The organism is Bradyrhizobium sp. WYCCWR 12699 (genome assembly GCF_032144035.1).
Lineage (GTDB): Bacteria > Pseudomonadota > Alphaproteobacteria > Rhizobiales > Xanthobacteraceae > Bradyrhizobium.
Window position 1 is genome coordinate 1 of record NZ_JAVTJN010000004.1, and the last position, 57,671, is coordinate 57,671.

49 protein-coding genes and 7 pseudogenes (1 of these 56 running past the window's edge) are annotated in these 57,671 nt (G+C 58.4%); 33 read left to right on the forward strand and 23 right to left on the reverse strand.

What is annotated here, in order from left to right; genetic code table 11:
* Positions 1–357 precede the first annotated feature (357 nt).
* From RPS27_RS03460 to RPS27_RS03475, 4 genes and pseudogenes are all read left to right on the forward strand, one after another.
* Complete coding sequence (locus tag RPS27_RS03460) at positions 358–642, forward strand: hypothetical protein (protein WP_128929728.1); 285 nt, start codon at positions 358–360, stop codon at positions 640–642.
* Between the two features lie 194 nt (positions 643–836).
* A pseudogene (locus RPS27_RS03465) lies at positions 837–1,955 on the forward strand (IS630 family transposase).
* A 122-nt stretch (positions 1,956–2,077) separates the two neighbouring features.
* A complete protein-coding gene (locus RPS27_RS03470; protein WP_232995654.1) occupies positions 2,078–2,227 on the forward strand; it encodes a DUF2274 domain-containing protein in 150 nt (49 codons plus the stop codon).
* Positions 2,228–2,666: 439 nt separating this feature from the next.
* Positions 2,667–3,299, forward strand: coding sequence for a hypothetical protein (locus RPS27_RS03475; protein WP_128929727.1), 633 nt, complete (start codon positions 2,667–2,669; stop codon positions 3,297–3,299).
* An 86-nt stretch (positions 3,300–3,385) separates the two neighbouring features.
* Here RPS27_RS03475 and RPS27_RS03480 read toward each other — a convergent pair whose 3' ends face one another.
* From RPS27_RS03480 to RPS27_RS03495, 4 genes and pseudogenes are all read right to left on the reverse strand, one after another.
* Positions 3,386–3,655 carry a zinc ribbon domain-containing protein gene (locus RPS27_RS03480; RefSeq protein ID WP_232995653.1) on the reverse strand — a complete coding sequence of 90 codons (270 nt, stop codon included), beginning with the start codon at positions 3,653–3,655 and terminating at the stop codon, positions 3,386–3,388.
* Positions 3,656–3,751: 96 nt separating this feature from the next.
* A pseudogene (locus RPS27_RS03485) lies at positions 3,752–3,982 on the reverse strand (recombinase family protein); the annotation flags it as partial.
* The gene (locus tag RPS27_RS03490; RefSeq protein ID WP_232995596.1) at positions 3,883–4,626 is read right to left on the reverse strand and encodes a recombinase family protein; all 744 of its coding nucleotides are present in this window, start codon (positions 4,624–4,626) and stop codon (positions 3,883–3,885) included. The pseudogene RPS27_RS03485 and the gene RPS27_RS03490, both read right to left, overlap by 100 nt.
* Positions 4,619–4,786 carry a DUF2309 domain-containing protein gene (locus RPS27_RS03495; protein WP_164933827.1) on the reverse strand — a complete coding sequence of 56 codons (168 nt, stop codon included), beginning with the start codon at positions 4,784–4,786 and terminating at the stop codon, positions 4,619–4,621. The genes RPS27_RS03490 and RPS27_RS03495 overlap by 8 nt, the downstream gene beginning before the upstream one ends.
* A gap of 366 nt (positions 4,787–5,152) precedes the next feature.
* On the opposite strand from RPS27_RS03495, the gene RPS27_RS03500 reads away from it, so the two are divergent.
* From RPS27_RS03500 to RPS27_RS03510, 3 genes are all read left to right on the forward strand, one after another.
* Positions 5,153–5,407 (forward strand): hypothetical protein, encoded by a 255-nt coding sequence (locus tag RPS27_RS03500; protein WP_232995652.1) that lies wholly within the window; start codon positions 5,153–5,155, stop codon positions 5,405–5,407.
* Positions 5,373–5,942, forward strand: coding sequence for a maturase (locus RPS27_RS03505; protein WP_232995595.1), 570 nt, complete (start codon positions 5,373–5,375; stop codon positions 5,940–5,942). Before RPS27_RS03500 ends, RPS27_RS03505 begins: the two co-directional genes overlap by 35 nt.
* A 446-nt stretch (positions 5,943–6,388) precedes the next feature.
* Entirely contained in the window at positions 6,389–7,186 is a 798-nt protein-coding gene (locus RPS27_RS03510; RefSeq protein WP_276575808.1) for an effector protein NopP, read from the forward strand.
* A gap of 910 nt (positions 7,187–8,096) precedes the next feature.
* On the opposite strand, the gene RPS27_RS03515 is transcribed toward RPS27_RS03510, so the two are convergent.
* The 8 genes from RPS27_RS03515 to RPS27_RS03550 all read right to left on the reverse strand — a co-directional run bounded on the left by RPS27_RS03515 (position 8,097) and on the right by RPS27_RS03550 (position 17,280).
* Positions 8,097–8,318, reverse strand: coding sequence for a tetratricopeptide repeat protein (locus RPS27_RS03515; protein ID WP_232995594.1), 222 nt, complete (start codon positions 8,316–8,318; stop codon positions 8,097–8,099).
* 216 nt (positions 8,319–8,534) lie between these two features.
* The gene (sctV, locus tag RPS27_RS03520) at positions 8,535–10,652 is read right to left on the reverse strand and encodes a type III secretion system export apparatus subunit SctV (protein WP_128929726.1); all 2,118 of its coding nucleotides are present in this window, start codon (positions 10,650–10,652) and stop codon (positions 8,535–8,537) included.
* Positions 10,653–10,662: 10 nt separating this feature from the next.
* The gene (locus RPS27_RS03525; RefSeq protein ID WP_128929725.1) at positions 10,663–11,085 is read right to left on the reverse strand and encodes a histidine kinase; all 423 of its coding nucleotides are present in this window, start codon (positions 11,083–11,085) and stop codon (positions 10,663–10,665) included.
* A 2-nt stretch (positions 11,086–11,087) separates the two neighbouring features.
* Positions 11,088–11,624, reverse strand: a complete 537-nt coding sequence (locus tag RPS27_RS03530) for a hypothetical protein (protein WP_128929724.1) — start codon at positions 11,622–11,624, stop codon at positions 11,088–11,090.
* Positions 11,625–11,656: 32 nt separating this feature from the next.
* The gene (locus RPS27_RS03535) at positions 11,657–12,550 is read right to left on the reverse strand and encodes a hypothetical protein (protein ID WP_128955094.1); all 894 of its coding nucleotides are present in this window, start codon (positions 12,548–12,550) and stop codon (positions 11,657–11,659) included.
* Between the two features lie 106 nt (positions 12,551–12,656).
* The gene (locus tag RPS27_RS03540; RefSeq protein WP_128929722.1) at positions 12,657–12,890 is read right to left on the reverse strand and encodes a hypothetical protein; all 234 of its coding nucleotides are present in this window, start codon (positions 12,888–12,890) and stop codon (positions 12,657–12,659) included.
* Positions 12,891–14,099: 1,209 nt separating this feature from the next.
* Entirely contained in the window at positions 14,100–15,893 is a 1,794-nt protein-coding gene (locus tag RPS27_RS03545; protein ID WP_128929721.1) for an HrpF/NolX family T3SS translocon protein, read from the reverse strand.
* Positions 15,894–16,608: 715 nt separating this feature from the next.
* On the reverse strand, positions 16,609–17,280 hold the full coding sequence (locus RPS27_RS03550; protein ID WP_128929720.1) for a nodulation protein NolW: 672 nt from the start codon (positions 17,278–17,280) through the stop codon (positions 16,609–16,611).
* Positions 17,281–17,487: 207 nt separating this feature from the next.
* Between RPS27_RS03550 and RPS27_RS03555 the strand changes: the two genes are divergently transcribed.
* The 11 genes from RPS27_RS03555 to RPS27_RS03605 all read left to right on the forward strand — a co-directional run bounded on the left by RPS27_RS03555 (position 17,488) and on the right by RPS27_RS03605 (position 26,173).
* The gene (locus tag RPS27_RS03555; protein WP_232995593.1) at positions 17,488–18,003 is read left to right on the forward strand and encodes a nodulation protein NolB; all 516 of its coding nucleotides are present in this window, start codon (positions 17,488–17,490) and stop codon (positions 18,001–18,003) included.
* A 10-nt stretch (positions 18,004–18,013) separates the two neighbouring features.
* On the forward strand, positions 18,014–18,880 hold the full coding sequence (sctJ, locus tag RPS27_RS03560) for a type III secretion system inner membrane ring lipoprotein SctJ (RefSeq protein ID WP_128929719.1): 867 nt from the start codon (positions 18,014–18,016) through the stop codon (positions 18,878–18,880).
* 10 nt (positions 18,881–18,890) lie between these two features.
* On the forward strand, positions 18,891–19,523 hold the full coding sequence (locus RPS27_RS03565) for a nodulation protein NolU (RefSeq protein ID WP_232995592.1): 633 nt from the start codon (positions 18,891–18,893) through the stop codon (positions 19,521–19,523).
* The gene (gene sctL, locus RPS27_RS03570; RefSeq protein ID WP_128929718.1) at positions 19,520–20,143 is read left to right on the forward strand and encodes a type III secretion system stator protein SctL; all 624 of its coding nucleotides are present in this window, start codon (positions 19,520–19,522) and stop codon (positions 20,141–20,143) included. Before RPS27_RS03565 ends, sctL begins: the two co-directional genes overlap by 4 nt.
* Positions 20,140–21,495, forward strand: coding sequence for a type III secretion system ATPase SctN (gene sctN / locus RPS27_RS03575; RefSeq protein ID WP_128929717.1), 1,356 nt, complete (start codon positions 20,140–20,142; stop codon positions 21,493–21,495). Before sctL ends, sctN begins: the two co-directional genes overlap by 4 nt.
* Positions 21,471–22,007 carry a hypothetical protein gene (locus RPS27_RS03580; RefSeq protein WP_128955093.1) on the forward strand — a complete coding sequence of 179 codons (537 nt, stop codon included), beginning with the start codon at positions 21,471–21,473 and terminating at the stop codon, positions 22,005–22,007. Before sctN ends, RPS27_RS03580 begins: the two co-directional genes overlap by 25 nt.
* Positions 22,008–22,051: 44 nt before the next feature.
* On the forward strand, positions 22,052–23,125 hold the full coding sequence (gene sctQ / locus RPS27_RS03585; protein ID WP_128929715.1) for a type III secretion system cytoplasmic ring protein SctQ: 1,074 nt from the start codon (positions 22,052–22,054) through the stop codon (positions 23,123–23,125).
* On the forward strand, positions 23,118–23,783 hold the full coding sequence (gene sctR / locus RPS27_RS03590; protein ID WP_128929714.1) for a type III secretion system export apparatus subunit SctR: 666 nt from the start codon (positions 23,118–23,120) through the stop codon (positions 23,781–23,783). The genes sctQ and sctR overlap by 8 nt, the downstream gene beginning before the upstream one ends.
* Before the next feature lies 1 nt (position 23,784).
* Entirely contained in the window at positions 23,785–24,060 is a 276-nt protein-coding gene (locus RPS27_RS03595; protein WP_128929713.1) for an EscS/YscS/HrcS family type III secretion system export apparatus protein, read from the forward strand.
* A gap of 263 nt (positions 24,061–24,323) precedes the next feature.
* The gene (gene sctT / locus RPS27_RS03600) at positions 24,324–25,139 is read left to right on the forward strand and encodes a type III secretion system export apparatus subunit SctT (protein ID WP_128929712.1); all 816 of its coding nucleotides are present in this window, start codon (positions 24,324–24,326) and stop codon (positions 25,137–25,139) included.
* Positions 25,136–26,173 carry an EscU/YscU/HrcU family type III secretion system export apparatus switch protein gene (locus RPS27_RS03605; RefSeq protein ID WP_128929711.1) on the forward strand — a complete coding sequence of 346 codons (1,038 nt, stop codon included), beginning with the start codon at positions 25,136–25,138 and terminating at the stop codon, positions 26,171–26,173. The genes sctT and RPS27_RS03605 overlap by 4 nt, the downstream gene beginning before the upstream one ends.
* A gap of 166 nt (positions 26,174–26,339) precedes the next feature.
* On the opposite strand, the gene RPS27_RS03610 is transcribed toward RPS27_RS03605, so the two are convergent.
* The 4 genes and pseudogenes from RPS27_RS03610 to RPS27_RS03625 form a co-directional block, all read right to left on the reverse strand.
* Complete coding sequence (locus RPS27_RS03610) at positions 26,340–26,972, reverse strand: CpaD family pilus assembly lipoprotein (RefSeq protein WP_128929710.1); 633 nt, start codon at positions 26,970–26,972, stop codon at positions 26,340–26,342.
* Positions 26,973–26,981: 9 nt separating this feature from the next.
* Positions 26,982–28,372, reverse strand: a pseudogene (locus RPS27_RS03615) (type II and III secretion system protein family protein).
* 70 nt (positions 28,373–28,442) lie between these two features.
* Complete coding sequence (locus RPS27_RS03620) at positions 28,443–29,141, reverse strand: response regulator transcription factor (protein WP_128929709.1); 699 nt, start codon at positions 29,139–29,141, stop codon at positions 28,443–28,445.
* A gap of 1,271 nt (positions 29,142–30,412) precedes the next feature.
* Complete coding sequence (locus RPS27_RS03625; RefSeq protein ID WP_128929708.1) at positions 30,413–33,058, reverse strand: PAS domain-containing protein; 2,646 nt, start codon at positions 33,056–33,058, stop codon at positions 30,413–30,415.
* A gap of 2,043 nt (positions 33,059–35,101) precedes the next feature.
* On the opposite strand from RPS27_RS03625, the gene RPS27_RS39600 reads away from it, so the two are divergent.
* The 11 genes and pseudogenes from RPS27_RS39600 (at position 35,102) to RPS27_RS03670 (ending at position 42,496) form a co-directional block, all read left to right on the forward strand.
* Positions 35,102–35,416, forward strand: coding sequence for a transposase (locus tag RPS27_RS39600; protein WP_128929707.1), 315 nt, complete (start codon positions 35,102–35,104; stop codon positions 35,414–35,416).
* Between the two features lie 110 nt (positions 35,417–35,526).
* Positions 35,527–35,763 (forward strand): IS66 family insertion sequence element accessory protein TnpB, encoded by a 237-nt coding sequence (gene tnpB, locus RPS27_RS03630; RefSeq protein ID WP_128929706.1) that lies wholly within the window; start codon positions 35,527–35,529, stop codon positions 35,761–35,763.
* A 356-nt stretch (positions 35,764–36,119) separates the two neighbouring features.
* Positions 36,120–36,546: pseudogene (locus tag RPS27_RS03635) on the forward strand (transposase); the annotation flags it as partial.
* A gap of 190 nt (positions 36,547–36,736) precedes the next feature.
* Positions 36,737–37,252: a transposase DNA-binding-containing protein gene (locus RPS27_RS03640; RefSeq protein WP_232995591.1), complete on the forward strand. Its 516-nt coding sequence runs from the start codon at positions 36,737–36,739 to the stop codon at positions 37,250–37,252.
* Complete coding sequence (locus RPS27_RS03645) at positions 37,249–38,223, forward strand: IS4 family transposase (RefSeq protein ID WP_232995590.1); 975 nt, start codon at positions 37,249–37,251, stop codon at positions 38,221–38,223. The genes RPS27_RS03640 and RPS27_RS03645 overlap by 4 nt, the downstream gene beginning before the upstream one ends.
* Before the next feature lie 197 nt (positions 38,224–38,420).
* A complete protein-coding gene (locus RPS27_RS03650; RefSeq protein ID WP_128929705.1) occupies positions 38,421–38,861 on the forward strand; it encodes a VirK family protein in 441 nt (146 codons plus the stop codon).
* A 1,120-nt stretch (positions 38,862–39,981) separates the two neighbouring features.
* Positions 39,982–40,080 (forward strand): annotated as a pseudogene (locus RPS27_RS03655) (hypothetical protein); the annotation flags it as partial.
* Between the two features lie 65 nt (positions 40,081–40,145).
* Complete coding sequence (locus tag RPS27_RS03660; protein WP_232995589.1) at positions 40,146–40,334, forward strand: hypothetical protein; 189 nt, start codon at positions 40,146–40,148, stop codon at positions 40,332–40,334.
* Positions 40,312–40,491: an IS66 family insertion sequence element accessory protein TnpB gene (tnpB, locus tag RPS27_RS39605; RefSeq protein ID WP_128929704.1), complete on the forward strand. Its 180-nt coding sequence runs from the start codon at positions 40,312–40,314 to the stop codon at positions 40,489–40,491. Before RPS27_RS03660 ends, tnpB (RPS27_RS39605) begins: the two co-directional genes overlap by 23 nt.
* Before the next feature lie 167 nt (positions 40,492–40,658).
* Positions 40,659–40,979, forward strand: a complete 321-nt coding sequence (locus tag RPS27_RS03665; protein ID WP_128929703.1) for a hypothetical protein — start codon at positions 40,659–40,661, stop codon at positions 40,977–40,979.
* A 107-nt stretch (positions 40,980–41,086) separates the two neighbouring features.
* Complete coding sequence (locus RPS27_RS03670; protein WP_128929702.1) at positions 41,087–42,496, forward strand: DUF2130 domain-containing protein; 1,410 nt, start codon at positions 41,087–41,089, stop codon at positions 42,494–42,496.
* A 174-nt stretch (positions 42,497–42,670) separates the two neighbouring features.
* On the opposite strand, the gene RPS27_RS03675 is transcribed toward RPS27_RS03670, so the two are convergent.
* The 6 genes and pseudogenes from RPS27_RS03675 to RPS27_RS03700 all read right to left on the reverse strand — a co-directional run bounded on the left by RPS27_RS03675 (position 42,671) and on the right by RPS27_RS03700 (position 51,917).
* Positions 42,671–44,017 carry an IS5 family transposase gene (locus tag RPS27_RS03675; protein ID WP_128929701.1) on the reverse strand — a complete coding sequence of 449 codons (1,347 nt, stop codon included), beginning with the start codon at positions 44,015–44,017 and terminating at the stop codon, positions 42,671–42,673.
* 236 nt (positions 44,018–44,253) lie between these two features.
* Positions 44,254–45,455: pseudogene (locus tag RPS27_RS03680) on the reverse strand (pyridoxal phosphate-dependent aminotransferase).
* Between the two features lie 46 nt (positions 45,456–45,501).
* Positions 45,502–46,203, reverse strand: coding sequence for a ribonuclease activity regulator RraA (locus RPS27_RS03685; protein WP_128929700.1), 702 nt, complete (start codon positions 46,201–46,203; stop codon positions 45,502–45,504).
* A 16-nt stretch (positions 46,204–46,219) separates the two neighbouring features.
* Positions 46,220–49,975, reverse strand: a complete 3,756-nt coding sequence (locus tag RPS27_RS03690) for a hydantoinase B/oxoprolinase family protein (RefSeq protein WP_128958244.1) — start codon at positions 49,973–49,975, stop codon at positions 46,220–46,222.
* 25 nt (positions 49,976–50,000) lie between these two features.
* Positions 50,001–50,801 carry an IclR family transcriptional regulator C-terminal domain-containing protein gene (locus RPS27_RS03695; protein WP_164933829.1) on the reverse strand — a complete coding sequence of 267 codons (801 nt, stop codon included), beginning with the start codon at positions 50,799–50,801 and terminating at the stop codon, positions 50,001–50,003.
* 189 nt (positions 50,802–50,990) lie between these two features.
* Positions 50,991–51,917 carry a tripartite tricarboxylate transporter substrate binding protein gene (locus RPS27_RS03700; RefSeq protein WP_164933830.1) on the reverse strand — a complete coding sequence of 309 codons (927 nt, stop codon included), beginning with the start codon at positions 51,915–51,917 and terminating at the stop codon, positions 50,991–50,993.
* 355 nt (positions 51,918–52,272) lie between these two features.
* Between RPS27_RS03700 and RPS27_RS03705 the strand changes: the two genes are divergently transcribed.
* The 4 genes from RPS27_RS03705 to RPS27_RS03720 all read left to right on the forward strand — a co-directional run bounded on the left by RPS27_RS03705 (position 52,273) and on the right by RPS27_RS03720 (position 56,452).
* On the forward strand, positions 52,273–52,449 hold the full coding sequence (locus tag RPS27_RS03705; RefSeq protein ID WP_164933831.1) for a hypothetical protein: 177 nt from the start codon (positions 52,273–52,275) through the stop codon (positions 52,447–52,449).
* Between the two features lie 574 nt (positions 52,450–53,023).
* Entirely contained in the window at positions 53,024–54,436 is a 1,413-nt protein-coding gene (locus tag RPS27_RS03710) for an MmgE/PrpD family protein (protein ID WP_128929697.1), read from the forward strand.
* On the forward strand, positions 54,381–55,658 hold the full coding sequence (locus RPS27_RS03715; RefSeq protein WP_206733161.1) for a 2-methylaconitate cis-trans isomerase PrpF family protein: 1,278 nt from the start codon (positions 54,381–54,383) through the stop codon (positions 55,656–55,658). The genes RPS27_RS03710 and RPS27_RS03715 overlap by 56 nt, the downstream gene beginning before the upstream one ends.
* Positions 55,658–56,452, forward strand: a complete 795-nt coding sequence (locus tag RPS27_RS03720; protein ID WP_206733162.1) for a phosphosulfolactate synthase — start codon at positions 55,658–55,660, stop codon at positions 56,450–56,452. The genes RPS27_RS03715 and RPS27_RS03720 overlap by 1 nt, the downstream gene beginning before the upstream one ends.
* Positions 56,453–56,863: 411 nt before the next feature.
* Here RPS27_RS03720 and RPS27_RS03725 read toward each other — a convergent pair.
* Positions 56,864–57,671: pseudogene (locus RPS27_RS03725) on the reverse strand (IS630 family transposase) (it continues 307 nt past the right edge of the window).

The following is a 57,671-nucleotide window of genomic DNA, read 5'->3' on the forward strand; positions in this document are numbered from 1 at the left end:
TAGATCCACTCCGATCACCGTATCCATCAATTTGCCGTCCTCTTCGCTTCGGGGTTCAAACACTGCGTTCTTGGCACATTACGATGCCGTCTGGGGAGGGCGGCAACCATCCCATCTCATCTGGTGGTCGGTGATGTGAAGGCCAGGCAAGGCATCGATTCCCTCTTGTCGAGACGAATCAACAGCTTGCACCAGCCGCACCCAGCCGCCAGACCGGTCCGAAAAACGCGACGCCGATGGGAACGGTCCTCCGGTCGGGCTACGCCCTCCCTTCGGTCCGTCCCCATCCGCGCAGTCTCATCCTGATTGTCGCTAAGGTCTCACCTTGATCGCCGCCGCCCATGCAGGCGAGGAACCATGATCTTATATACCTACTCACGCGAGATTGAGCCGAACGAAGATCGCTGGAAAGACACAGGAATCCAGAGTTTCTTTTTTGCAGAGCTGGAAGAGGTGCGACAGATCGTTCTCGAACTCCGCGAGGAAATCGCCTCGGATGAGGACAAGCAGCCTTCATGGAGTCCAGTTCGCATCGAGCGGATTGAACTCCTCGCTCCGACAACGCAGAACGTCCTGACCCTGCTCAACGAGGGGATCGGACCGCTGATCCGGCGCTATGAAATCGTGGAAACCATTGCTTAAGTCGAGAGCTATCCGGCCAATTCACACCCGCGCAGTTGGCAGCCTCCCTTTTTTTGCAGTCGCGTTGCAACGACTGTTCGCCAGATCGGTGAAGTAAAACTCTAGTGTCCTGAGTCACAAGTTCGCAATCGTAGATTCGCATTAGATTCGCGTCGCTGTGCCAAAGATGGCGGCAAACAGCGACGGAGTCTCCGATGGCGGTCCAGCAACTTGCCCCCCTGATATTGAGCGATGACGAGCGCGCCGAACTGACGTCGCTGACGAAGCGGCGGAAGACGGCGCAGGCGCTGGCTTTGAGAGCCCGGATCGTGCTGACCTGCGCGGAAGGTGGTCAGAACAAGGACGTGGCGGCCAAGCTAGGCCTGGAGCGGGGCACAGTAGGCAAGTGGCGACGACGTTTTGTGGAGCAGCGCGTGGCCGGGCTGCATGATGAGCCGCGCTCCGGCGCGCCTCGCACGATTGACGACGCCCGCATCGAAGCCGTGATCGTGAGAACGTTGGAGAGTTGCCCTGAGAACGCCACTCATTGGAGCTCCCGGGACATGGCGAAGGCGAGCGGCCTATCCGTATCGACGGTACAACGCATCTGACGGGCCTTCGGCCTCCAGCCGCACCGGATGGAGACGTTCAAGCTCTCGACCGATCCGAACTTCGTGGCCAAGGTGCGCGATGTCGTAGGCCTTTACGTCTCGCCGCCGGCACACGCCATCGTTCTGTGTGTAGACGAAAAGTCGCAAATCCAGGCGTTGGACCGCAGTCAGCCGATGTTGCCAATGCGTCCCGGCCAGCCGGCCCGAAGGAGCCACGATTACAAAAGACACGGCACCACATCGCTGTTCGCCGCCCTCGACATTGCGACCGGACGGGTTATCGGCAAGTGCTACGGACGGCACCGTGCCGCCGAGTTCCGCAAGTTCTTGGACGAGATCGAGGCCGCTGTGCCCCGCCAACTCGACGTCCATCTCGTCATGGATAACTATGCCACCCACAAGACTCCGCTGATCCGGAAATGGCTGGCTAAACGGCCGCGCTGGCATGTGCACCTGACCCCGACCAGTTCGTCATGGCTCAATCAGGTCGAGCGCTTCTTCGCGCTTCTTACCGATAAGAAGATCAGGCGCGGCGTCTATCGCAGCGTAGCCGCCCTCAGGGCAGACATCGCCTCATTCATCGAACGACACAACGCCGATCCGAAACCGTTCCGATGGACCAAATCCGCCGACGACATCCTTGCTTCCATCGAGCGCTTCTGTCGTTACAGCGCCCCGGAAAAACAAGACCCGATGTTGCGAACTTCTGGTTCAAGACACTAGGATAAGACCTCCTTCAACGCTTCGGCCAACCTCGTCATCGTGTGGATGTCCGGCGACCGTCTTAGCAACCAGACATCACAGGCATGAAATAGCCCCGTTAGAGGCCGGACAACGCGGAAATTCTGACACGGAACCGCAGCGCGACGCCAACAGAGCCCCCTAAATTGATTCCTCCCATGATCGAGCGCTTTGTGGCGACCGACCGCGCCTTGCGATGTCCCCAGCGAAGTGACACTCATTCCGTCCCTCGAGCGGCCGAGAGATCCGGTTAGCGCTCGCGAAGCAGGTCGAGCAACCTGCGCAGCGATGAACTACCTTTTAAATCAACAGCTTAGAAGGCGTTGGGGCGCAGAGTCGCCATTTCTGATCAGTTATGCAGAGGCTCTCGGAATTTCCTGTTCTACCAAACGCAACAATCGGGTGTTGCGTATCCCCGCAACTAACGGTTCTTGCGAAAGGCAGACACTCAAAAGCTCGGCTTCGGAATGGACGCAGGGCTTCTGTTCGCGGCGAGCCGGCGCAACCCATCACCGTTCAATTTCCGATAAATGTCGGCTGCCGACTTGTGGTGAACGCCAGGGCGCTTTCAGCGCATCTTGCGTGCTTAAGAGGAAACCGATTGAACAACTGCTCTACTCGGGGCCGTTGGTAACGCGACGTCCCTGGTGCGAACGGCAAGTTCCTTTGACTTCGCGTGATCGACGAGCGAGCTTGAGAGGCTGGCGACGCCATGGGCACGACACGCCCCTCCTGTGGATCGTCAGCCCGAGCACAATCGAGCTTTACAACGGCTTTGGCCGGCCGCTTGCACAAGGCGATGCGGAAGCTAACCGACTCCACACGTTCAAGATCATCGCTAGCGAGCTAACCGCGCTGGACGAACTCGCCGGGCGCCTCGCAATGGAGAGCGGCCAATTCTGGCTTCGAAACGATTCCATCAATCGGAAGAATACCGTCGATCAAAGGCTTCTGTCCGATCTAAGCGCTCTCGAGCGGGACCTCGTCGCTGATGACCTAGAGCGAGGCATCGCTCAAGGTCTAATCGGCCGAGTAATATTTACCCAGTATCTCGTCGACCGCGGTATCGTAGATAAGCGCAAGCTCAAAAAACATTGCGGCGAAGACACGTTGCCTGACGCCTTACGCAATACGACGTCTTCGCACGCGTTATTTGCATGGCTTCGCGCCACGTTCAACGGAGACATGTTTCCAGCCTCCATGCCAATGAGCCGCTTGCGCCATAAGCACTTTGTTCGGTTGCGGACTTTCTCGAAGCCATTGACCCGGAGACTGGGCAGCATTCGCTATTTCCATACCGCTTCGATATCATCCCCGTTGAGCTGATTAGCTCGATCTACGAGCAGTTTGCTCACTCACACAACGACAGCTCACGCGGCCCCCGACACTAGCGCACGAAAGTTAGGTGTTCACTACACTAGACTTCCCGTCGCCTCCCTCTCGGCGGTGAGTGTCGCGGTCAGTTTGGCGGGCTCCAACGCGGCAATGAACGCCCGGGTGATGGCGTCATCGACCTGAACGCCGCCGATATTGAGGCAGTAAACGCCTCGGTTCTCGACCAGCACTTTGCCAGCACAGTGATAACCTGGCGAAGAATTGCGTCCGCGATAGTGGGTGTGCAGGCGGCGGCCGCAATGGCCGCAACTGACAAGACCTTGCAGGAGGGCGTTGCCCTCTCTCACGGCGCCGCCGCCCTTGTGCGGCTGGGGTCGCGTGTTCGCGGCGAGACGTTGCTGATTTGCTTCATAGGTCTGCCAGTCGATGAACCCTGGATGATGCTCGGGGATGAGAACCTGCCATTGGGAACGCGGCAAGAATCGAATCCGCCTCTTGCGGGCACCAGTGCTAAAGAGAATCGTCTCTTGACGCGTTTTGCCATAGATATAGGCGCCGACATAGACGGGATTGGTCAAGACCTGGTGGATGGCGGTGTAGCTTGCCTCGACCCAACGGATCTGGGCACGGGCGTGCAGCTGCAGCGGGAACGTGAGCCCCTCGGAACGAAACCAGAGCCAAACGCGACGCGCCGATCCCATCTCGGCAAAGCGTGCAAAAACACTGCGAATGGCGATGACGACAGCTTCGTCAGGATGGAAGCGGACCTCGCCATCAGCCTCGCCCCAGACGAAGCCGACCGGCAGCCCGCGGCGCAGTTCACCCCGCGCCGCCTTGTTGCGGATTCGCCGTTGAGGCGAGCCCGCAGCACGTGCAGTTCGGCTTCGCTCATCGTGCCTTTGAGCCTCAACAAGAGGCGATCGTTGAAGACGGCCGAATGATAGATGCCGTCGGCATCGCCGATCAGCGTGTCGGTAAATCCGGCCAGATCAATCAGGCGGTACCATTCGGCGTTATTGCGCGCGAGCCGCGAGACTTCGAGACCGAGCACCAGGCCCACGCGCGCGAGCGCCACTTCGGCGGTGAGGCGGGCAAAGCCCGAACGCGCCACCGAGCCCAAACCGGAGAGGCCAAGATCCTCGTCGATAACGATGATGCGTTCATCGGGCCAGCCGAGGTCACGCGCTTTGCCGGCAAGCGCATATTGCCGGTCGGTTGATTCGCGGTTGTGCTCGACCTGTGCGGCGCTGGATTGGCGCAGATAGACGAAAGCCTGTCGAGAGAGATGACTTGACGTAATCTTGACGCGCTCACTCATCGCTTGCCTCCATCGCCAGGTCGTCCGGGAGCAGGCGTGCAATGAGGCGCGCCAGAATCTCGATTGCCGCCATGCGGGCGGCTTCGTCGATTTGGTCCCACGCTGCTGGCGCGCTTGGTGGAACATCGGGCTGATCGAAAAACTCCAGGTTCAATTGCATGGCGACTCTCCTTGCACGGCGCCGACTCGGCACCCCCGATGCAAAGAGCGTCGACGAGCTTGCGCAAGTGGAGCAAATCACCGAGCCTGCCGAGATCGTGGACAGCGTCATCGGTCGGCGGCGTGCCTCCAAGCGGCTCAACCTTCCAATCGGTCCAACTCGCCGGAATCAACGACCGACTGCCATCTGGCAGAACTGTGAGGAGATAGCGGACGCCGCGCCGCCTAATGGTGCCGATCACGGCCAACGCCTGACCTTCGAATGCGTGACGCTTGCGCGTGATCGTCACCGAAGCTGGGATATCATGGCGATGGGTAGTGTGTGGCCGCTTCCTTCGACTCGGTCGACCACGAGTGGCTGTTGCGGATGCTGGCGCACAGGATCGCCGATCCTCGCATTCTACGGCTCATTGGGCTGTGGCTGCGGGCCGGTGTTCTGGAGAGCAGCGAGAAGCAAGAAACGGACAGGGGTACTCCGCAAGGGGCGGGCATCAGCCCGCTCCTCGCCAACGTCTTCCTGCACTACGTCCTCGATCTCTGGGCCCACCAATGGCGCCGTCGCCATGCACGCGGTCGCACCGTGCGCTATGCCCGACGACTTCGTCATGGGCTTCGAGAGTAAGGCGGATGCGCAGGAGATGCTCTTGGCCCTCAAGGTGCGGCTGGCCAGCTTTGGCCTGATGCTTCATGAGGGCAAGACGCGGCTGATCGAGTTTGGCCGGTTTGAGGCCCTCTCGCGTCAGCGGCGCGGCGAGCGGCGGCCCGAGACCTTCGCCTTCCTCGGCTTCACCCACTACTGCGGGCGGACCCGGGACGGCCGGTTCATGGTGAAGCACAAGACGGACGGGAAACGCCTGACGCGCAAGCTGACGGCGTTGCGCCAGGACGCCTGGCGGCTCATGCACGAGTCACTGGCCACGCAGCACCAGTGGTTCGCCGCTGTTCTGCGTGGACACTACGGCTACTACGGCAGGCCGCACAATTATCCAGCGCTCAACGGCTTCTACCGCGAAGTGCGTCGGACGTGGATGCGCTGTCTGAGACGGCGTAGCCAGAAAAGTCGGCGCATGGGCTGGTCGGAGTTCGAGACCCTGACGACACACTTCCGTCTGCCCGGTCCGGGCATCACTCGCACTTGGGCGCAGGCGCGGATATGACGCGGGTTACTCTCGGGAAGAGCCGGGTGCGGGAAAGCCGCCTGCCCGGATCTGTGAGGGCGAAAGCCAAATGGCTGAGCTACTCGACCACGATCCAAACAGGCCAAGTAAGATCTCGATCTAGAGCCTGTTGTTTCTCCCGAATCGACATCGTCAGAGGGGAATTGTCTGATTTAATCCTATGCTGAGGAGGAGCGAGCTTGGATGATGCAACTCTATTCGGAAGGTCCTCGCCCTAGCGGAGGCGAGGCCTGTTCGTTACGGCGCTCATCAACCGGTTCCGAGGCATGGCGCCGAAACTGTACTCGCTGACCAGCACCGCGCAGCAGCAGGTCCCTTCCATTTATAGGCTGGTGTCAGAGTATGGACAGCTTAGGGGTCTACGAGTGGGTTGGTCAGCGGCCCGACACAATGCAAGACATGTGAACCATAGGAGAGTGCTCATCATGTACGGTCGAATCAACAATTTTTCCGAGAACGAAACTTATTATCGGCAAGATGCGGAGCATTCGAATTGCGAAAGCCAAGACTTCGCGGACGCGTTCGCTAGAATGCAGTTGCAAGATTCGGCCGGCAGCTCATCTTCGCATCCGCAATATGCCCTCCTTGCAAGGCCACCCGTGGTTGAGATCGATCAAGCGACATTCAGGAGAGAGGCGCGGAACTATCATGGGGAAGCTATCAATCGAATCGCCAACAATCCTCACGAATACTCTGAGCTTGTATCTGAAAGAGCAAGGCGCACGGTAGAGGTTGCCGAGAAGTACGCCGTCAGAAGAGATTCCGAGGACGCCCGATACTACAGCTACCAGTTAGGAAATATGAGCGTCGGCCTGCAAAGGACTGAACGCGGATTCAGCATGACTGAGTTCGAAAGCGGTAGGTGGCGAGACCAGTTCCCCGGAAGAAGTGAAGTCACCTCAGTTGTCGACTTTCAGGTGGCTCATCCGCTTGTCACGAATGCTGGCGATATTCTGCTCGAGCACCAACTTCGGCAAGACGGCGAACGACCGTTGGTGAATTGGCGTCCTGCTAATCCAGAAGCGAAAGCCCGCGCGCAAGCAATGGGGTTCGTTGAAGTGGATGAGGACGACATGGTGCTCGATCCCACCCAGTCCGGAAAGTGGGAGCTAAACAGCGATGGTGAATGGCAACGTGCAACTAGTTCTCGGCGCTATCTCTCCAAAGCGGACAGTGATACTGAAGCTGCAGCAGATTCCGACGAGGACGGTGACTTTATGTAGCGCGGATCTGCAAGCGTTCGTGTCGCGGCGGGCGGTGGAGCAACGTAAGTCGACATTGTCGGCTTACGTTGAGTCCTCGGCGGGTCGAAGCCGACCGCTTTGACCGGATGAGATCCCTGGTAACAACCGCACCGTGGTCTATGAGAGTTGCGCGGCGATGATAGCTCAACAAAAGCCCCGGCTTCGAGCCGGGGCTTTCCATTTGCATCCGGAGAGGAGGAATCATTCGCGGATTGACGCCATGGGGGCCACGCGTCATCGTGCCGGTTTCCAGCCCAGTCGCGGTGTGCGCCAATGTCCACCATCAGAACGGTCCAAAGTGATTTCCGTTTGAGGAGCGAATCTGATGGTGTGTCTTCGGCCGTTTCGATCGAAGACGCCAAATCTGGAGAGATGTCGAGCCACCTCGTGCTGAGCATACCATCAAGTTGTTCGTCGGCGGCCGGTGCGACAAGCAATGCGAATTGCTTGCGTCGTGCGTAATGTTTCTTCGGCGTTGCTGTAGAGAAAAACCAGCAAATGCTCTCTCCATCGCATACACTAGGTCGCTGGAAGACAGACATGAGTGTCAGAACCAGCACACGCAATCCCAAGCCTCGGGGATAAGAGAGCATCTGCACATTGACTCGCGACTAACCCGTTAGCCGAAAAAGGACCCCAGCGGATGCAGGCTGAGCCGTGCTCAACCTACCAAACCCTGCAGGAAATGTATCGTTAGCGAGCAACGGCGCTAGCGAGATTGCGCCCCCTGATGGGCGGCTAAAACTGCTGTAGGCTCGCGCTTCCTGTTTTGGCCTTCTCATTAAGTACGAGCGACAGCTTTAAGTTGTTGCGCAGCATCGGATTATCGAGGGTCGTTGCGAGAGCTTGCCGATATAGCGCTTGTGCTTCACGGTGACGTCCTTCACTGTCAAGCACAACTCCCTTCGCAATTCAGGGCGCGCAGGTCTGCAGGGACCGCGAGCAAGACCTTGTCGAGGACATCAAGCGCCTCATCCGGGCGCTTGCGCACCAGCAGGGCACGCGCCAGAGGAATCGCCGCATTGACCTTGCCCGGTTGTTGTTTCAACGTTTCGCGAAAAGTCTCCTCGTCAGCGTCCGCTTGGAGAGCGTAGGCAATGCGGTCGCGCATAGCAGGATCGATATCCTTGTCGCCTAGCGTTCTGGAGCGGTCTCTTGCTGCGATGAAGGACTGGGCTTAGGCGAGCTCGCGCAGCCTCCGAGTAGCAGAATGGCAAGCGGAGCGAGGATGGCTGAGTATAACTTCGGATCAAGTGAGAACAACCGCCGCCAGACATTCATTTTACATAAATTCAACTGCTATCTCACGACCACTGCTGTGCCTTTGTTAGCTGGTTGCGGCGATCGGGTCACGACGCTCTCCTGGGGAAGTCTTATGTTGTGAAGCCTCTAGCTTGACGGATCCAATCGGCTGAACCGTAAAATCCGCAGCGAGATCCTGATACGAAAGAACAGGAAGGTCGATCCCGTTGCGGGTGAGAAAACCCCGGACGAAACGCCGGATATCCATCGAACCCAGAATGACGGGTTGGCTCTGACCGCGTGCGATGCTCGAATGGATCTTGCGAAACTGCGAAAGCAGCATCTCGCTATCGCAATCGTCCAAAACGAGATAAGGACCCACGGCGGTGTCGCGCACCGCACCGCGCACGATATCCTCGGTGTGGCGCTCTACGATAAAGGCTGCCACGACACGGTGGGCGTTGGCATAGCGATGACAGATCTGCCGTTTCAGACCGGAGCGAACATATTCGGTAAGCAACACAACATTTTGTTCGCGCTCACTCCATTCTGCCAACACCTCCAGGACCAAGCGAGTGTTGCGAATTGGGATGCCCTCGTCCAGTAAGCGGCGCAGGACATCGGCGATCCGGGGAACCGGCATCGTGCGCAGCACCTCCTTCACCAGATCGGCATATTCCTGCTCCATTCGGCCCAGCAATTGTCGGGTCTCCTGAATGCCCACCAGGCGCTGTGCATAGCGCATCAATGTCGACTGGACGCGCAAGGCGACGACTTCGCTCGGACGGTGATACCCTATCCCGGCTGCTTTGAGAGCCGGCGCATGAAGTTGTTCGATCCAAATCCGATTTGTCTCTACGTCTTGCCGAAAGGGGATACCGCTCAATTCAATATTCGCTACGTCGTCGTTGAGCATGAGTTGCGTCGGATCCACAAAATCTCGCCCAACGGGCACTCCCTCAACGTCTACCCTGAATTGCGATTCAGGTAAAAGCTGGTCTATCTTGGTTGGTATGCGCGGAATTGTGATACCAAGATCAGATGAGACCAGTGTCGATATTCGCACGATTGCCTGCTCGAGTTCCTCTTTGTCGATTGCACCTGCAAGGTTTGGTGCGAGGAACAGCGCGATTGGAAGGGCCTCTGCAGGCAAGGTCTGTTTCTGACCCTGCGATGGAGCTTGAGGCGTACCGGCGCTACTGACCTCCGTCTTGGCGGCGTTCTTGGCGCGCTGCACGCCAACATTGACAAAGCTCGCCGCGCCGAAGAGTACGGCCAGCATGATGAACGGAGGCAAAGGGAAACCCGGTACGAGCCCCATCACAATCAGGACGCCGGCGGCCAACCGCAGCGCTTGCGTGCTGGCCGTCAGTTGGCTGACAATATCGCCACCCAGATTGAGCTGCAAAGGACCATTGACACGAGTGACAATGGTTGCAGCCGTAATTGACAGCAGCAGAGCCGGGATCTGCGAAATTAGCGCATCACCTATGGTGAGGATCGTATATTGATGCAGCGTCTCCTCCAGGGGCATGCCCTTGGAGAGCAAGCCGATTGTGATGCCGCCCAGCATGTTAATGCAGATAACTATGAGCCCGGCGATGGCGTCGCCCTTCACAAATTTCATAGCGCCATCCATAGCGCCGTGAAGTTGGCTCTCTTGCTCCAGCGCCGCTCGCCGACGGCGAGATTCGTTCTGATCGATGTGCCCGTTGCGCAGTTCCGCGTCGATTGCCATCTGCTTGCCCGGAAGCGCGTCGAGCGTGAAACGCGCCGACACTTCTGCGACCCGTTCTGCGCCTTTGGCGAGAACCATGAATTGCACCATGGTCACAATGAGGAATATGACGATGCCAACAGCGATATTGCCGGATATAACGAAATCGCCGAATGTATGTATGATGCTGCCGGCATCCCCCTCCGCAAGAATCAACCGCGTCGTCGCGACGGTAAGCGCTAGGCGAAAGACGGTCGAGATCAGGATGACGCCTGGCAAGGACGAAAAGTCAAGCGGCGTCTTGAGATACAGGGCCACCATCAGCAGCAGTATGGCAAAGCCGAGGTTGAAGCCGATCAGCATGTCGATCAATACGATCGGGATCGGCATGATCATCATTCCGATCGCCAGAAGAAGCATCAACGCGACCATCAAATCTGGGTTAGCTGGTGCGCGCACGATGAGACTATGCAGGGTATTGGCCATGAGAAGCCTGTTATTGTTTGATTGGAGCAGCGCTCCGCAATGAAACATAGCTCTTGAAGAGTGCGCGTGCCTCGGCCATGCGGCCGGCCTGACGAAGCGCATGACTGCGCAAGACCATCAAAGGCAGGCGCGAAGACGGGTCGTCGTCAAGCTTGTCTAACCTGTCCAGTGCCGCCAATGCGTCGTCACCGTGGCCCTCCGAGATCAGAGCGTAGACCAGAATGCGGAGCAGCTCGACGTCGTAAGAATGTTCGTGAGCTACGATTTGCAACAGAGCCAGGCTCTGTGCGCTCTGACCGCAGGCAAGATGGACATACGAAAGCGCGCAGAGCAAATCACGCTCCCTTCTTGTGATGTGCAAAACCTCACCGGCACGTGATAAGTGTGGCGGCGGAGCAGGTGTGAGGTGTTGCTCTCCGTCAGGCGCGGCCATTGCTAGCCTTTGATTAAACCGTTGTCATTCTGCCGGAGCAGAATTAACCGTCGCAGCTCCAACTGCACAATCGCGAGGTCTTCACGAGACACCGAACTCTCTGGCGCGGCCGAGAGCGTATCGGCCAAACGCTCGAGAAGAATGCCCTGCTTCTCTGGGCGCAAAACATGCGAATGAAATAGGCGCGGCGTGACAAAGGAGAGCAGGTTGTCCGCGAGACTGGGACCATTAAGCCAAGCAAGTTCTGAGCCTGGCTTGATCTCACCAATCTCGCCGCGCGCCTCGTTGACATTGACGCGCGAAACGGGATCAATAGAGGTAAGGTCCAGTGCGGTTACGATCGCGGAGACAACAGGCAGATCTTGCGGGGGATCATCCTGGAAAATCGCGAAGCTCTTGCCACCATTTGCATGAGTTCTCTCGATTGCGGATTCCGTGGCTCTAGCAGTCGCCGGCGTAATAGCAGGTGGGTTGTCGTCGACCTTGAGCTCCTCAAAAGAGGCGCCGGGCTCAAGCGAATGCTCAGACAGCCTAGTCATGAGTCTTTCCTCCTTATTCGCGGGCTGAAACTCTAATAGGGGAGGGCAACAAGCCGGCCGTTCCTGCTCAGCAGCAGACGTCGTTCCTCAATCCCATTGACGGTCCATCCGTTATTCAACAGCGCGCCCACGAAATACTTTTGACCAGCGATGACCAGATATGGCTCACTTCCTCGCCAAACGGCTTCGACGGAAATCGAGGACGGCGTCTTCTCCTCCCTGATGGCGACTGCATTGACGAGAACATATGCGTCCTTTCGATCGCGATCGAACCATTCTTGAACTTCCCGCCACTTTGGGAGAGAAGCGCGCGTTACGGTACCGTCAGCAGCGACAACACCCGGCTCAGATCGGACTTTGATATCAAAAAGGCCCGCTCGATCAACTTCCTCTTGCAGCCGTGTGGCAGCTGCTTCGGCGGTCGGAGCATCAGGAGCGTTGGGCGCCAGCTTAGGTGCAACGTCGACGTTACGGTGCAAGTCGGCGTTCACGTCAACAGCGCTGTCCGTCTCGACGAAACTCGTTGAGACGGCGCCGACCGCGACGGAACTGATCAGGACAGAGGCGAGTACCGCGGTCGATCCGAGCCAGCGGCTGATGGAGCCAGCTTGTTTGGAATCCTCTATGGAACAACGGATGGACATCTCGCCCGCATGGATGACGGCGGGAAGAGAAACAGCAACGCGCTCGTTCGGGAGAAGTGCCCGTTGTCCCTCTATCCTTACTTGCGGCGCAAGAGGCTCGATTTCAATCGAATTGTGATGGGGGGTGATACGAAAGTGATGACGTTCGAGCCCTTGTTCGATGAAAACCAAGTCAGCATCCAGGTCGCTACCAATCAGGCTCGATCCAAAGCCCAATTTGCCGGTCAGCCCGGAGTAAAGCCCCGACAGCACCTCGAAATGCAGGGAGTGTGGTTCATTCACGGTCGACGGTCTCCTGAACAGCGAGAGAGCCGTACGGCTCGTTGCGAGCTTTGCAGCTTACGCAGGCGAAGAAAGGTGGAACGACGACGTCGTCCCACCTCCTCCGTTACTGCACCCGCTCGTCGGCGACCTTCTTGATCGTCGTGAGCTCTGTTGAAACGATGCGAAGTTGCACATCCCTCTCAGTCGCTTTGGTGGTTTCAGCAGTCAGAGCGGCGATTTGGGCGTGCCAAGCGGCGTCTCCGGTGACTTCAGCAGCTGCAGCACCAACTGCGGCCGTAGCGGTGCCAGCGGCCCCCCCTGCGACCGAGGCAGTAGTCGCACCAATTTTAGAAGGCATATTGTTCTCCTGTGTGTTCGGGTGTCGCCGCTCCTGGCGGCTCCTATTTCCCGACGCCGCAACATCCGGCGTCAGGAATCCTCCTCGCTAATGGCCTCATGGAAACGAGCCATTGCATTACTTGCCATTTGGACAGCCGCGGCTCCGAGAGCGGCGTTGAATGCTTGGCGCAACGCGGCCTCTTGCGAGCTACTGTCCGGAGTTGACGTGCCATTTCCAGCGCTGCTTGTACCAGGCGATTGACCATGATTGTCATTGTCGTCGGGTGTGCGGGAGCCGTTCTTGTCACCACGAGCAGCATGGAAGTCAGGAGCAACGCGCGCAGTGGCGCTTGAACTCGGAATGCGCATTAAAGGCGTCTCCTATGTCAAGGTGGTCATGCCGTCGTGGCTTTCCTCACTGTGCGAGCATTAGCTTTCGACAAGCTGACGGATCTCAGAAATTCAACCGGTTTTGGCGGATTAACGAATTCGACGTGATTGGTGCATCGGCCACGTGTGGAGATCAGACAGTTGGCACCAAGAAAGACGATCATGTTATGAAGCCGGTTGATCGGGCGGTCTCGTTGATCATCAGGCTTTGAGGCCGAGATGCTATAACGTCCCGCTCGCCGTCGCCGGCGGCATCTCCATCAGGTAAGGCATTAAGACATTTCTCCCTGCCAAGCGCAGGCGGCGATGTGCCTAGATCGGATCAAACACGACCTGGAATGTTAAGCGTGCTGAAGCGATTAGAGCGTCAAGGCAAATCCGCCAAGTCTGCTAAGCCCTCAGCGTCATCGAGCACTTTCCCGCTGAGCGGGCAAAGGGCAAGCCTCGAGCGGTCGCCCTTGGTCTCATTCGTTCTGCCCTATTGCGCATCTCAGTGCGGCGTGTGCCTTCTCGTCGACATCATCTCGTTCTGTCCCGGTGTTAAGAAAGTCGACAAGTTCAGCGTCGGCTGTTGGAACCGGACGGCCGCCTATCGAACTGTTGCGACGACGTGCCGCATTTGGGGCTGCTCTCGAAGCACCGGTCGAGTCCAGCCAAACATAAAGCGGGCCATGGTGAAAACCGGCGAAGCAAAGTCGTCGGATGTGGGTAAGGAGCTCGAACATGCTGGCAAAGCTTGCGAGCCCCTACCGGTTTGGAGTGGAGACCCAACCGCACGAGGGCTGCGCAAGCTCGTCTAGCCACGCAGTTGTGAGCCGAGAGCCCCAAGTCACTCTGACTAGCTGTAAACGCCTGCAGCTTGCATGTCCGCGGACTCAATCCGCTCCTTTAGGGAGTTCAAATAGTCCTCCGCGTAAGATTGTGCCATCGAGACCGGAAGGTTGACGCCGGCCGTCGCGGCTTCTTGAATTGCCTGCTTCGTCAAGCCTTCGCGCATGGCTAGTTTGACCTCCGGGCCGCCGATACAACCCACCGCCTGTGCCGCAAGATTGAGTCCCGCTTCTTCCAGCGCCTGCTTTATGTTGCCGCCTGTGATGGCTGTGTGCAGAAGATTTGCTGCTTGCGCCTCGCTCTCGAGTATCATTGACGCGAGATCGGTCAATTCCCCCAAACCTGGAATGAAGCCGAGTACACCAACTGCCGTCGCAGCCCAGTCAAGCACGTTGGAGCCCACCTTGAGCACTTCATCAAAGGCGTGCATGAAGGCACCTCCGTTTTTCTTGGGTGACTTGACGTCCGGCTGGTCCGCCACGCCCGTCATCATGTCCTTGACGGCCGCCTGGTCGGCAGCCGGCTGAACAGCGTGCTGCTTCAATTGGTGAGCGGTGCGGTTCGCGCCGGACATGTTGCTGAAGAAATGGGTGAAATCGTTACTGCTGATGTTGCCGGAATCGACCGTATGGCCGCCGCCGAAGTCGAAGAACTTGTGGTGGGTCTTGTAGCCTGTGATCGAGTTGTTCAGCAATCCGAACAAGAGAGGATCCGACAACAGCTGGGAGGCCGCCTTTCGCACGTCCGGGGCGAGACTCTTGTCATCGACCATACTAGTGAGCGTCTCCCGGGTCAGGTCACCCTTCCCGAAAAAAGCCGCTTGGTTCTTATTGATCGTACCTAGCGTATCCAACTCGGCATGCGTGAGGTTCATCGATGACGAAGCCATCTGCAAGAAGTCCTCTTTGTGGACCTTATCTACCGAGCCGCCATACAACTGTTTCCATTCCTCTGGATGATTGAGGAAGTATCTCGCGGCTGCGAGAACCTGAGGTGGGCATTTACCCGTTTTAGCCTCGCCATCAACGATCTGCCTGAAATCCGCGAGGCTCAGGTTCTTGGGCAAATTATCAGAATAGCGATAGAGCTCACGCAGTGCGTCGGTCTGGGTCATAACGCAGGGCTGGCCGTTTCCGGTGCCGTCCGACGGAACGTAGTTATGCTCGTAGCGCCGCGCCTGCTGCTCCTGGAATGCAGCCACTTGTGAGTGATGATCGGAGAAGCCGGAGAGATCTCCTGCCTTGATTGTCCCCCCGCAGCGGCCATCGCCTTGTGAGCCTATCGCATAGAAGAGCTCCGGATCCTGCTGCAATGCTTCGATCGCCGTCTTCAGATCCGGCGGTGTGGAGGGGTCCGTCGCCAAATCTACGAGCGACTTCCAATCTAGGGGGCATTTATCTTTATGACGGTTCAGCACCGACACAATCTGCAACTCGGTGTCAGTCAGAGTGCCACTGTTCCATGTAATCCGTGAGCTGGGTACTGGCGCCGCTGCAATCGCAGTGGAGGCCGCAGCAGAGGTTGACTGCGGGGGCTGGCTATACGCTTCTGCGTCCAATGCAGCCCTAACGTCGGGTGGCACGATATTCCCCGTCAGCTGTATGAGCTCCTCCGTCAGGTTCTTAGTCGACTCCGAGGCCGAATCCTGTGGTGCGGAATGATCGCCGGTCGTGTCATTTAAGGCGTAGCTCGCAAGCACCGCCTCGAAACTTGACAGCTCTTGCGCCGGAGTGAGCCCGGGGGCAAGCCCGGACAAAGCCACGTTCGAGTTGGCGGCGAGGGATAGGTTGTTGACTGACATTATACATCCTGTGCTGTGAGATTGCGCCACCGTCCTGTCACACCGTGCAGCCCGAGTTCGCGACGAACACCAAGTGTTGATGGGCAGATCCAACAACTCCTGGCGGCTGCTCCCGGCGGCTGAGTGAGCGTCCAGTGCTCAGGTCCCGATCAACAGGCTCATTGCCTGCTAGATATTCACCCCCTTTTATAGTAGCGGGAGTTAGCTTTCGAGAAGCTGACGGCGCTCAGCGGAATGCGCGAACGGACATGAATGCGGTGTTGCGCAATACCCGCATCCCCCCAAAAGTGTCTGCCACTCCGTCGCGTCCTCACGCGGCAGATGGCAAAAATGGGAACTCGGGCCTGCAATCCGCGGAAGATCGGCGCGGGTTCGTGCAACAAAATTAAATGATACTGCCGCGTCGTCTGGCGATGGCGAGTGGGCGCGCTTACGGCCCGTTACGAGAGGGTTAGCGTCTGCTCCGTCAGCGCCATGAAGCATTATGGGATCAGTCACCGTTTGCCGGCAAATGTACTCAAACGGTTGAGATCGTCGATCGTTGAGTGGAGCTAAAGCCGTAGCCAGCGCAAGAATGATGCTGCCCACCTTTCCAGTTGAAGGCATCACCGTCTAGGTCTCGGGCTCTCATGCCGACAGCATCAGCTTTCAACATGCTCACAAAGAAAGCCGCGACCGCATTGAGCGCCGTTGTAAGCGACTTTTGCTGTCCAATTCATCTCTGGCTTGGGCCGGGCGCGTGAGCCACGTTATCTTGATGCGTCGCCTCGGGCAAAACAGGTCCCTCCGGTCGTCCATCACGAATAACCGTACTTGAGGAGCCCCGAAACAACATCAAGACCGACGCGGGCGCCGGCTTTGCGGTTGTCGTAAGAGTTCGTCGCGCCTGGGCCTCCGCCACTAGGCCGTTGAGCATTTGGTCGACGAGCGCGATGAAGCGAGGCGGACCAGAAGCGAAGACCAGTCCATCTTCCGGTGCGGCTCTCACGACGTAGCGTTCATCGGAAATTTTGAGTGCATCGAGTGCCGCCTTGAATGCATCGAAAGTGACCGGGTTTAAGACAAGCAGGCGACTTTCCGCCTCGTGCGCGTCGGATACGTACAGCACCAGCCCGTCATAGTACCACTGAAGATTATAAAGAGTGGTCACGCGTTCGAGGAAATCTCGCGGCGCGAGATCCGGCATGCGCCCGCGAATCCGCCCCTTTACATGGGTGCTGACATTGATTCGAATATTCAAATTGTTGCCGAACTCCTGCAGTGCGGCCGCGAGATCCTGATCCAGAACTGTGTAAGTATAAGGCGTGGATGGCAGCTCTAGAGTGGCGCCGAGCGCCCTAACCGCGCTCAAGGAGATGAAAACACCAACAATTAGAATGTTCTTCAACGTGTGCAGCCTCGTGGTGTGGTTGAGTATTCCAGGCGGTCATGCGCTGGTACTCTTCCAAAGTTGGAAGACGAACTTCGTCGCAAATTGGAAGCCAATCGTGATTTTTGGATGACGTAGCTCTTGATCCACGTCAGGTTTTGGTCAGCTCGGCTCGCTAGGGTGCCGAGCCGTTCCCGGCAACGACAGCTAATAGACGCGAGAGCAATGATTCCTTCCGTGATGTTTGGCGCGATGCCGATCTCTGCCAACCTCGGCGAGTGTCTCACCGAGGGGTGTTCATCGGCGCCGGGCAACTTTCATGAGCATCTTGCAAAGGCGGCATCGAAACAAGGCGCCGCCTCTTTGGTGGCCGACAGCGCGTTGGCGCCACCTGTACCGGAGGTTCAGCGTGCAGTCGCGCAGACAGGTCCACTGGGCGATCGCATTCTGCAGAATCTTTTTGGAGCGCACTTAGGCAAACCATATCCTTCGACCGGACTCCCTTCGATCGGCGAGCCGGGCCCTTCGAAGAGCGTCCAGCTTGGGCCCGCCGCGCGGCCTATCTCGCGCTTGGACGGAGTCGATGTCCATGTTATCGGAAAACCAGAAGGTGCCGACAATTTCGAGTCGACGTTGCAGAATCTGCGGGATGTTTACAACGGCGTCATTCAGGTTTCGCTCATCTCCAAGAGTGCTGGCGCCGTCGGTTCATCTCTGAATAAGCTGCTATCAGCGGGCTGAGCGGCGGTTGATGGTTCTTTTCGCGCAAAGAAAGATCGGTCGCGGCGCGACTTCTGGAAGGCAGGTGCATGCCGTTCTCCTATTGCCGCTTGTGCTGTTGCTAGCCGGCTGCAAGGCCGATCTCTATACGAAAGTTCAGGAGCGTGAAGCCAACGAGATGCTTGCCCTTCTCCTTAGTAAGGGTGTCGATGCAGTCCGTGTTGTCGCTAAGGACGGTAGCAGCACGATTCAGGTCGAAGAAAAGCAATTGGCCGTTTCGATAGAACTGCTGAATGGCCAGGGCTTGCCGCGCCAGGTGTTTAAGAATCTTGGGGAGGTGTTCAAGGGATCCGGCCTGGTTGCGTCCCCAGTTGAGGAGCGCGCTCGTTACGTTTATGCCCTAAGCGAAGAATTGTCGCGCACAATCAATGATATCGATGGGGTTCTCTCCGCCCGGGTTCATGTTGTCTTGCCGAAGAACGACCTTTTGCGACAGGATGCGACCCCGTCCTCGGCGTCGGTCTTCATTCGACATGGTTCCAATGCGAACCTCTCAGCCTTGTTGCCCCAAATCAAGATGCTCGTCGCCAATGGCATTGAAGGACTATCATACGACAAGGTGGCCGTCGTTTTCGTGCCGGTTGAGCGAGCGCAGCATGAGATGTTCTCTGCACCAGCAGCTGCTTCGATCCACCCGACCAAGTTCACGTCAGCCACCTTTCTTGCGATCGTGGTCGGGGGTGTCGGCGCCGCGGTCGGCATTCTATCTTACGTGCTGCTGAGCACACGTGTGCGCCAGCTAGGTCAATTCTGGCGGAAAGTGCCGAATATTGACACAGCGGCGAGTATGCCCGCCGTCCTAGCCGCTGGCAAAAAGCGGAACTCCGATGCGAGATAGGCCGAATGCAATGTCCGCAACGATGACATCCAACGAACCAAATCATTTGCTCAACCAACATTCCGGTCGGCCGCGGGAGCTTGCTGCGATAATCCATCCAAGCCGTTTTGCTGAACGTCTTGATGCGTCGCTGGCGGCGTCTACAGTGCTGCAACTGCAGAAAACTCCCAGACTACAGGAAAGACTAGTCGAACTGCTCCTAGGCAGTGAACTGGTCTTGAAGGGAAGTAGCTGGGGAAGGGGCGCTTTGCTTGGGCATGATCCGCATCGTGCGGCATTGCTCGCTGGCGGCATTTGGCATGCCCGTTCGGTACTGAAGCTGGTGTCAAAGCATGATCTTGCTCCACTGATCGGAAATATTGGTGCGGAAGCACATGCTTTCGCTATCCGACATGTATCCAGCGCCGTCGAAACCCAATTGATTGTCGATCCGGAGCAACTTTCGCAGCGGATTGCACATGACGGATATGCCTGCCTTGGCGCTTTCCTCAAGCGAGCCTCAGAACTCGACCGTACGCGCGTGCTTCTCTGCTTGCCTGTCGGGACTGCCGCGGAGAGTCCAGCCGCCGAACATCACAAAGCCGCGGGCCAATTGATGTCTTTGGTGATGACCCATTTGGCCGCAGAGACACGGCCGGCATGACCGCGGGTGAGCCAGCATTGCCAGAACGCCCGCAGATACGTCCGGTGGGTCCAGTCATACCAGCCTCGGAACTTGGGATCTGGTGCGATGTGGTACAGACGCGCGCGCTAGCTCAGCGGTATCTACAGCAGGTTCGCAACTGGGCAAGGAACGCTTATCATCGCGAGCAGGCGCGCGGGCACTCCGAAGGCCTGAAGACAGGCTCGGACGAAATGGCGCGGCTGGTTGCTCGAGCTGCTTCTGAGCTGGCGCGGCGAAAAGCCGTGCTGGAACAGGAGCTGCCACAACTTGTCATTGAGGTCCTGAACGACTTGGTGGGCTCGTTCGATCCGGGCGAGATGTTAGTGAGGTCGGTTCGTCACGCTATCGAGCAAAGATATGGCGGTGCGGAATTGCGCCTTCATGTGTCTCCTGTGAACGTCGATGCCATGACATGCGAGTTCGCGTCATTCCATGGAACGCATGGGCGTCCGAAGGTCAGAATTGATCCGGACCCGGCTCTAACGCCGGACCAATGCGTTTTGTGGAGTGAGTTTGGTAATGTCGATCTAGGACTTGCCGCGCAGCTCCGCACACTGCGCCTCGCCCTTGCTCCGCCTGTTCAGGAGGACGAACAATGACTTCCCAAAGGCCAAGCTATGGCAATGCGGCTGCTGAAGGCGCGGTGCACGCAGCATTATCATCTCTGAAATCTACGGCAAAGCATGTCGATACGCGTGCTGTGCGCGGACGAGTCACCCGAGCCGTCGGCACCTTGGTCCATGCCGTGCTGCCCGGGGCCCACGTTGGGGAGCTGTGCCTATTGCAGGATCACAGTACGGGATGGTCACTTGATGCGGAGGTGGTCGGTCTGCTGCCGGATGGAGTATTGCTCACGCCAATCGGCGACATGGTAGGCATGTCTAGCCGTGCGGAAGTGGTTCCGACCGGGCGAATGCAGGAAGTTGCGGTCGGTGCCGATTTGCTGGGCCGCGTCATCGATAGCTTCGGCCGTCCGCTCGACGGGAAGGGGCCAATAAAGACGACCCACACTCGTCCCCTACGCGGCAGGGCACCCAACCCAATGAGGCGGCGGGGGATCGAGCAGCCTTTTCCGCTCGGCGTCCGCGTGCTCGACGGACTTCTGACGTGTGGCGAAGGCCAACGGATCGGAATCTATGGAGACGCTGGTTGCGGCAAGTCGACGCTGATGTCGCAGATTGTTAAAGGCGCGGACGCTGAGGTCACCGTCGTTGCGCTTATAGGAGAGCGCGGACGTGAGGTGCGTGAATTCATCGAGCGCCATATTGGCAATGCCATCGATCGGACGATCGCTGTCGTTGAGACCTCCGACCGGTCGGCAATGGAGCGCGCGCAATGTGCTCATACGGCGACGGCACTCGCCGAGTACTTTCGTGATCAGGGACAGCGGGTCGTTCTCATGATGGATTCGTTGACGCGCTTCAGCCGCGCGATGCGTGAAATCGGCCTAGCCGCGGGAGAACCTCCGACGCGGCGAGGCTTTCCTCCCTCCGTCTTTGCGCTGCTGCCGGCTCTGTTGGAACGTGCCGGTATGGGCGAGCAGGGCTCGATCACGGCCTTCTATACCGTACTTGTCGAAGGTGACGGGACAGGCGATCCAATCGCCGAAGAGTCGCGCGGTATTCTCGATGGTCATATCATTCTCTCACGCGCGCTCGCATCGCGAGAGCATTTTCCGGCCATCGACGTGTTGTCGAGCCGAAGTCGCGTGATGGATGCGGTCGTCTCTGTGTCACATCGAAAGGCCGCCTCTTTCTTTCGAGATCTTCTTTCGCGCTATGATGAGGCCGAATTTTTGATCAAGGTCGGTGAGTACAAGCCAGGGGGCGATCCGCTGACCGACCGAGCAATCGCGTCGATCGAGGACTTGCGGAATTTCTTGCGCCAGGGGCAGGATGAACCGTCCAGCTTTGAGGAGGCCATCACGTGGATGTCGCGTCTTACCGACTGAATCCCAGCCAAGCGTCGAAATTGCGGCTGGTGAAGGACATGAGGGAGCGAAGTGCGCTTCGTCAATTATCCAATACGCAAGCCGAACGCCAAATTGCGGTTAAAGCGATGGAGAAAGCTTCCAAGAATGCCGCCAGCGCCGAGAAACGCCGCGCAAGCCTCGAAGCTGAACTTTATTTAGAACTCGCATCGTCTAACAGGATGTGCGTCACCGAACTCGACCGTAGGCTTCATCTCGTCATTGGACGCCTCACAGCTGAGATCGCAACTGCACGCCAGGTGCTTGAGCAAGCGCGCATCGCTCAACAGCAGGCCCAGGCGGCGGTTGTTGAGGCGCGGGTCGTGTGGGCCAAGCGTTCGGCGGCGAGCCAGAAATGGCAGCAGATTGAGTGCGATGTGCAGCGCTCGACCAACGCTTGCTCGGAGTGTGCAGCTCAAATCGAAACGGACGATGAGGTCTTGCTCCGGTATCAGAGTGGCTCGCGAAGCCAGGCAATTGGCGTTTTGATTTAATGGCTGCTTCTCTTATGTCGGCGCGAACTGCCGACCCCGTGAACATGAGCGCGGAAAATGCGGTCGGTGAACCGGCACGATTCGTGCCGCGGCTAAGATTGTCGCATAGCGCGGTCTCGTGCCTCAATTTGATGGCCCCCCGGCGAACGGTTCTGAAGAGCCGCCTTGGCGATACGCCGGTCTCGATATGTATTAACCGGCTTGTGTGGCAGGCGCAGCAATCGACCGCGCCGATGCTTGATTGTGTATTTCGCGTCGGAGCCGAAATGGCCGTCTTGTCGGTGCCGCGCCAGTTGGCGGAGGCATTGATTTCGACAGTGCAGCATGGCCTTACGTTACCTTCGGACCCAGCCCGCTCTTTCGTCCTCGAACTTGCGCTTGAACCATGGTTCACTCGAGTAGAGCATCTGCTAGCGCAGGATTTGCAAATTATCCGCATCGACGAAGCAACGATGGAAGGTCCTTATCTGGAACTCGACATCGTCTACGGGGCGCTCGTGGGCAAGGCGCGGCTGTTCCTATTCTCGTCTCTTGAGGGTCCGGTTCCGGCTGCCTTCTGTAAGTTAGGCGAGATGCTTGGCCAATTGCCCCGAGAAATGCGCAAGCTTTCCCCGGAGTTGCCCATCATGGTTGCCAGCGAGATTAGCTCGCTGCGCGTGTCCGTCGGGCTTCTTCGCCAAGCACAAACTGGCGATGCGCTGTTGCCGGACGTCATTCCCTTTGCGAGCGGTCAGGTCATCCTGACTGCGGACAAATTGTGGGCGCCGGCGGAGATTGCTGGCGACAGACTAATCTTGCGGGGACCCTTCCGCCTGCAACCCCACCCTCTCAAGAGTGCATATATGACAACACGACCCCAAACCCAGCCATCGACCCTGCCCTCGGAAACCGACATCGACAGCATTGAGATTACGCTCGTGTTCGAATGCGGCCGTTGGCCTATCCCGCTGGGTACGTTGAGGAGCGTCAACGAAGGGCATGTCTTTGAACTTGGCCGTCCCGTTGACCGTCCGGTTGACATTGTTGCCAATGGTCGATTGATCGGCCACGGCGACATCGTGCGTGTCGGGGAGGAACTGGCCATCAGGCTACGTGGTGGGTTGGCGGTCAATGACTGACATTCAGCCAGGCATTCCTGCACTTCTTGCAGCGACGGTCGGTCTCGGTCTGCTGGCGTTCGCAGTTGTCACGACGACGGCATTCATAAAAGTTTCCGTCGTTCTCTTCCTCGTGCGCAACGCGCTCGGAACCCAATCCATACCCCCGAACATCGTTCTGTATGGCGCTGCATTGATCCTTACGGTCTTCATTGGTGCTCCAGTGCTGGAGCAGATCTACAACCACGTTACCGCCCCGCAACTTCACTACCAAACGCTCGATGACTGGGCGACAGCCGCTAAGGAGGGAAGCGAGCCGCTGCGCGCTCACCTGAAAAAGTTCAGCAGTGAGGAGCAGCGCACGTTCTTCCTGTCATCCACAGAACATGTTTGGTCAGAGGAGATGCGGGCAAACGCTACAGCGGATGATTTTGCGATTCTTGTACCGTCCTTTCTGATCTCGGAATTAAAGCGTGCCTTTGAAATCGGCTTCCTTCTCTATCTTCCATTCATCACGATTGATCTGATTGTAACGACGATTCTGATGGCCATGGGCATGTCAATGGTATCGCCCACAATGATATCTGTTCCTTTTAAGCTCTTTCTGTTCGTCACGATCGACGGATGGTCGCGGCTCATGCACGGGTTGGTGTTAAGTTACGCCACGGCCGGAGGTTAATATGGACGAGACCAGCATCCTCACGCATTTGACCCGATCGCTCGTCCTCTTCATGATGTGGGTTCTGCCACCGCTCCTAGCAGCTCTCGTGGCCGGCTTGGGTGTTGGCATAATACAGGCGGCAACGCAGCTCCAGGATCAAACCTTGCCCCTAACCGTGAGGCTCCTCGTCGTCGTCGCCGTGCTCGTTCTGTTTTCTCGGGTGCTGAGTGCGCCGCTTATCGAACAGGCCAAACATATCTTCACGGAGTTCCCCTCTCTCACATCGAGGTATTAGTGAGGAACCGAAGGCCGAGTTTGTGAGGACAAAACCGCCCATCGACATCACCGGTGAATTACCAAAGTGGCTGGCCAGTTTGTCGAGCGAGCATGAGAGTATGGGGATCGACGGCCTACCCTGCGGGCTCGCAGTGCGGCTGGTGCTCTCGTTGAGCGCTATTAGAACGAACACCGCCGACTATTTGCGGCCTTGGCGTCAAACATTAAGGCACGGCGAGCGGAACCGGTTAGATTAGCTGAGGCGAACAACGAGCGCCGCGAATGCATGCTTTGTCACCCACCGAGGCGCAAGCTCTAATTCAGAGTGCTGTCGAGTTCGTCGTTGCAGCGGGCCTTAGCGCTGCGCGGGCCTTAGGCATTATGTTGGTGCTTCCCGTATTCACGCGGCCGCAGATTAGCGGGATGATCCGCACAAGCTTGACGATCGTGATTGGACTGCCATGCCTTGCGCATGTCAAGGCCGGTCTGCAGACTCTAGATCCGGCCACCCGTCTGGCCGCGGTCGCGTTCCTCGGTCTCAAAGAGATATTCGTCGGCCTGCTGTTCGGGATGTTCCTAAGTATACCGCTATGGAGCATCCAGGCAGTTGGCGACATCATTGACACGCAACGGAGCGTTTCAAGCCAGTTGGACGATCCTGCGACGCGCAGCCAGGCCTCCGCCACGGGTCTCTTTCTCGGAACTGCTGGGGTTACTATTTTCGTTGCGTCTGGAGGTCTACAGACGATGGTTCGGTGCCTGTATGGCAGCTATCTGATCTGGCCCGTGTACCGGCTACTACCTCCTCTGACAATGCAAGGGGCAATGGAAGTTGTAGCGCTTCTCGATCATATCATGCACACGGCCCTGCTATTTTCCGGACCCGTGCTGGCTCTGCTGCTCCTGATTGAGATATCCCTCATGTTGCTAGGGCGGTTTGCGCCGCAAATTAAGCTGAACGACCTCTCCCCCACCATCAAGAACGCCGCCTTTGGCATCATCATGGTGAGTTACACCGTCTTCCTCATGGAATACATGGGAACGGAGATTATCCAGTCCTACGGAGTGCTGGAGTGGCTCGGGAAGTTCCTAAAATGAGCGACTCGAGCGAAGAGAAGAAGCGTCCGCCAACTCCCAAGAAGCTACGGCAGGCGCGTAAGAAGGGACAGATCCCGCGCAGCGCCGATTTTGTGAGCGCGCTTAGCATTTGCGCCGCATTCGGCTGTCTATGTTTCCGAGCGGGCGCGATCGAGGGCGTATGGCGTGAGGGGGTGCGGCTCGTCGACAAGCTGCAGGGGCAGCCCTTCAACAGTGCGGTCCAGCAGGCACTGGTCGGATTGATCGAACTTTCGTTGACGAGCGTTGCCCCAATCATTGGAGCGGCCGTGGCTGCAGGCATTCTAGCCAGTGTCTTGGCTGCTGGTGGGCTGACGTTCTCCGTGGAGCCGCTGAAACCAAGCCTTAAGAAATTGGATCCAATCAAAGGGCTCAAACGGATTGTCTCTCAGAAGTCGCTTGTCGAGCTTGGTAAGTCGTTGATCAAAGTGTTCCTTCTCGGCGTAACGCTGTTTTTCACCTCACTCGCAAGTTGGAAGGCGCTGGTGTACCTGCCTGTCTGCGGTTTGGGTTGTTTCAGCTTTGTATTCAAAGAGGTCAAATTCTTAATTGAAATTGCTGCTGGGGCGTTTCTGATCGGCGGCTTGACCGACCTGCTAATTCAGCGCTGGCTATTCTTGCGTGACATGCGCATGACGGAGAGTGAAGCGAAGCGCGAGTCTAAGGAGCAGGAAGGCAACCCACATGTAAAGGGCGAACACCGCCGGCTTCGTCGGGAATCGGCGAGTGAGCCGCCGCTCGGAGTCAATCGGGCCACATTGATACTGACGGGCCCCGCGATGTTAGTTGGACTGCGCTACGTTCGTGGACAGACCGGAGTGCCGGTTTTGGTATGCCGCGGTGAGGACGAACTTGCTTCACAGTTGTTTGATCAGGCGAGGGCGCTGCATCTGAGCATTATTCAGGAACCTGCTTTGGCGCGTCAGCTGATCCGAAAGGGAATAATGGGCAAGGCCGTTCCGAAGGACTGTTTCGAGGGGGTTGCAAAGGCAGTCTTTGCCGCTGGCCTGGTCTAGCTTGGCGCGGCAATGCGATGCATTCGGGCGTGTTAGTCAAAGACGTCCAGTCGCTACTTGATCTGTAAGTCACGTCGTCTGGAAAGGCGGAAGCAGATCGTGGCGTCTGCGGAAGTTGGCCGCCAGAGTATCGCCAATGCTCTTGCCGCTCAGCCATTGAGAGTGCTCATTGGGCTTCTGACGCAATGCGATTATGAGTGTCACTTTCCAAGTGGCTCTTGTTGCCTGCGGCGAGACCTCCCCGTGCGGTAAGCGGAAGCACCGCACGGTCACCACTGGTTGGCAAGATAGCTCTGTTCTCGAGCAAGTCGCCGGGATCGTTGACCGTGACCGCGAGGTTATTGCGGATCGAACAGCCGAGCGTTGGATTGAAAGAATTGTCGTCTACTGAAGGGCCGATGATTGAAAGGGATGGACAGAGCGGAGGACGTGCTTCGTAAATGATCGCCTCGATTTGGACACCGAAATGGCTGGGCAGATCTACGGGGGAAGCGGACCGGCGAATATTATAGGCGGGAACGCCCATCTCGCGGGCCTCATGAGCCACCTGCGTAATGAGCCGGGGCGAACCACTGACGTCCAGATGGAGTGCATCCCGCCGACCGCGGCTGGCGTTCGCAATGAAATTACGCAGACCATACCTCTCGGCGCGACGAAGGCTCTGTAGTCGCAAGATACTGGTCTTCTGCTCCACTTGAATCGCTTGATCAGTCGGCTCAGAATAGATCGCAGCATTATGTGTGCATCCGCCTACGGTTGCCGCTACGGCAATCAAGTGGCCCAGGTTTCGCAAGGTCATTAGCGGTCCTCATTCGATAACAAAGCCGGCTCCGCCGGTCGCGTCTGGTTCGGTGCGGGAGCCTCGCGGCTTCGCGGGGGACGCGCCAACGTATTCGTTAAAATGCGCCCCCCGTCTGATGGCGGCCGGAGGCGGTCAGTCGGCGCGCTTATCTTGGCGGCAGATGATGCTGGCCGCACGATGTAAGGGGTAACGACGATGACAAGCTCCGTCTCCTGCTTCTGAAATGAGGAGGACCGAAACAGTGCACCAAGGATCGGGACATCGCCTAACCCGGGAAACGTGCTGATGTCGGTGTTGAAATTGCGTCTTATGAGCCCGCCGATTGCAAAGCTCTGACCGCTGGCAAGCTCGACAACAGTACTGGCACGTCGCGTGGAGAGGCCAGGCAGAGACATTCCGTTGATATTGACTTCACCTTCTTTGGATAACTCACTGACTTCAGGCTTGACGTGGATATTGATCTGATTGTTGCTGAGAACGGTCGGAACGAACTCCAGACTGATTCCGAATTGACGGAATTGAACTGAGAGTTGACGATTGTCCTGCATGACCGGAATTGGAAATTCGCCGCCTGCCAGGAAGCTTGCTGATTCGCCGGACATCGCGGTAAGAGTTGGCTCCGCCAATACCGACGCGAGATGCTCGTTGGCGAGGGCGTCAAGTACAGCACTGATGTTCGTGCTGCCAACGCCGACTCCGACACTTGCCGTGCCGCCACCCCGGCTCGCACCGGAACCGCCAGGCTTGCCACTGCTAAACCCGAAAATGACCGCTCCGTTTTGGCCCGATGCAGAGAGGTTGATGCCAAGCTCCTTCACGGCGCTGCGCGAGACTTCCGCCACGCGCACGCTAAGCGTCACTTGCAATGAGCCGGCCACTTGGATGTTGTTGACGACCAGCGCGCCCGCGCCCAGAAATTGCTCGGTAATCTTCTTGGCGCGCTCAACGACGTCGACACTTGGTGCTGTCCCTCTCAGAATTGCGCCGCGTGGCGTATAGGTGACTTGGATCGGATGGTCCCCGAGCTCAGCCTTTAGTGCAGCACGCAAATCCTCGATAGGCTGGGTAACGACAACACGTAACTCGGCTAACGCTTCTCCATTGTCGTTCAAAGCAAATAGGCTGGTCCGTCCCGACTGTTTTCCAAAGACGAAGATGGTTGTATTCGATGGGGCCTGGTAGTCGGCTATCGTTGGGTCGGCAACGAATATGCTGGCCGCCGGCGCCGGAAGATGAATCGTCTGGCCCTGAGAGGAGGAAAGATTCAAGACCCCGCTAAGGCTGTCAGTTGTTGACCGTGGCGACGCCTGATTAGGGTCGCGCTTTATCTGAGCTGCGGTAGTGGGCGGCAGCACGAGAGGAAGCGAGCAAACGACATACAGAAGGCGCGAGCGAATAGCTGAGGTGACCGCCGTCGGCCATCGGCAGCTGCGAACATCAAGGGGGAACTTCAACTGAGCGTCGTTTTCAAGTGTGGCGGCAAGGCAGCGGATCGTTCTTCAGTTCAAGCGCGTAGCCGACGCCGCGCGCGGTTTTGATTCGTAGCGTTGTGCCGGACTTGCTCAAATGTGTGCGCAATCGATAGATCCCGACTTCTAAGGCATTGGTCGAGACTTCATCGTCAAACGCATAGAGGCTTTCCTCTAGCAACGCTCGCGGCACGGTGCGGCCTGCTCGGCTGAGCAGATGTTCGAGAATGCAGACTTCGCGGCGCGCAATTCTGAGTGGCCGACCGTCAACTGAGACTTGCCGGCCAATAGGATCGAAATGTAAGTTCCCGAAGGTGATCACGGGTGCCGTCAATTGCGTCGATCGTCGCAAAATGGCGCGCATTCGAGCAATAAGCTCATCGATAGACACCGGCTTAGGAAGAAAATCGTCGGCGCCACCATTGAATATCGCGATCCTGGTCTCAAGATCGCTCAGGCTGCTCATCATCATGGCAGGCATTGAATATCCTTCACGTCTCAACTGTTTCAACCAGTCCAATCCATTTCCGTCCGGCAGAGCCAACTCGAGCAAGAGAATGTGATAGCTGGCACAACTCAGCGCGGTCTCCGCTTCGTCAAGAGTAGAGATGAGGTCCACGGCAAAACCGCGAACGAACAGGGTTTTCTTGGCGGCTCGCACGAAGGCGGCGTCCTGATCGACCAGTAGGATTCGCATTGTGGTCGCCTATAGTGCGATTGTGTCGAGGCCTGAGCGCATCACTGTCGGCACGGAGCTACGATGATCCCCCCGCCTGGTCGAGCAGCTGCAATTGTCGAGCATTTGACTGAAGAGAAAATCGAACCGCACGAGTAGCTGCGTCCTCCTTGTAAAGAACGGATACGACTTACGAGGCTTCAGGTAGGATCGAAAAATCAATTTTCTTGATAGTGTTCATCCAAGCCGCGAATAGGTTGCAAAGGGAATGCACGTAGCGGCGCGGAGAGTCAGCGCCTAGCTCGCCGCGAGCCGATGAATAAGCGGAAGCAGCAACGCTCTTATGCGTTGGCTTGCCGCGTCGAAAAACAGAACCGCGAGCATCGGGCGTCGCTGTTGACGCGCAGGTTGGGTGCCGGCGCTCGATTGTGCGTCAATGTGTTCCGCTATGGCCCAGGACGTCCCATCGGCTCAACGCTTTGAAGGAGGGGGCCTCGAACGTCTCGTCCTCTTTCCGCTTCGGCCAGATCGAGGAGCCGTAATAATCGTATCGCGGCGCCGGGGATTTCGTACAGCAACGCGTGCAAGTCCAAGCTGATCAGCTTGTACGGTCAAGCCGAAGCGGCACGACGCGCTTGCTGAAGGAACTCAGCTTCTTAGGGCTGACACCCCGAAAGGGATCGACCCCTTCAAAAAGTACCGATGGAATTTGTGGCGAATCTGGCCGGAAAGCGGTTAAGGCCGTCACTCAAGGCCCTGAAGGCGCCGGCGGTGTGACTAGGGAACCCGCAGCGTTAGCTCTTGAGACTGCGGCTAATCGCCAGCGCTTCGCTATCTAACGAGTGGTCTGCTGCTCAGCTCGTGCATCCTTCTGCGGACGGAAGCGGCATTCGGGCCGTCGAGCGGGAAGCACGCGAAAGCGCCCTGAATCGGAGCCGGTGGTGCCCAGTGCCAAAGCTGCTTGCCAGCGAGGCGTCGTGATCGTCTGCTCAGCTTCGATTCTGTTGCGATCCGATCGAACGCTTCGCCTTCCTCAGTTTGAGGTTCATGCGGGGTGAACATTCAACTTCGCCAGGTTAGATACAAACTCACGGTCCCAGCAGTCGGTGTCAAGAACCCGATGGCCATGCGACCCGAAGGTGTGCCCTGCAGCATTCCGTGAGCCGATCCGAATGCGGCGATATCCAGATATGCCGAGCGAAAGTTTCGTCGAGGCATCGAGCCGTTTAGCTTTCGACAATAAGCACGATCGTACTTGTCGACCCGATTTCACACGGCTAGTCAAATTCCAATCATGACACGACTGGCAGGACAAATTGAAAGGATGCGCCCGGCTCTTGCTTCTGGACGATCGACAGGCGGCCTCCGTGAGCTTCTACGATCGAGCGGCAGATCGACAGACCCATTCCAAGGCCGGTAGATTTGGTGGTGAAGAACGGATCTAAGACTCGGATCCTATCACCCTCAGCGATGCCGACGCCGCTATCAGTCACGGAGAGCTGCACGCGGCTCTCATTGTCTCTGGATGACTGAATCATCAGTTCGCGCGCTCTGTCGTCAACAGCTTGCATGGCCTCTACTCCGTTCATCACCAGATTGATGATTACTTGTTGCAGCTGAACCCGGTCACCGAGAATTTTGGGAAGTGATGGTGCTAGCTCAGTTCGCAAGGTCACTTGGTGGTTAATCAGCTCACGCGTTACCAGCGCGATAGAGTCGTTCACAACCTCATTAATGTCTAGCGCTACCATCTCGATATCACCGTTCCTCGCGAGTGTGCGGACCCTGCGAATCACTTCGCTTGCGCGCATAGCGTCATCAATGATCCACTCTACGGATCTGTGCACGGCGGAAATGTCGGGAGCTTCGCGACGTAGCCAGCCAAGGCACGCATCGGCGTTGCTGATTATGGCCGTGAGCGGTTGGTTCACTTCGTGGGCGATAGAGGCTGTTAGTTCCCCCAGCGCCGTCAGGCGCGTCACATGCGCAAGATCCGCCTGTGCCTTTCGCAGTCCTTGTTCAGCCTGATCGGCGCGAACTTTCGCCGTGATATCAGTGGCCACGCCTCGGTAGCCGAGAAAATGGCCGCTTACATCAAATAAGGGCCTGCCGCTGCTCTGGAAGTAGATTGGTGACCTGGTCCTCCCCACGGTACGATAGACCAGATCGCGAAATGGAAGATGGGCATTTAGCGTTATTTCATGCTGCCGCCACTTCTCGGGCTCTTCTTCAACGTCGCTCGCAATCTCCCAGCAACGCAGGCCGATGACCGCTCTTGCCAAGAGGTCCGTAGCGTTGGTGTGCTCCGACAAGGTGTACCGGTGATCCGGCCCGGTCTCCCATAACCAGTCAGAAGCAGTTGCGGCGTAGTCACGAAAGCGCTGCTCGCTCTCGCGTAGCGCAGCAAGAGTGTCTTCCAATTGTTGTTTGGCTGCGTGCTGCTCAGTGACATCCATGTGCGTTCCGACGAGTTCGACAGTTGAGCCATCGCTTGCCAGCACGGCGTGCGCAACAGCATGTATGTGTCGTATCGCGCCGTCGGGAAGACAGATTCGGAAATCGTATTCAAAATTCCCTGTTTTTTGTTCAATGGCCTGACGTTGGATTTCCTGTTGCCGCGGCAAGTCGTCTGGATGAATCCGCGATCGGATGGCCTCAATGGTCACCGGCTCATCCGGGTCAAAGCCAAATAGACGACTGACTTCGGCGGAGCGATAAGCAAAACAGCGACGGTTGCAGTCCCACGACCAGGTGCTCGTGCGACTGAGCTGCTGCGCGTCGACCAGATAGGCCTCGCTACGGCGCAGTTGTTGTTCCGTCTGCTTTGCTGTCGTGACGTCCGTGGCCGCCCCGACAAACTCGATATTCCCGGACGCGGTTCTCGTAGCACGTGCCACCGCGTGAATGTACTTTATCGAGCCGTCGGGCATCAGCAATCGGTATTCGTGCTCGAAATGCTCGCCTCGAAGGGCCCGATTCAAAGTGTCTTGGACAGAAGTCTTGTCTTCTGGGTGAGTGCGGTCAATGACGTGTTGCGCCGTTACTTTGGTCTCTGGATCATACTGGAATATCCGAAAGCTTTCCTTCGACCAAAAGACCTCGCCGGTGGCCACGTTCCAGCCAAAGCTGCCTGTGTGGCTCAATTCTTGCGCCTGAGCCAAATGCGCTTCGCTCCGCTGAAGAGCAAGAACCGTCCGCTTCTGTTCGGTGATATCTTCGCAGGCAATGAGGACGATGGGCTTATCGTCGGCCCACAAGATCGCCTTGGCAGTCTCGCGCACCCACAGCACCGAGCCGTTCCTACGGACTTTCTGGATTTCCCATGTACGCGATTGGCCGATATATGTAAGGCATCGCTCGATGGATTTGCGAACGACCTCGCGATCGTCTTTCAGAAAGACTCTGAACACCGATTGGCCGATCAGTTCCGCGGGCGTATAGCCGAGGTGGATCGCGCCGAAACTATTGACGTTCAGGACGGTTCCGGTTTCATTGACCATGAAGTACATGGCCGGGTTATGCTCAAAGATCTCGCGCCAGAGTTTCTCTCGGTTGCGCAGATCGTCCGCGCTGTGCCTTAGCTCGGCGGCGACCTCACGCGCTGCTTCCTTTTCGTAGCGGAGTTTTGCGATCAGGCGCGTTCCGATGATGGACGCAGTAAGGAAAGCGATAATCACCAAAAGCTCGTGAGGGGCGTCGATCTGGGGATTGAACGTGAGGACGTAAATTAAAGCGCTGACGGCGACTATGGAAAGCGCCAACGATGCGACGAAAGTGCCAATCAGCGAAAACACCAAAATCACGACCAAATAGACAAGCGCTGTGGCTGCGAAAGGGCTATGAAGATACAAGGAAGCTAGCGTCAATGCCGCGAGCGTAATGCTAGCCAAAATAAATTGCGCCGATGAACGTCCAAACGCGATGAGCCAATTAAACATGCTTGTATCCGTCCGGCCCTTCTGGCGGGATGATTAAAATGCAGGAATTTGTTCGAGCCGCCGGACAAGCGCTCCTGAGCGCTTTCTACGTCGGCCGCCGAAATCAGCATAGCCAAAAAAAAAGGCGCATTACAAACCTTCGTATAGTTCTCTTACATGGTAGAAATCGTACGCTCACATAGTAAATCAATGGCGTATCGTGCTTTTAGCGGTCCTCCTCGTTGGCGGCAATGCTACAATCTGGATTGCCGCGGCGAGTGGCAGAGGAGTGCAAAACCAAACGGTGGACGGATGGCCGCGGGGCATTGCTGAGTCTCAGGGATTTTGAGGAGGCCGTGTGTCGTTCCGGAAAGGGCCGGGCGAAAGCCTTTTGAGCGGCTCCTTCTGATGGAGAGGAAGAGGGTGGACGGGCTAGTGTGAGCCAATCGCGAGAGCGTGCCGGCGGTTCGATCCGGATCGCTCTCCTCAGGTTTGTCATGTGCTCGAGCCATCCGATTGTAAGGCTGGTGGCTGTCCTAACGTTCTCGTCCACAGCGCCCCTTCTGCTCTCCGTATAGCTCGCTGTCTACCTGCAAGCCTTGACGCTCGCCGTAATTTTAGGCAGCGCCATGGAGATTAATTCGGTCTTGTCGATCTGCTCAAGGCAAACCGCCTAGATGCCTCCGACCAACTGAAGTCCAATTCCTTTGTTGAATTGGCTCGCTCATTCGGGCCAGAATTTGATTCACGTTTCCTATATCGGCGATACCCCGGAGCTTCTCGGGATTGGTAGCTGCCTTTGGGAAGGTAGCTGGCAACGTTTCTAAGATGTGTACGCGTGCAGACAGCTCGAGTTGCACAGGAGGGGTAGCCGAGCGTTGGACGCCAGCCGCTTGACTTGGCACGTGCCGCTATTGTCCGTCCAACGGTCGGCGCCAAGGGAGCCATAGAATGGTCGGCCGACGGCCTCGCGCAAGGGGGCGCCAGCAAATGGACCGACGCTGTCAAGATGGAGACCTCCTCGACATTATCCGCGAAAGCTGGCGGCTTGGCGATGTCGCGAAGTCGCAGATGCGGCACTGCTTTCTCAACTTGCCTCGATCGGATCGAGGCCTATCAGCCAAGGTACCCACAATAGGTCACTAGCCAGCTCCTCCGCCGGCGGCGCGCCTCGTCGCCATGTCGCAGCCGGGCGGGTTCGTCGTGCAAGGGGCGGAGCCCAAGCGCTGAAGTTCACAAAGGCCGATTTTAATGACGCTGAATGCGCGCAGCAGGCGAGTGGACTGATATGCTGTATTCTCCTTGCAATAGGCGGGAGAAGACGGTTTGGCCAACATTTTTGTGGGCCCGCGCAAGTGCGCTTGGGGCCAGCGCCGTGGCCGTTCGTCTAATCAAGCCGTCAAGGTCCGCTGTGCCCATGTCAAGATGCGCCAGGCTTTAGACTTCCGAACGGAAACGGATAGCATCGGGGCTGGCGACCCTAAGAACAAGCAATCTGGATGCAAATTGGTTAGTCGCCTTCAAGAAACCAGCCGCTAAGGCCGGCTTTCTGTTTGTCACATAGCGCTTTATGTCCGGACCACTTGGGTGTTCGCAAGCGTTGTCGAAATGCATTCAGGTGCATTCGCGAGGCTGGATGTCGTGGACGAGGTGAGCGATGTGGCGCCAAGTGTCCTCAATGTCACGCTTCTGAGCTTGCCGCGTCTAGTGGGGCGTCGTGTCGAGAGGATGCAATTTAGGGATCAAGAGAGCACGACGGCTGACCTCCGTATCGTTACTCGACTTACGGGATCATGAATCGTCTCGCGTCAAGCACGAGCGCGGATGCAGAGGCTAATCTTCAATGCGGAATTAGGTAAGTCCCCTGGCGCTGACATAGAAGATCATCGACCTCGTCGTTTAGTGCGCGTGCTGCCCTTCGCCTTTCGCCGGATTGATAGTGCCGAACGATATTGCAAAGTGTGTGCCGCTCGTAACACTTACATAGTATTCCTCCGTTGAGGGCCGCCTTGTTTGACGGAGGCGAACGCTGCAGGTCCTAGGGGTAATCCTAGGAGAAGCGCTATGACGATTTCGAGGGCGGAGGTGATCACATCGGTCGAGCGGCGGCGCCGGTGGTCGCGGGATGAGAAGGAACGGCTAGTTGCAGCATCGCTCGAGCCCGGAGCCAATGTTTCCGAGGTGGCTCGCACGGCCGGCCTTCATGTGAGCCAGCTGTTCCGGTGGCGCAAAGAGCTTTGTAAGCACGGTGAAGCGAGTATAGCGGCCGTTCGTGCCGGTCGAGAGTCGGCCGTCTGTGCCGCCGCGGGAGGTTGCCGAAGCCCCTTTGGCGACGACATCGGGGCGTCGACGGAAGAGCCAAGGCATCATCGAGATTGATCTTGGTACCGGACCCCGCATCCGGATCGATGGCGAGGTTGATGGAGTGCGCATTCCAGGGATGGTGATGGAGACGCGCTGCGTCGTGTTCTCGATGCTTTGGTGCGCCGATGATTCCGGTTCCGGCGGGTGCGCGAGTGTGGCTGGCGACCGGCCACACGGATATGCGCCGAGGCTTTCCGTCCTTGGCGCGCCAAGTGCAGGAGGTGCTGCGCAAGGACCCGCTCAGCGGTCACCTGTTCGTCTTCCGTGGTCGCCGAAGCGATCTTGTGAAAGGTGATCTGGCACGGTGTGCTGCAGAGCATGAAGGAGGTGAATATCCGAATTTGATGCGTACAGCTTTATGAGAGATGGAGGACGGCCCTCCTGCATCGGTGTTCCAGGCGCAGGTGCAAAACCACGACACTGTGGCTTCGTTTAAAAGGCGCGGTCATCAGCAAGTGTTGCAAAAGTCCCGGGTTTACGGGGCAGGTACGTATCCAGAAGGCGAGCGAAAGCAAATCTTCCGATGACGCGTCGAAAATTACTAAGGCGTCGCCAAAATCAGGGGCGCGTGCCATCCCTGAGATCAATCCGTGAGACGCCTGGATTACTGCGCGGATGGCGACCGGCGTTTAGGGGACGCGATCTGGATACAGGCTCTTGTAGAGAACTGCAGGAACCAGTCGTTGTGATGCCAAGGGAGAAGTTCAAGCGGCGCACACCGCGAAGCAAGCTGCTGCTCGACGACATGCACGCCTGGCTGCTGCGCGAGCGAGAAACCCTCTCGCGCTCTTCCGAGGTCCTGAAGCCTATGAATTACATGCTCAGGCGCTGGGCCGACTTTGCGCGCTTCCTCGACGATGGCAGGATCTGCCTCAGCAACAATGCCGCCGAAAGAGCGCTGCGGCATCGCCTTGGGAAGGCGCAATTGAACCTTCGCCGGCAGCCTGCGCGGCGCCGAACGCGCCGCCATCATGCTGACGATGATCACTACCTGTCGTCTTAACGATGTCGATCCCAAAGCCGGGCTTGCCGACGTCCTCGCCCGGATCGTCGATCTTCCCGCTTCGCGTCTGCACGAACTGCTGCCCTGGGAATGGAAGCTCCCGCGCCAAGCCGACGAACCTACCGATCAGCAAGCTGCCTAACCTTCACGCAGCGCTATCATAGCGCTACCCGGCCCCCGCGCGCATGCGTCAATCAGGCGACCTTCGTCGTCTTTCAATTACCCACGAATGCTTTATTCGATTGCGGTAGCCCTGATCGAAAAATCTTGAATCGGATGAATCGCTTGTGATTCATTGTCGAGCACCTGAATCGCGACGGCGAGGTGCCTTGATGTGTTCAAGTGGAACGACATCTCGTTGGTCGGCCGGCCCGGATGGTCGCCAGGATGATGGTGATGAAAGCGCCGTCGAACACTGGACGGAGCGCGAGATCGACAAGACAGCTTTCAAGGATGCTCGTCTTGGTCAACGATTTGGCGAGCTGTTGAAGCAAATTGGTGACGGTATGGGCGGGAGCATACCGTTCGCGCGTCAGGACTGGGCGAACACGAAGGCGGCCTACCGCTTCTTCGCCAACGAGCGCGTGGAGGAAGCCGACATCCTCAGCGGCCACTTCGCCGCCACACGCGCACGTTACGATGATTGTACAGGCCCAATTCTCCTCATTCAGGACACGACGGAATTCTCCTATCAACGCGCGAACACGAGCGCCATTGGCCTAACCAAGAGCGTCAACAGCGGTCGGAACAAGGACGGTCGTTGGCGCCATCACACGGTCTGCGGAATGCTGATGCATTCCAGTCTCGCTGTGACTGTCGAGGCTTGCCGCTGGGATTGGCGGCGGTGAAGTTCTGGACACGAAAAAAGTTCAAAGGCAGGGCGCAGCTCAAGAAGAAGATCAACCCGACCCGCGTTCCGATCGAGAAGAAGGAGAGCGTTCGCTGGCTCGACAATCTCAGGCAATCGATCGAGCGGCTCCGACAGCCGGAGCGTTGCATTCATATCGGTGACCGTGAAAGCGACATCGACGAATTGTATTGCCTGACGCAAGAGCTTGGCGCTCACTTCCTTGTCCGCGCCTGCGTCGATCGGCTGGCAGGCGATGGCGGTCATACGATTGCAACCGAGATGGAAGAGACCAGCGTCAAAGGCTTGCATTACATCGACGTGCGCAACGACAAGGGCGAGACGACGAAGGCCGCGCTGGAAATCAAGTTCAAGCGGATCGCGGTCTTGCCTCCCATCGGGAAGCAGAAACATTATCCAGCCCTCGACCTTACTATAATCCATGCCACTGAGCGCGGTACGCCAAAGGGCCGTAAACCGATTGAGTGGAAGCTCATCACGGACCTAGCCGTCCGCAGGCGCTCGGAGGCAATCGAGAAGATCAACTGGTACGCCATGCGGTGGAAAATCGAGGCGTTCCACAAGATCCTGAAATCGGGTTGTAAGGCGGAAGACTCAAAACTCCGGACCGCGGAGCGACTTGCCAATCTAATGGCAGTCTTCTGCATTCTCAGCTGGCGCGTCCTCTGGCTCACCATGCTCAATCGCCTCGCCCCAAACGCGTCACCGAAGCTCGCACTGACAGACACCGAGATCGCATTGCTCGATCAACTCATCAGCGGCGCCAGCCATCGACGATGTCGGCCTGGAACCCTTGCATTTTATCTTACCAAACTTGCACGATTAGGGGGCTACTTGGCCCGGGCAGCCGATCCGCCACCGGGAAATGTTGTCATCTGGCGCTGTCTCTCGAGACTCACAGATATCAAACTCGGTGCCGAAATTGCAGCGGCTGGAAATGTGGGTAATTGAAAGCTTCGTCGTATGCGTACCTTACATACGAGATTGTGACGTTAGGTTTGCGTTCGCAACCACTTGCGTACGGTAGTAGCGCATGCTGTTTATCGCAACGGCGACGTTCGCCTGACGTTCGGTGCCCGCCAAAGTCTCCGAGCACGAGACGAGACGGGTACTGCTACGTATGTGAGTCTTGTATTGGAGAAGAGCATATGCGGCTCAATATCACATGTCTAACGAGACTGTCTTCCTTGCTTTTAGTGGCAAGCGTAAGCACGACAGCGAAGGCCGGCGAGCCTTCTGCAAAATATGTAGACGTGCTAAGTGCCCTGCGGGCCGGCAAGGTAGTAACGCTAATACTAGATCTCGATCGTTGCACAACCGTTGATGGCGGTCAGCCCGGACCAGCCATGCAAGGTGGTCTGATTATCAGCGCCTTCAGGGTTAGCGCGCAGAACGGAATCAGCTTCGCCAATGTGCATCAAACCTTGGACGACTCAGGACACCCTGTTACCGAATACATCCGCCACAGCCTTAACCGCGAAGGCAAGCTCAAGGTAAAGGCCTCAAAGTTGGTTGCTGGCGCGGCCGAAGCCGTGATCCAGGGTGAATTTGTCTGCGAGCTGCCAGACGGCGCGAAGTTCCTTTGGTAAGGGCAATAGCCGCCGTCGAGGGGCCGAGCTGCCGTTCGGCATCGGCCACCCGGGGCGTCAGCAAAGAAGCGCAACAGAGATCGTGATCGGCGCGATCTCAAGAGATTTGCTGACCGGAGCAGATGAGAACGTGGTTTGCAGCTCGACTTACCCGTTCGGAGTCGACTGCCGCTGACTGGTCGCAAGCCGGAGACGCGAAGAGCCTCGCCATCACAAAGGCCGAGGTGTGGAGCAGCCAAGAAATGAAAGCTCAATTGCGCTCGAGTTGAGCTCCGCGTTGTTACCATTTGGCTAAGCGTCACCGAGTCAACCTAAGGAAGTTACGGCTGGAATGAAGAACGTTTGGATTATATCGGCGATCGTCCTCGCCCTCGCGCTGGCGGCGACGTCTTTCGTCTACGTCGCAAGACAGCATCTCAACGCCGATGCACTCGGAGCCGGACCATCAAGTCCTTGCGTCGGCGACCCTAATGGATGTGAAGATCTTGCTCCATATCCATTTGGCCAGTATGTTTGCAACAGTTACCCGGGGGCGTGCCGACACTAGGGGGGCCGCTTACGCAGAACGTTGTGGTCAGAACGTCGCGAGTGCCGGGCCAGTGCGCCTTGCACTAGGCGGCGCAAGGCGCCATGCTAAACGTTCGCAGGAGTATATATCCCGAGATGGTAGTCAGGCTCACGACATGGGTGATGGAACTCTCTCGGGGAAAACTGCTGGTCGAAGCCGGCCTCATCGCTCCAAGCGGTAAAGGAATAGATTGATCTCATCGTCATGGCAGGAATTGATTGTAAGACCGCATGTCCGTCTCTGCCGGTGGGGTCGTTCGCCCTACACTGCGTGTCCGAGGTTGCTTAGGTCCGAGCCGAGGCGCCGTGGCGGATTATAGGGAAGCATTTGTTGGAATCGTGTCGCCAAACTGAGAAATGCCGTCGCGATTGCGGAGGCAGGCTGGGAGGGAGGGGTTCGCTTCTTCGGTGAAGTCGATGCTTCGGACGTTAACGTGCGCCGTATTGTATTATAGTGTGGATTCGCCAGCCGGTTTAATCGCATCCACTTCTGTTACGAGGCCGGCCCGACGGGCCATGGCCTTTATCGTCTGATCCAATCGCTCGGCCACGAATGCACGGTGGTGGCGCCATCCACCCTGATCGCCGCGCGACAGAGAGAGCTCGGATCGTCGCCGAGAGTCTGTTGCCCGGTGCTCAGGTGTCCGAGGTGGCGCGCAAGCACGGAGCGACGCGCTGGCAGATCTACGATTGGCGAGGGGGTTGCGACAGCGAGACATGTTGCCGCCGTGCGAAGCGTCGCAGCCGACATTCGCGCCGCTGGTCGTGGAAGGTGCGTTGGAGGAGCGTCAGGTTCCGGCGATCAAGCTTGAGATCGCGATCGGCGATGTCGTGCTGCGGACGGATATGGCCATTGATGCCGAGCAGCTGTCCCGGGTAATCCGTGCGGTGCGAGCGTCACGATGATCGCGGCTGGTGCGGATTTGCAACGCGGCCGATCGACTTCCGCGGCGGCCATGATGGGCTTGCGACGGAGGTGCAGGAGATGCTTCGTCTCGACCCGTTCCTCGGCGCGGCCTTCGTGTTCCGATCGAACCGAGGCCAACGATTGCGGACGGCGTGATGCGGATGTCGCGGGCGATGTTCGCGGCCTTTTTCGAGGGGCTGGATTGGAGGTTAGTCCGTCCGGAAGAAGCACGGCGCCCGCAGGCGGCGGGACAACTGCGGCAGAATGACTCGAAAGCTACTTTGAACGTAGCAGGCGCGGCCGCGATATGCTCGAAATAGCGCATGAGCATCGCGGCGCTGCGCGACGATCCGCGCGATCGAGGCGTACTTATTGTCGATGCTCGTGCCGCCAGGCGAAGGTCGATCTGGATGCGCTGGCCGGAGGGGAGCGTGGCCGTGTCGTGTTTTAGCGCGGCGCAAAGCAGCGACGCGAACACAGTCGGGATCAATACCGCCCTGCCGCAAGGACGATTCGGAATGGACACTCTGATTGACATGAGCACTGGTGGTCATCAAAGCGAATGTCGTGATCTGGGCCGACCTATGGCGTTCATGAAAGCGGGGGATAGTCCAAGCAAAGCGCCCAGAACTTGCTGGGCTTGACTTGACGTTCCAAGTTCGCTCGTTCTAATTTTGTTCTCCTGGGGTCCGATTCTGCCGGTCCGTCCCTTTTCAATGACAACAGCAGCGCCACGATCCGGCCAGGAACCATGCACGAGATCATCTGTCCCCACTGTGACAAGGCCTTCAAGGTTGATGAAGCCGGTTACGCGGACATCCTGAAGCAAGTCCGTGACGCGGATTTCGCTCAGCAGCTCCACGAACGGTTGGAGCTGGCCGAGCGTGACAAGCAGAGCGCCGTTGAATTGGCCAAGGCCCAGGTAAGCAGCGATCTGCAGAAGACCACGGCTGCTAAGGACGCTGAAATCCAGGAATTAAAGTCCAAGCTTGAGGGGAGCGGCGTTGCCCAGAAGCTCGCGGTTGCTGAAGCGCTCAGCGCCGTCGAAAAGGAGCGGGATAGACTCGCGAACGCGCTAGCTGAGTCCGAGCGCGAAAAGAAGGCGGCCTCGGAGCTTGCTGACGCGCTCCTGGCGAGCGAGCAGCACAAGATTGCTACTGCCAAGGAAAGGGAGATCCAGGATCTGAAGGCGAAGGTTCAGGCAGTTGAGCTTGAGAAGAAGCTCGCCGTGACTGAAGCGGTAGGTGCCCTCGAAAAAGAGCGTGATGAGCTGAAAAGCGGCATCAGTCGAGTACAGCTCGAAAAGCAGCTCTCCGAGCAATCGTTGAAGGATAAGTACGAAACCCAGATCAAAGATCGCGACGACGCCATCGAGCGTCTCAAGGATATGAAGGCCCGCCTCTCGACCAAGATGGTGGGCGAGACCCTCGAGCAACACTGCGAGACTGAGTTTAACCGGGTCCGGTCGATGGCTTTTCCGCGCGCTTATTTCGAGAAGGACAACGACGCGCGGACCGGCAGCAAGGGCGATTACATTTTCCGCGACTCGGACGAGGCAGGCACTGAAATCATTTCGATCATGTTCGAGATGAAGAACGAGAGCGATAAGACCGCGACGAAAAGCAAAAACGAAGACTTTCTCAAAGAACTTGACCGGGATCGCATCGAGAAGGGCTGCGAGTACGCTATCTTGGTCTCATTGCTTGAACCGGACAACGAGCTTTACAATGCCGGCATCGTCGACGTCTTCCACCGCTACCCAAAAATGTATGTCATCCGGCCGCAGTTCTTCCTGCCTATGATTACGCTCCTAAGGAACGCGGCAGTCAATTCGCTGAAGTACAAAACCGAGCTTGCGCTCGTGAAAGCGCAGAATGTCGATATAACCCAGTTTGAGAACCAGCTCGAATCGTTCAAAACCGCATTCTCAAAGAACTATGATCTTGCTTCCCGGCACTTTCAGACGGCTCTTACGGAGATCGACAAGTCGATCGATCATCTGCAGAAGACGAAGGATGCCTTGATCGGTGCGGATCGCAACCTGCGTCTTGCCAATGACAAGGCACAGGACGTGACGATTAAGAAGCTAACTCGGGGCAATCCGACAATGGCTGCGAAATTTGCGGAGCTTAAGAGCGCGCCTGCCGAAGCCGCGGAGTGAGGCGGTCGAAGTATTGAGTCTGCGCGTAAAATCGTGTTTTCGAATTCACGATGTCACGGCCTGACTGAAGAAGGCGGGCCGTTAGCCGAAGATATGACCAAAAACAAGGCGACGATTGCCGCAATGGCGGCCGGCGGCGCGGTCGCAATCACATTGTCCTTAACTTGTCGTCCGTTAAGAAGCCGATTGTAGCGATGAGCGGTCGCTGGCGGCCGCGATGAAGGTGGTCAGGATCAGGCACCAAAGAGCCCTCAGCCAGGCGAGGACCCGGCGGAAGTTGTGACCGACGGCGGAGAGGATGACGTTAGCCGCATCGCCGGGGCGGCCTTTGAGGTAGCATCGGCCGAGGTGACCATCGGTCTTCAGGTGTCCGATGATGGGCTCGATGGCGGAGCGGCGGCGCAACTCGCGCTTGATGACACCGAAGACGCCGCGCTTCTGGCCGGAAATGAAGACGCGACGAGGATTTTGCGCGTCATGGCCGCGGTATCCCTTGTCGACATAGGCCCGCTCGATCGCACAGCCGGTGAGTGTCTCGGTGCGGTCGATGACGTCCCGCAAGGTGTGACCGTCGTACGGGTTATCGGGTAGCGCCCTGGCGTGCAGCACGAACAGGCCGCCTGGAGCACGGCGGTTGTTGGTGACGATGGAGGCTTTGACACCGAACTCGTAGGGTGCGGCGGCCTTGCCCTTGCCGATGCACTCGACCTCTGGAGCATGGAAGGAATACAGCTTCCAGCCGCGCTGGCGCTGCTGCTGCGAGCGGATCTGCGAGGCCCTGCCGAGCGGCAGGGCGAAGGCGTTCTCGAGCACGGCCTGACCTTCGATCTTGCGGCGGATATCGCGGATGATCCGGCCCAACCGGCTGCGCAGGATGCGCAACTGCCGCTGATGCCGCTTGAATTGCTTGGCGTGGGCGTAGCGTCCCGCCATCATCGCCGCGGTCTTGGCAATGCGAAGATAGGACTGCCGCAGCTTGACCCCGTGCTTCCTCGCCAGGCGGTTGAGCCCCTTGATTGCCGCGTGCAGCAGCTTGGCATCGGTCGGGAAGGTGATGGCCTTTGGCTGCACCGTGGTGTCGACTGTGACCCGCTTGAGGTCCTGGCTGCGTAACGCGCCGGCCTCGTGCGCCACCCGCAGGCTCTCGGCCAACAGCAGCTCCAGCTTGTCGCCGAGCCGCTTGCGCCAGTGGCTCAGGTCCGAGCGCTCGTGCGGGAAGGCGTGCTGGAAGAACTCTTCGCCGGTGAAGTACTGGAAATACGGGTCGTGGACCCAGCGCTCGCACACCCCCTCATCGGACAGGCCGTAAATGTGCTTGAGCAGCAAGAGCCCGATCATGAAGCGGGTCGCGATGCCCGGCCGACCGTTCTCGCTGTAGAGCGGCGCGATCTCGCCGTCGATCCAGTCCCAGTCGACCTTGCCGGCGAGCTGAACCAGCTCGTGCTTCATGTTGATGATCTGGTCCAGCCTGGCCCGGAACAGATCGCCCGATCCCGTCGCTTTGGGCTTCTTCGGTCGCATCGCCACCTCCGATGCGAGGACGGAATCATGACTGGCGATTCGATGGAATCCTCAAAACGAAATTGCAGGGTTCCGATGCCCGAAGCATCAAAACCCTGCAATCCCAAAACAGGCAACAACGAATAATGCGATCCCAGCTCAGTCGTTTAGCCGCTCTTCACGGACGACTAACTTTTGCGACGAACTGCGCGAGTAGCGGCTTGAGGTGCGTACCCTGGGCGCCCGCAACAACCGACCTACTTGAGCCCTGAGCAGAACCGCTGAATGCGTGCACAGGCATCAAGGAGAACCTCGGTCGAGGTCGCATAAGACAATCGGAAATTCGGCCCCTGGCCGAACGCGGCGCCATGCACGACCGCGGCGCCTTCCTCCTCGAGGAGTGCCGCGGCAAAATCCTCGTCGTTCCGGAGGAACTTACCGGAGCGGGTGCTCCTTCCGATCGCGTCTGCACAGGACGGGTAGACGTAGAAGGCCCCGTCGGGAACCGGGCATTTGAGATGATCCGCCTCGTTCAACAACGACACGACGAGATCGCGCCTCTCCTTGAAGACAGAACGACTCTTGGCAATGTAATCCTGCGGGCCGTTTAGCGCTTCGACAGCCGCCCATTGCGCGATCGAGCAGGCACCCGACGTCTGCTGGCTCTGCAGCTTTTCGAGCTCCTTGATCAGCCTCTCGGGCCCACCCGCGTAACCGATGCGCCAACCGGTCATCGCGTAGGATTTCGAGACGCCATTGACCGTGAGGACTCGGTCGCGGAGAGCCGGCTCGACCTGCGCCATGGTGGTAAAGACAAAATTGCCGTAGGTGAGATGTTCATAGATGTCGTCCGACAGCGTCCATACGTGCGGATGCCGGACCAGCACCTCGGAAAGAGCCTTCAATTCATCGCCGCTGTAGGCGGCACCGGTCGGGTTCGACGGCGAGTTCAGAATCAGCCATTTCGTGCGCGGTGTAATGGCCGCCTCGAGCGCCGCCGCGGTCACCTTGAAACCGTCAGACAGACAAGTTGGCACAAAACTGGCCTGCCGCCAGCAAACAGGACGAGATCCGGATAGCTGACCCAATACGGCGCGGGAATGATGACCTCGTCGCCCTTGTTGAGCGTCGCAAGGAGCGCGTTGAAGATCACGTTTTTGCCACCCGTCCCGACGATGGTTTCGCTCGGCTTGTAGTCGATCCCGTTCTCCCGTTTGAACTTCGCGGCAACTGCCTCCCGCAGCGCCGGCACGCCGGGCGTACCTGGGTACTTGGTCTCGCCCCTATCGATCGCCGCCTTGGCGGCCTCCTTGATGTTGTCCGGCGTATCGAAGTCGGGCTCCCCGACGGAGAGGAAGACGACATCACAGCCGGATTTCTTCAGTTCGCGCGCCTTGCGCGTGACGAAGATAGTGGCGGAGGGTTGAATGCGCTCGAGCGCGTCGGACACGAATGACATCTTGCTTTCCTGGAAAAATCCTTTGATTAGGGCGCTGACGATAGAATCAGCGCCTCTCTTTCGCGTAGCGTTCCTTGGTCGCATCGTTCGGTGGATATAGACCGTCGAGCAATGCTCCCGCCTTCACCTGATCGTAGACCCACTCCTCGAAGCGATCTTTCTCGAAGGCTTCGACCGCAACGGCTTCTGCGATCGCGGCCGGCACGACGACGGCACCGTCGTCGTCCGCAACCACGATGTCGCCGGGAAATATCGTAACGCCGCCGCACGCCACCGCGACCTGCGTGTCGGCACAGAAGAACTCGGACGGCGAGGGCGGCGCGGTGGTGCCGTCCGCCCAGATCGGCCAATTGAGTTTCTTCATGCCGACGAGGTCGCGTATCGCTCCGTCGGTGACAAGACCTGCGATGCCTCGCGTCTGCATCCGAGCGCAGATGATGTCGCCGAACACGCCGGCCGACCGCAGCCCCATCGCATCCACGACCACCACGGCGCCGGCGGGAATCTTCTCCATGACCGTGCGCGGCGACGTGGGGCCGGCTACGGCCATGGTCGTCGTGATATCTTCGCGCGCCGGCACAAAACGCATCGTGTAGGCCGGCCCCGCGATGCGCTTCTGCCCTTCCACCAGCGCCCGCGGTCCGCGCAGCGAGACACGGGCGAAGCCCTTCTGCCGAAGGACAGTCGAGACGGTCGCGACGGCCGTCTTTTCGAGGGTTAGCAGGGCCTCAGTCGAAATATTCGTCATCGCCGCTCTCTTTCGATCATGAAGCTTCGCGGTCGCGGTGGCCGTAAAGACGAGCGGCCGCTTCCTGCGACAGACGTCCTTCGAAGACGTCCCTCTCGATCAACGCCGCCGGTCGTTCCTTCGGGTTGCCGAGACCACCACCGCCGGGCGTATGGATCACCAGCCGGTCGCCCGCCTCGATCGTCTGAAGCCCCTTGCCGGCGATCGGCCGTCCGGACGCGAGGCCGACATAGCCCGCCCCGCCGTTCTCGCCGCCCAGGCGTCCTCGCGCCGGATTCTTGACGCGCTCGAAGGCGGCGCTGAGCCGGAACGCGGTGCCGTCGGCGTTCTCGACCTCGATGATTTGGCCGAGACCACCGCGCGTGCGCCCCGGACCGCCGCTGTCTATGCGGAGCTCCTTGCGCCAGAACACGAAGGGGATCTGCGTTTCCGCGATCTCGATTGGCATGCACTGGATGCCCGTTGGGAACGCTGTCGCCGACAAGCCGTCCTTTGTGAAGCGGGCTCCCATACCGCCGCTGGTGGTAACCGTCAACGAGTAGTTGCGCCCCTTGCGCTCTCCGACTGTGAAGGTCCCGCGCAGTGCGATATTCCACATGCACGAACTGCCCTCGGCGGGGATGCGCTCCGGCAGGATTTGCAAGAGGCAGCCAAACACCAGATCCGGCAGCATCTGGCCGATCACGTGCCGCGCTCCGACGGGCGAGGGCTTCCTGGCGTTGACGATGCAACCCTCCGGCGCGAGGACCTTCAACAGGGACAGAGATCCGGCATTGTTGGGAATGTCGTCAGCGATGGCGCAACTGATGGCGAAGGACGTGTAGGCGGTCGCGTAAGTCAAGGGAACGTTGATGCCCTTAATCACCGCGGGGGCGCTGCCGGCAAAGTCGACAACGATGCCGTCCTCGTTAATCGTCAGTGCGGCCCGGAGCGTCAGCGGCTCGTTGTAGCCGTCGACGATCATCTCGTTTCTCCAAGTTCCCTTCGGAAGCGACACGATCTCCTTAAGCACCGCTTGGCGGGAGCGCTCGAGAATGAAGTCGGCGAGCTCCGAAAGATCATCGAGGCGAAACTCTGTCATTGTCTCTTGAAGCCGCCTGACGCCGACATCGTTGCACGCCGCGAGCGAGTAGGTATCCCCGATGGTGTCGACCGGAAGCCGCGTGTTAGCTTCGATCACCGCCATGAGCGTCTCGTTGACCGTGCCGGCGTCGATTAGCTTGATCAACGGAATGTAGAGACCTTCCGCAAATACGTCCGGAGCTTCAGTCCCCGCGCCCAGCCCGCCAATGTCCATGAGATGGCTGGTGCAGGCGAACAGAGCGACACACTTGTCTTTGTGGAAGCAAGGCGTGACAACGACGAAGTCGTTGAGGTGGCCGGTTCCGAGCCACGGGTCGTTGGTGATATAGGCGTCGCCCGGCTTCATCGTTGTGGTCGGAAAGCGACCCAGAAAGTGTTTCACGGACTCTGCCATCGTGTTCACGTGGCCCGGCGTGCCGGTCACGGCCTGCGCCAACATCCGGCCGTAAAGGTCGAATACGCCGACCGAGACGTCGCCGCAGGCGCGGACTAGTGGACTGAAGGCGGTGCGGATCAGAATCTGCGCCTGCTCCTCAACGAGGGCCAGCAGACGATTCCAGAGGACTTGATGGTGGATCGCGGAATTTAGATTTCGGGTTTCGACCGCCTGTTCCGAGGCGGCGATCCGCTGCATGACGATGCTGCCGTCCCCGTCGATGGAGGCGGAGAAGCGTGATGTGATGAAGGTCGTGGTCTCGTCCTCCACGATGAGTGCCGGGCCGCGGATGGTCAATCCATTTGCCATCTGCGAACGATTGTAGGCGGGGACAACGATGGACTTCGAGGCCGTGCCATCAAAGACCTCGCGCACGCCTGCATCCGATGGCTCGCCGATGTTCCAAATGAGAGCTGTCGGTTCGACGGATTTGCGCGTCGTCGAGACAGTCACCGACCAGCTCAGGACCTCGATGGCAGCGCCCGGAATGAACCGGGTGAAGAGGCGTCCGTAGAGATCCTCAAACCATTCGCGCAGCACGGTGCCCGTCAGAGGCTTGGACCGGTCCGGCAGGACAACCGAGATTTCATGACCCTGGCCCACGTAGCGCATGTGCGCCACGCAACGCTCGACGAGCTCTGCGCCCTCGGTCTTCACCAGGGCGATGGTGTCGGCCGCCAAGGCGTCGAGAAAAGCGCCGATCTCGGCTGGATCGACGGAAGCGAGATTGACGTGCTTGCTCCGGATCAGTTCAAAGGAGATCGGCGCCTCTAGGAATCCGACCGCCGAGCCGACGCCCGCGTTGCGCGGCACGACCACCTTGCGGATGCCGACCTTCTCGGCAACCCAAGCGGCGTGCAGTGGGGCCGCACCGCCGAATGCGATCATCGTATAGTCGGCGATGGGCTCGCCGCGTTCGGCTGCGTGCACGCGGACCGCGCTCGCCATGCTTTCGCACACGGTCTCGGTGATGGCGAAGGCCGCCGTTTTGCTCGAAAGGCCGAGCTTCTTGCCAACGGCGGCGTCGAGCGCACGGGAGGCTGCCTGCGGATCGAGTTGAACTCGTCCGCCCGCGAACGCGCCGGGATCCAAGAGCCCTAGCGCGAGGTCGGCGTCGGTCACTGTCGCCCCGGACCCACCACCCGGGTAACAGGCCGGCCCCGGCTGCGAGCCCGCGCTCTGCGGACCGACGGTGACCCTGCGGAGCCGGTCGACGCCTGCGATGGATCCGCCGCCCGCTCCGATCTCGACGAGCTCGACGGCTGGGATCCGCAGCGGCAGCCCGCTGCCCTTCATAAAGCGGTGCGTCCGGTCGACCTCGAACGAGTTGGCGGTGACCGGCTCGCCGTCCTGAATTAGGCAGACCTTTGCGGTCGTACCGCCCATATCGAAAGAGACGACCCGCTTGTCCCCAAGCCTGCGGGCGCGCTGTGCGGCGTAGATCGCTCCGCCCGCGGGGCCGGACTCGACCAGCCGGATCGGATAGCGTTTGGCGGTCTCGATGGAAGTCAGACCGCCTCCGGACGTCACTAGGAAAAGCCGACCGGTGAAGCCCGCTGCCGTGAGCGCCGCCTCCATCCTTTCAAGATAGCCGTTGATGAGCGGCTTCACGTAGGCGTTGGCGGCCGCTGTTGACGTGCGTTCGTACTCCCGGATTTCCGGGCAGACGTCGGACGACATTGTGATCGACAGGTCGGGCATCTGCCCGGCGAGGAAGCGCGCGGCCTTCCGTTCATGCTCCGAATTCGCATATGAATGCAGGAAAGCGATCGCCACGCTCTCGACAAGGCTTTTCCTGAGTTTGTTGACGATTTCGGCGAGCTCCGCGAGATCCAGTTCGAGCTTGACGTCGCCCTTTGCGTCGATGCGCTCGGCCACGGTGTAGCGGCGCTCTCTGGGTATCAGCGGCAGAGGCTTGGTTAGTTGCAGATCGTACTGGTCGTAACGCCCCTCACTGCCGACTTCCAACACGTCGCGGAAGCCAGCGGTCGCGATTAGTGCCGTCTTCGCGCCTTTACGTTCGAGCACCGCGTTCGTCGCAAGCGTCGTGCCATGGATGAAGACGTCGACTTTCGAGAAGTCGAGGTTGACCGTCGCGAGAAGCTGCTTCGCGCCGTTCATCAACCCGACCTCGGGCTGCGCAACCGTAGTGAGGACCTTGCGGGTGACCCTGCCGAAGGGGCCATCGAGCACCACGTCGGTGAACGTGCCGCCGATGTCAATGGCAAGGCGGGTTTCGATCTTCTTGGTCAAGGAATGTCTCCGACAGATCCGGTGCTCATATGAGAAGCGACTTCAATGATTCCGCTTTCCGTCCGCACAATCCGACGAAGCGGTCGAATTCGTCATTGGTCAGCGTAGGCGATTTTTTGCAGTTGAGATTAAGCGTTCCGAAGATCGAGCCGTCGTGCCGATACAAAGGGAACGCAACTGTGCGCCATCCCATGACGAACTCGTCTTCCATCACGCTGTAGCCGCGTTTGCGCGCGGCCATGATCTCGGACTTGATGACTGCTTTATCGGTCTGCGTCGCCTCTGTCTGTGCGACCGGCTTCAGTTTCGCCAAGTAGGAGGTGAGCTCGTTTTCGGTCTTCTGGCCCAGCAGCACGCGACCGGCCGCGGTGCAGTAGGCGGGAAACCGCGTGCCCACCCCTAGCGATCGCGACATCAGTTGTTCGGGCATCGTGTAGGCGACGACGAGCACCTCTGCGCCGTCGAGGACGCCGACCAGACAGGATTGTCCTGTGATCCGCGAGAGCTCTTCACAGGCAGGCTGCAGCACCTGGGCGTGACCGCCGCTCGCAAGGTAGGACGTCGCAAAACGGACGACCTTTGGCGTCAGCCTGAAAGTACGACCCGAAGTCTCTGCATAGCCAAGCGTGGTCAGGGTGTGCAGGATCCTGCGGACGCTCGGCTTGGGAAGATCCGTCGCCCTTGCCAGATCGCTGATAGTCGGAGGCTCGCGATGATTGCCAAGTGTCTCGATGACGCTCAGGCTGCGCGATAGCACTTCGAGGAAATCGGGCCCGCGGCCCGCTGCCTGACGTCTTTCGGTGTCTTCGGCTCGCAACTTCGTCATATTGCATTCTCCGCGGCTGGACGGAAGCCCCGGGTCTCTGCCGCGTCGGCTACGACGATCTGCGGCGTGCAGTGATTCGGCAGGTGCCTGCATGGGTCGAAGCTGACGTCTGACAACCAGCCAAAGTCCATTTTGCGCTCGTGGCGTTCTACGAGATTACGGAGTTCACTCCTGGCGGGTTGTTGAGTTTCAGTTAATAACCAGGCCAAGCCGCGAGACAAGACTTGTCCATGCTTCTTGCGTCGCGGCGACCTCGGAGGCGGCATCACGACCAACGCTTGGCTTGCCGACGACGAAATTCTGCTTCATGATATTTTGCATCGCGCTGGTTGAAACGATCTTGGTAAAAGTCTTCTCGAGGATATCCGTTATCTCCGCGGGAAGCTTTGCCGGACCAAACAGGCCAATGAAGCCGCCTCGCCAATCGAATTCGGCAGGATAGCCCAGGTTCTTAAATGTCGGAATGTTTGCAAAGCCGTCGACTTCATCGGGCGATAGCATCGCCAAAGCTTTGACCGTACGGGCCTCGATTTGAGGCGCTATCGTGCTCATCGTGCCCATTGCGCAGGCCACTTGGTTACTCAACAGATCGTTGAGCATCGGCGCTTCGCCCTTGTAGGGCACATGAACCATCTCGAGCTTGTTATAGTCGGAAAATAGCTGCTGAAAAGCATGGCTCGTGGTGCCGGCGCCAAAAGTGCCGTATGCAAGTCTTTTGCCGCGAGCGTAGGCGACAAATTCTTCCATCGTGTTGGCGGGAGACAGGGCGGGGACCACGAGTGGCATCACGGTCCGGCCGAGCGAGCCGATCGTCGTGAAATCGTCCACCGCATCATAGAGTTTCTGGGCGGCAACGGCCGGCGCCTGTACAAGGCTCGACGAATTGAAGAGCAAGGTGTGGCCATCAGGGTTAGCGCGCGCGACCTCTAAAGAGCCAATCATGCCCCCAGCTCCCGCGCGGTTATCCACGATCACCGTCTGGCCAAGCTCGGTCGAAAGGGTTTGTCCTAGCGACCGAGACAGCACGTCGACAACGCCGCCGGCAGGGAATGGGCAGACCAACCTTATCGTTCTGGTCGGATAACTGGCAGACCGGGCAAAAGGCGCATTGGCCATGACGGCCGTCCCAATAACGCCGACGTGGAATAACCGTCGCGTAATCATGCTGTCTCCGCTCGTACGTTCAGCGTACATTTGTACGTAGTGGAGCACAGATTGCACGAGATCGTCAAACTCTAAAAACGTCGTCCCGTGCCCGCCCTGGTATGCCGACGTCGCCCGAGAATAGAATCTCGGAATCCATTTCCAGGATGAAGAGGCTGAGCGAAGTATCGAGATTACGCACAGTCCTCGCGCGCATGCCGACCTCCGCGCTGTTGGTAGGAGCGGCGATAGCGCAGCTTCTTCGCCGGTCGCTCAGATGCCGACACGATCTCGCTACAATTCCGGGATGCTGACGGAGAGGTTTGCGATGCGCCAGTCGCGTGCGGCCGGCGACAAGCTGTTCGTCGACTGCGCTGGCGACCGCGGGGGTGATCGAGGGATTCGCCGGCGAACGGCGCACCGCGCCGACATCGCGAAAGCGATCAACTTGCTGCTGAACCGGTGGGCCGCGTTCACCCGCTTCCCTCACCAACAACGCTGCTGAACAGCGCGAGGGTGTCGGCCGGCAGATGAAACTCGACCTTCGCCGGCTCAGACGCCGGTAATCACCGTGCTAGAGGGCGTCTACACGATCATCGAACCTGCAAGATGACCGATGATGATCCCAAAGCGTGGCTCTCGGACGTCCTGCGCGGCTACTTGTGCGTCCAGCCAACAGAGTCGCCGACCAGCTGCTGTGGAATTGAAGGCCTCTCAGCAAGCCATCGTCGCTCCCTGACGAGCGTTACCTGCGCTATCTGGGGTCTTCTGGATGCGCACAGAAAAATCACAGCAACGACGCATCAAAGAGCGGCCCCAGCGGAGCTTTCGATATCCGCCGATGCTTGCCTGAAGGCGCTCGCACGCTCTTTTTCTTAGATTTGCGACGTCTCCTTCAATGGCTTCGTCATCGGGAAGTTCAGTTCCGATAGCTTAAAAGGCCAAGATGAGTAGTTGTAGCAGAGCCACGTCTGAAATCCGCGGGCGAGATCGCATCATGAGCTCAGACCCGATAGCGTTGACACATCGCCAAATGATAGTATTATGCACTACTACCATCATCTTTGTGGAGCCTTTCGATGACCTCTGTGTCGACCCCCCAGCAATCTGAGGCCCTCATCGGCCTAACGATGCGTTTCGCTGAGCACGTTGCTTTGCTCAAGTTCGAGGAAATTCCCGCTGACGTCAGCAACAAGGCGAAGCTGATCCTGCGCGATGGCGTTGGTAATGAAATTGCTGCATCCGCTATCAGCGAGCCAGCAAATAAAGTCATCGAGCTTGTCAAAGAGTGGGCCGGCACGCCGCAGAGCACCATCATTGGCCATGGCATGAAAGTGCCGACGCCCAATGCTGCGCTCGTTAATGCGATGATGGGGCACGGAATCGAGCTGGACGACGCGCATGGCTCTGGATTGATAAAGGCCGGTTCCGTTCTCGTTCCGGCAGCCTTTGCAATTTCGGAACTGTCGGGCGCTTCAGGTAAAGACGTCCTCACGGCGGTTGTTGCAGGCTATGACGTGGCAATCCGAATCGCGAAAGCGATCAATCCCGGTCACCGCCAGCGCGGTTATCACACGACTGGAACCGTTTCAGCCATCGGTGCTGCTGCTATGTGCGCGAAGCTTCTGGGCTGCAATGCTGAACAGATCGCCTGGGCCATCGGATTGGCTTGCATGCAGTCGGCGGGCATTCAGTCATATCTCGACGATCCTTGCATGGCAAAACCCTTTAGCCCCGGTAAGTCCGCCTTTAACGGCGTTCTCGCGGCGATCATGGCGAGCCGCGGCTTCAGCGGTCCTAAGAAAGTGCTAGAGTCGCGCGAGGGCTTCTTGAATGCCTTCACGGACAGTGTCCGCCTCGACGACTTGCAAGACAACCTCGGCAAGCATTTCGCGATCATGGAAGTCGGATTCAAGCCACATGCGGCGTGCCGATATGCCCACGGCCCGATCGACCTCGCGCAGGATGCGTTCGCGCTCGACGGCGTGCGTCTCGACAATGTCGATCGTGTTACCGTTCATATGAGCGAGCTTGCGATTCGTCAGGCGTCAAAGCCAAAAGTTACCAACCTCAATGCGGCGATGGGCAGCACGCAATTTAGCATCGCGCTGGCGTTGGCCTCCGGAAAGAATGGCCTGAAGGAATATTGGGACGGCTACAAGCAGGCGGCTGTCCACGAGGGCATGGGGAAGATCGAGTTGCAGAAGGAGGCGGCCTATGGACTGGGCGGACGTCAGGCTCAGATCGACATCGCGCTGAAGAACGGCAAAGTCGTGACTCGCAGCTCCCTCGAGCCGAAGGGTGAACCGTCCAATCCTCTCACCTCCGACGAGCTGGAAGCGAAGTTCTTGGCGATGACGACTATGGTGATCGAAGAGAAGCAAGCACGTCGAATCAGCGACCTCATGATGTCGCTCGAAAAGCAACCCAAGGCCGATGTCGTTCCTCAAGCTGCCGTGGTGGATAATGGGCCGTCGCTTCGAGCAGCATAACGCAAACGTCGATCCGGTCATGCCGTCCGCAATGAATGCGGGCGGCGGAGATCAAATCCCGATCCGCTGCACATTTATGCGCGGGGGATCCAGTCGGGGGGGCGTGTTCCTGGACGACGATCTGCCGCAGGATGAAGTCCAACGGGCTGCCGTCCTGCTCGCGGCGTATGGATCGCCGGACGACCGCCAGATCGATGGTATCGGTGGCGCAGATCCACTGACCAGCAAGGCCGCCGTCGTGAAGTTGTCGTCGCGCCCGGATGCCGAGATCGAGTATACATTCTACCAAGTCGGCATTGATAATCCTTCGGTTTCGACAGGTGGCAACTGCGGTAACATGCTTGCCGCGGTCGGGCCGTTCGCTATCCGTCGCGGTTTGATCGATGCGGTCGAGCCAGAAACGATTGTGCGGATATATAACACCAATACTCGGCAGGTCGTGGTATCCCGCATTCCGGTTCGCGATGGTGAGCCGCTGTCAGACGGCGACTGCGCAATCGCCGGTGTGCCCGATACGGGGGCGCCGATCCGTTTAGATTTCGGCAATTGTGCCGGCGCCGTATCAGGCAAGCTATTGCCCACGGGGCGCGCTCGCGAAGCTATATCGATCGATGGCAAGACCATTGAAGTGTCACTGATCGACGCGGCCACACCATTCGTTTTTGTCAACGCGGTCGATGTCGGGGCAGTCGGCACCGAGTCGCCGGACGCGCTACGCATCAACGAAATGCTAATGTCCCGCTTGGAGCAGGTTAGGGGATGGGCGGCTGTTAAACTCGGTCTGGTGACAGATCAAGCCGAGGCCCGCACCAAAAGCCCAAACATTCCGCGTGTAATAATGGTCTCGCCGCCGAGGTCCTATTCGGCTATTGGTGGCCATGAGGTCGCGGCATCGGACATCGATATCTGCGTTCGGCAGCTCGCCATGCAGCGCCCCCACAAGGCGCTCGCCGTCACCGGTGCGGTGTGTACCGCAGTGGCCTGCTCGGTCCCGAACTCGGTAGTTGCGGCAGCCATCGGCAAGCCGTTGCAGAACGTCCGACTTGGCCATCCGAGCGGCGTGCTGCGAGTAGCCTCGAGTATCGCTCAGGGAGCAAGTGGCCCGATCATCGAGAGCGCGCAAATCGAGCGTACGGCACGGATCATTATGGATGGGGCCGTGTATATTCGCCGACGGAAGTTTGAGGAGCTGGCCGCTGCTCTGGCCAGAAAGATAGCTTGATGAGTGAGATGCAATCGCACGACGATGGCTTTGTTCCCCCCGCGCGCCAGGGGAAACCCCGCAAGCGAGGGATGACAGCGGTTATCGACTACGGTCCGGACGGCTTCGGTTGGACGGGAGAGCGAGGCGTGGCCGATCTGCTTGATTGCGCGGCCGAGTATATCGACTTCGCCAAGATCTATGCGATGAACGCACTGCTTTTGCCAAAACCGGTCGTGCAGCGGATCGTCAAACTGTACCGCGACTCGGGAGTGAACTGCTATTCAGGCGGCATTCTGTTCGAATATGCTTATCAGCGCAACGAAATCGATCGCTTCAGTAGTCATCTGTGTTCGATCGGCTTCACTTCTCTGGAGATTTCGGAAAATTACATCACGCTGAACGACAACGAGCGTCTTTCGTTCATCGAGCGCTTTCAGCGCCTTGGGCTTTCGGTTATCTACGAATTTGGGCGTAAGAACCCCGAGCAGCCGATGCGGATGGAAGAACTTGAAGGTCTCGTCACTTCGTTAACCAATCGAGGCGTCGACCATATTATCGTGGAGCAGTCCGAGATAGACATGGCTGCAAAAAGCGCGCCCGATCTGCTCAAGGCGCTGGCGGCCGCGCCTTGGTTCGAACGAATTTTGATTGAGGCTGATCCGTACCGCTACCCAAAACAACATGTCGGCCTGCTGCAGGATTTCGGCCCGGATGTCAATCTTGCCAATATCGCGCCCGGGCAGGCCCTGAGACTGGAGGGTTTGCGTCGCGGGATAGGTCGCGCTGTCAATTATTCCATTCTCGCCGAGTGATACGCTTAAGTCACAGCATCACTGCGAACAAAGTTCAGCGACGGCAAATGCGGCGCGCAGGAAATTGACGTTGTTTGCAACGTAGGGCCGAGTCCTCGGCGCATGAAGGTGGCGACGTGCTCTATCGTCGCCGCCATTCCGTGCTCCACGCTTGAATGCGTTAGGCTTAGTCGCCAGCTCGGCAGATCGCGCTGTGGTTATCTCCTTGCCAGCCAGGCTGTAGATCGTGTTATTGTCGGGTTTGGCCTCTCGCAGCATGCCGTCCACGATCTGACGTACGCACTCGGAATCTGCGGCGGCCAGCCGGTTTGACTGCGCGCGCAATGGGTGGCGGTCAGCTGCGGAACTTTTGCGAGTTCGTCCCCGTTTGCCAGATAGTGTGCTGGCCGTACTAGTGTCTCTGCACAATTATTATGACTCTTTGGAAGTGTCGGGATAGGCGCGGCCCATTTTGGCGCGGGCCCTGTCTGTCGTGAACATCCATTTGATGCGGGAGCGTGCGGCATTCCTCTGGCGTTCCCAAATGGCGATTTCGCGGCGCAGCCGCTTGGGGTCATCGATCCTGCGATCGAGGCACTGTCCCCGCAAGACGCCGATCTCGATCTCGACCATGTTGAGCCAGCTTGCGCGTTTGGGGGTGTAGTGGAACTCGAGCCGCCGCAAGATCCGTCGGGCTTCGGCAGGCGGGAACGCCTGATAGAGGGCGCCGGCAGAATGAGTCGATAGATTGTCCTGGACGACCCGGATGGTCTCGGCGTCGGATAATGGATGTCGACGAGCTCGCGCATGCATTGGGCGTAGTCTTCTGCCGCGCGCCGCTCGGTGACTTTGACCTTGCGCCAGGGACGATGCACGTCAAGCAGGACGAAGAGACTGACCGTACCGTTGCGACGATACTCGTAATCGTAACGTTTGAGCCGCCCGGGCTCGGCCGGGATTGGCTAGCGCGCCTCGCCGATGAGCTGCACCGGGCTTTCATCGAAGCACACCACCGGCCGCTCGGGATTGGACGGCTTGGCGTAAAGATCCAGCACGTCCTCCATGCGGGCGACGTATTCGCCATCGATCTGCGGAATGCACCACATGTCCTTGCGCCAGGGTTTGAGGTCATTTTCGACCAGGCGCCGCCGAACCGTCTCGTGCGACAGGCTCTTGTGCTCGGTGAGCTTGACCAGCGCACCTGCCAGCAGCTTGAGCGTCCAGCGGGCACGGCCCTCCG

Coding starts and splice junctions, on each gene's coding strand:
- RPS27_RS03705 (WP_164933831.1), top strand. CDS start 52,273: ATGCGCCAGTCGCGTGCGGCCGGCGACAAGCTGTTCGTCGACTGCGCT.
- RPS27_RS03505 (WP_232995595.1), top strand. CDS start 5,373: ATGCCCGACGACTTCGTCATGGGCTTCGAGAGTAAGGCGGATGCGCAG.
- RPS27_RS03525 (WP_128929725.1), bottom strand. CDS start 11,085: ATGGCCGCGCCTGACGGAGAGCAACACCTCACACCTGCTCCGCCGCCA.
- RPS27_RS03715 (WP_206733161.1), top strand. CDS start 54,381: ATGTCGTTCCTCAAGCTGCCGTGGTGGATAATGGGCCGTCGCTTCGAG.
- RPS27_RS03530 (WP_128929724.1), bottom strand. CDS start 11,624: ATGACTAGGCTGTCTGAGCATTCGCTTGAGCCCGGCGCCTCTTTTGAG.
- RPS27_RS03625 (WP_128929708.1), bottom strand. CDS start 33,058: ATGTTTAATTGGCTCATCGCGTTTGGACGTTCATCGGCGCAATTTATT.
- RPS27_RS03685 (WP_128929700.1), bottom strand. CDS start 46,203: ATGACGAATATTTCGACTGAGGCCCTGCTAACCCTCGAAAAGACGGCC.
- tnpB (WP_128929706.1), top strand. CDS start 35,527: ATGATTCCGGTTCCGGCGGGTGCGCGAGTGTGGCTGGCGACCGGCCAC.
- RPS27_RS03610 (WP_128929710.1), bottom strand. CDS start 26,972: ATGACCTTGCGAAACCTGGGCCACTTGATTGCCGTAGCGGCAACCGTA.
- RPS27_RS03500 (WP_232995652.1), top strand. CDS start 5,153: ATGCTGGCGCACAGGATCGCCGATCCTCGCATTCTACGGCTCATTGGG.
- RPS27_RS03650 (WP_128929705.1), top strand. CDS start 38,421: ATGCGGCTCAATATCACATGTCTAACGAGACTGTCTTCCTTGCTTTTA.
- RPS27_RS03640 (WP_232995591.1), top strand. CDS start 36,737: ATGTGTTCAAGTGGAACGACATCTCGTTGGTCGGCCGGCCCGGATGGT.
- RPS27_RS03540 (WP_128929722.1), bottom strand. CDS start 12,890: ATGCCTTCTAAAATTGGTGCGACTACTGCCTCGGTCGCAGGGGGGGCC.
- RPS27_RS03515 (WP_232995594.1), bottom strand. CDS start 8,318: ATGCGCGACCGCATTGCCTACGCTCTCCAAGCGGACGCTGACGAGGAG.
- RPS27_RS03490 (WP_232995596.1), bottom strand. CDS start 4,626: ATGAGTGAGCGCGTCAAGATTACGTCAAGTCATCTCTCTCGACAGGCT.
- RPS27_RS03700 (WP_164933830.1), bottom strand. CDS start 51,917: ATGGCCAATGCGCCTTTTGCCCGGTCTGCCAGTTATCCGACCAGAACG.
- RPS27_RS03565 (WP_232995592.1), top strand. CDS start 18,891: ATGTCCGCAACGATGACATCCAACGAACCAAATCATTTGCTCAACCAA.
- sctR (WP_128929714.1), top strand. CDS start 23,118: ATGACTGACATTCAGCCAGGCATTCCTGCACTTCTTGCAGCGACGGTC.
- RPS27_RS03665 (WP_128929703.1), top strand. CDS start 40,659: ATGAGCATCGCGGCGCTGCGCGACGATCCGCGCGATCGAGGCGTACTT.
- RPS27_RS03620 (WP_128929709.1), bottom strand. CDS start 29,141: ATGCGAATCCTACTGGTCGATCAGGACGCCGCCTTCGTGCGAGCCGCC.
- sctL (WP_128929718.1), top strand. CDS start 19,520: ATGACCGCGGGTGAGCCAGCATTGCCAGAACGCCCGCAGATACGTCCG.
- sctQ (WP_128929715.1), top strand. CDS start 22,052: ATGAGCGCGGAAAATGCGGTCGGTGAACCGGCACGATTCGTGCCGCGG.
- RPS27_RS03510 (WP_276575808.1), top strand. CDS start 6,389: ATGTACGGTCGAATCAACAATTTTTCCGAGAACGAAACTTATTATCGG.
- RPS27_RS03720 (WP_206733162.1), top strand. CDS start 55,658: ATGAGTGAGATGCAATCGCACGACGATGGCTTTGTTCCCCCCGCGCGC.
- RPS27_RS03555 (WP_232995593.1), top strand. CDS start 17,488: ATGATTCCTTCCGTGATGTTTGGCGCGATGCCGATCTCTGCCAACCTC.
- sctT (WP_128929712.1), top strand. CDS start 24,324: ATGCATGCTTTGTCACCCACCGAGGCGCAAGCTCTAATTCAGAGTGCT.
- RPS27_RS03595 (WP_128929713.1), top strand. CDS start 23,785: ATGGACGAGACCAGCATCCTCACGCATTTGACCCGATCGCTCGTCCTC.
- sctN (WP_128929717.1), top strand. CDS start 20,140: ATGACTTCCCAAAGGCCAAGCTATGGCAATGCGGCTGCTGAAGGCGCG.
- RPS27_RS03545 (WP_128929721.1), bottom strand. CDS start 15,893: ATGTCAGTCAACAACCTATCCCTCGCCGCCAACTCGAACGTGGCTTTG.
- RPS27_RS03660 (WP_232995589.1), top strand. CDS start 40,146: ATGTTGCCGCCGTGCGAAGCGTCGCAGCCGACATTCGCGCCGCTGGTC.
- RPS27_RS03710 (WP_128929697.1), top strand. CDS start 53,024: ATGACCTCTGTGTCGACCCCCCAGCAATCTGAGGCCCTCATCGGCCTA.
- RPS27_RS03675 (WP_128929701.1), bottom strand. CDS start 44,017: ATGCGACCGAAGAAGCCCAAAGCGACGGGATCGGGCGATCTGTTCCGG.
- sctJ (WP_128929719.1), top strand. CDS start 18,014: ATGGTTCTTTTCGCGCAAAGAAAGATCGGTCGCGGCGCGACTTCTGGA.
- RPS27_RS03605 (WP_128929711.1), top strand. CDS start 25,136: ATGAGCGACTCGAGCGAAGAGAAGAAGCGTCCGCCAACTCCCAAGAAG.
- RPS27_RS03460 (WP_128929728.1), top strand. CDS start 358: ATGATCTTATATACCTACTCACGCGAGATTGAGCCGAACGAAGATCGC.
- sctV (WP_128929726.1), bottom strand. CDS start 10,652: ATGGCCAATACCCTGCATAGTCTCATCGTGCGCGCACCAGCTAACCCA.
- RPS27_RS03695 (WP_164933829.1), bottom strand. CDS start 50,801: ATGACGAAGTTGCGAGCCGAAGACACCGAAAGACGTCAGGCAGCGGGC.
- RPS27_RS39600 (WP_128929707.1), top strand. CDS start 35,102: ATGACGATTTCGAGGGCGGAGGTGATCACATCGGTCGAGCGGCGGCGC.
- RPS27_RS03495 (WP_164933827.1), bottom strand. CDS start 4,786: ATGCAATTGAACCTGGAGTTTTTCGATCAGCCCGATGTTCCACCAAGC.
- RPS27_RS03670 (WP_128929702.1), top strand. CDS start 41,087: ATGCACGAGATCATCTGTCCCCACTGTGACAAGGCCTTCAAGGTTGAT.